Annotated in this window: 52 protein-coding genes and 1 pseudogene (2 of these 53 running past the window's edge); 17 read left to right on the top strand and 36 right to left on the bottom strand. The window is 27.6% G+C overall.

All coding sequences use genetic code 11. The features are described 5' to 3' along the window. On the top strand, nucleotides 1–84 hold the 3' portion of the coding sequence (msrB, locus tag BFL38_RS02865; RefSeq protein WP_069725626.1) for a peptide-methionine (R)-S-oxide reductase MsrB. It extends 390 nt beyond the left edge of the window; 84 of the gene's 474 nt are visible here — the last part of the coding sequence; the start codon falls outside the window, past its left edge; its stop codon occupies nucleotides 82–84. A 55-nt stretch (nucleotides 85–139) separates the two neighbouring features. Beyond that, nucleotides 140–748 (top strand): peptide-methionine (S)-S-oxide reductase MsrA, encoded by a 609-nt coding sequence (gene msrA, locus BFL38_RS02860; RefSeq protein ID WP_069725625.1) that lies wholly within the window; start codon nucleotides 140–142, stop codon nucleotides 746–748. A gap of 60 nt (nucleotides 749–808) precedes the next feature. Here msrA and BFL38_RS02855 read toward each other — a convergent pair whose 3' ends face one another. From BFL38_RS02855 to lysS, 3 genes are all read right to left on the bottom strand, one after another. Next, entirely contained in the window at nucleotides 809–1,702 is an 894-nt protein-coding gene (locus tag BFL38_RS02855) for a metallophosphoesterase (protein WP_069725624.1), read from the bottom strand. A gap of 16 nt (nucleotides 1,703–1,718) precedes the next feature. Next, entirely contained in the window at nucleotides 1,719–3,788 is a 2,070-nt protein-coding gene (locus tag BFL38_RS02850; protein ID WP_069725623.1) for an ABC transporter permease family protein, read from the bottom strand. Nucleotides 3,789–3,999: 211 nt separating this feature from the next. Then, the gene (gene lysS, locus BFL38_RS02845) at nucleotides 4,000–5,520 is read right to left on the bottom strand and encodes a lysine--tRNA ligase (protein ID WP_069725622.1); all 1,521 of its coding nucleotides are present in this window, start codon (nucleotides 5,518–5,520) and stop codon (nucleotides 4,000–4,002) included. A 266-nt stretch (nucleotides 5,521–5,786) separates the two neighbouring features. Between lysS and BFL38_RS02840 the strand changes: the two genes are divergently transcribed. Next, nucleotides 5,787–6,233, top strand: a complete 447-nt coding sequence (locus BFL38_RS02840; RefSeq protein WP_069725621.1) for a hypothetical protein — start codon at nucleotides 5,787–5,789, stop codon at nucleotides 6,231–6,233. Nucleotides 6,234–6,552: 319 nt separating this feature from the next. Here the strand turns inward: BFL38_RS02840 and BFL38_RS02835 are convergent, their stop codons facing one another. Beyond that, nucleotides 6,553–7,371: an Rpn family recombination-promoting nuclease/putative transposase gene (locus tag BFL38_RS02835; RefSeq protein WP_256097174.1), complete on the bottom strand. Its 819-nt coding sequence runs from the start codon at nucleotides 7,369–7,371 to the stop codon at nucleotides 6,553–6,555. 165 nt (nucleotides 7,372–7,536) lie between these two features. Between BFL38_RS02835 and BFL38_RS02830 the strand changes: the two genes are divergently transcribed. Together BFL38_RS02830 and BFL38_RS02825 are read left to right on the top strand one after the other, a co-directional pair. Next, entirely contained in the window at nucleotides 7,537–8,421 is an 885-nt protein-coding gene (locus tag BFL38_RS02830) for a polyprenyl synthetase family protein (RefSeq protein ID WP_069725619.1), read from the top strand. A 102-nt stretch (nucleotides 8,422–8,523) separates the two neighbouring features. Then, nucleotides 8,524–10,377, top strand: a complete 1,854-nt coding sequence (locus BFL38_RS02825; protein ID WP_069725618.1) for a motility associated factor glycosyltransferase family protein — start codon at nucleotides 8,524–8,526, stop codon at nucleotides 10,375–10,377. An 866-nt stretch (nucleotides 10,378–11,243) separates the two neighbouring features. On the opposite strand, the gene BFL38_RS02820 is transcribed toward BFL38_RS02825, so the two are convergent. Next, nucleotides 11,244–12,122, bottom strand: coding sequence for a hypothetical protein (locus BFL38_RS02820; protein ID WP_069725617.1), 879 nt, complete (start codon nucleotides 12,120–12,122; stop codon nucleotides 11,244–11,246). A 552-nt stretch (nucleotides 12,123–12,674) separates the two neighbouring features. On the opposite strand from BFL38_RS02820, the gene BFL38_RS02815 reads away from it, so the two are divergent. From BFL38_RS02815 to BFL38_RS02805, 3 genes are all read left to right on the top strand, one after another. Then, on the top strand, nucleotides 12,675–14,081 hold the full coding sequence (locus BFL38_RS02815; protein ID WP_069725616.1) for a hypothetical protein: 1,407 nt from the start codon (nucleotides 12,675–12,677) through the stop codon (nucleotides 14,079–14,081). 325 nt (nucleotides 14,082–14,406) lie between these two features. Next, the gene (gene rpmE, locus BFL38_RS02810; RefSeq protein WP_008724038.1) at nucleotides 14,407–14,610 is read left to right on the top strand and encodes a 50S ribosomal protein L31; all 204 of its coding nucleotides are present in this window, start codon (nucleotides 14,407–14,409) and stop codon (nucleotides 14,608–14,610) included. Between the two features lie 144 nt (nucleotides 14,611–14,754). Next, nucleotides 14,755–15,459: a B3/B4 domain-containing protein gene (locus BFL38_RS02805; RefSeq protein WP_069725615.1), complete on the top strand. Its 705-nt coding sequence runs from the start codon at nucleotides 14,755–14,757 to the stop codon at nucleotides 15,457–15,459. A gap of 439 nt (nucleotides 15,460–15,898) precedes the next feature. Here the strand turns inward: BFL38_RS02805 and pgeF are convergent, their stop codons facing one another. From pgeF to BFL38_RS15065, 10 genes are all read right to left on the bottom strand, one after another. Then, a complete protein-coding gene (pgeF, locus tag BFL38_RS02800) occupies nucleotides 15,899–16,615 on the bottom strand; it encodes a peptidoglycan editing factor PgeF (RefSeq protein WP_069725614.1) in 717 nt (238 codons plus the stop codon). Beyond that, the gene (locus BFL38_RS02795; protein WP_069725613.1) at nucleotides 16,608–16,844 is read right to left on the bottom strand and encodes a hypothetical protein; all 237 of its coding nucleotides are present in this window, start codon (nucleotides 16,842–16,844) and stop codon (nucleotides 16,608–16,610) included. Before BFL38_RS02795 ends, pgeF begins: the two co-directional genes overlap by 8 nt. A 133-nt stretch (nucleotides 16,845–16,977) precedes the next feature. Further along, nucleotides 16,978–18,066: a 3-isopropylmalate dehydrogenase gene (gene leuB / locus BFL38_RS02790; RefSeq protein WP_069725612.1), complete on the bottom strand. Its 1,089-nt coding sequence runs from the start codon at nucleotides 18,064–18,066 to the stop codon at nucleotides 16,978–16,980. A 6-nt stretch (nucleotides 18,067–18,072) separates the two neighbouring features. Then, complete coding sequence (gene leuD / locus BFL38_RS02785; RefSeq protein ID WP_008727503.1) at nucleotides 18,073–18,561, bottom strand: 3-isopropylmalate dehydratase small subunit; 489 nt, start codon at nucleotides 18,559–18,561, stop codon at nucleotides 18,073–18,075. Between the two features lie 45 nt (nucleotides 18,562–18,606). After that, nucleotides 18,607–19,854, bottom strand: coding sequence for a 3-isopropylmalate dehydratase large subunit (gene leuC, locus BFL38_RS02780; RefSeq protein ID WP_069725611.1), 1,248 nt, complete (start codon nucleotides 19,852–19,854; stop codon nucleotides 18,607–18,609). Nucleotides 19,855–19,922: 68 nt separating this feature from the next. Then, entirely contained in the window at nucleotides 19,923–21,419 is a 1,497-nt protein-coding gene (locus BFL38_RS02775; protein WP_069725610.1) for a 2-isopropylmalate synthase, read from the bottom strand. A gap of 81 nt (nucleotides 21,420–21,500) precedes the next feature. Continuing rightward, nucleotides 21,501–22,496 carry a ketol-acid reductoisomerase gene (ilvC, locus tag BFL38_RS02770; protein ID WP_069725609.1) on the bottom strand — a complete coding sequence of 332 codons (996 nt, stop codon included), beginning with the start codon at nucleotides 22,494–22,496 and terminating at the stop codon, nucleotides 21,501–21,503. Between the two features lie 31 nt (nucleotides 22,497–22,527). Beyond that, a complete protein-coding gene (ilvN, locus tag BFL38_RS02765; protein WP_069725608.1) occupies nucleotides 22,528–23,055 on the bottom strand; it encodes an acetolactate synthase small subunit in 528 nt (175 codons plus the stop codon). 20 nt (nucleotides 23,056–23,075) lie between these two features. Next, complete coding sequence (gene ilvB, locus BFL38_RS02760) at nucleotides 23,076–24,749, bottom strand: biosynthetic-type acetolactate synthase large subunit (RefSeq protein WP_069725607.1); 1,674 nt, start codon at nucleotides 24,747–24,749, stop codon at nucleotides 23,076–23,078. Nucleotides 24,750–24,868: 119 nt separating this feature from the next. After that, nucleotides 24,869–25,021: a hypothetical protein gene (locus tag BFL38_RS15065; protein WP_176720535.1), complete on the bottom strand. Its 153-nt coding sequence runs from the start codon at nucleotides 25,019–25,021 to the stop codon at nucleotides 24,869–24,871. 156 nt (nucleotides 25,022–25,177) lie between these two features. On the opposite strand from BFL38_RS15065, the gene BFL38_RS02755 reads away from it, so the two are divergent. Together BFL38_RS02755 and BFL38_RS02750 are read left to right on the top strand one after the other, a co-directional pair. Next, a complete protein-coding gene (locus BFL38_RS02755) occupies nucleotides 25,178–26,011 on the top strand; it encodes a SanA/YdcF family protein (RefSeq protein WP_083249363.1) in 834 nt (277 codons plus the stop codon). A gap of 33 nt (nucleotides 26,012–26,044) precedes the next feature. Continuing rightward, nucleotides 26,045–27,478 (top strand): sodium/glutamate symporter, encoded by a 1,434-nt coding sequence (locus BFL38_RS02750; RefSeq protein WP_069725606.1) that lies wholly within the window; start codon nucleotides 26,045–26,047, stop codon nucleotides 27,476–27,478. 82 nt (nucleotides 27,479–27,560) lie between these two features. On the opposite strand, the gene BFL38_RS02745 is transcribed toward BFL38_RS02750, so the two are convergent. From BFL38_RS02745 to BFL38_RS02690, 12 genes are all read right to left on the bottom strand, one after another. After that, nucleotides 27,561–28,052, bottom strand: a complete 492-nt coding sequence (locus BFL38_RS02745; protein ID WP_069725605.1) for a peptidylprolyl isomerase — start codon at nucleotides 28,050–28,052, stop codon at nucleotides 27,561–27,563. Between the two features lie 22 nt (nucleotides 28,053–28,074). Further along, complete coding sequence (locus BFL38_RS02740; protein WP_083249362.1) at nucleotides 28,075–28,650, bottom strand: peptidylprolyl isomerase; 576 nt, start codon at nucleotides 28,648–28,650, stop codon at nucleotides 28,075–28,077. 70 nt (nucleotides 28,651–28,720) lie between these two features. Continuing rightward, the gene (locus BFL38_RS02735) at nucleotides 28,721–30,214 is read right to left on the bottom strand and encodes a LysM peptidoglycan-binding domain-containing protein (RefSeq protein ID WP_069725604.1); all 1,494 of its coding nucleotides are present in this window, start codon (nucleotides 30,212–30,214) and stop codon (nucleotides 28,721–28,723) included. 41 nt (nucleotides 30,215–30,255) lie between these two features. Then, nucleotides 30,256–30,846: a hypothetical protein gene (locus tag BFL38_RS02730; RefSeq protein WP_069725603.1), complete on the bottom strand. Its 591-nt coding sequence runs from the start codon at nucleotides 30,844–30,846 to the stop codon at nucleotides 30,256–30,258. A gap of 152 nt (nucleotides 30,847–30,998) precedes the next feature. Then, nucleotides 30,999–31,487 (bottom strand): META domain-containing protein, encoded by a 489-nt coding sequence (locus tag BFL38_RS02725; protein ID WP_069725602.1) that lies wholly within the window; start codon nucleotides 31,485–31,487, stop codon nucleotides 30,999–31,001. A 123-nt stretch (nucleotides 31,488–31,610) separates the two neighbouring features. After that, nucleotides 31,611–32,063, bottom strand: a complete 453-nt coding sequence (locus BFL38_RS02720; protein WP_069725601.1) for an ankyrin repeat domain-containing protein — start codon at nucleotides 32,061–32,063, stop codon at nucleotides 31,611–31,613. Nucleotides 32,064–32,388: 325 nt separating this feature from the next. Beyond that, a complete protein-coding gene (locus tag BFL38_RS02715; protein WP_069725600.1) occupies nucleotides 32,389–32,823 on the bottom strand; it encodes an ankyrin repeat domain-containing protein in 435 nt (144 codons plus the stop codon). A gap of 18 nt (nucleotides 32,824–32,841) precedes the next feature. Further along, nucleotides 32,842–33,297 (bottom strand): ankyrin repeat domain-containing protein, encoded by a 456-nt coding sequence (locus BFL38_RS02710; RefSeq protein ID WP_069725599.1) that lies wholly within the window; start codon nucleotides 33,295–33,297, stop codon nucleotides 32,842–32,844. A gap of 332 nt (nucleotides 33,298–33,629) precedes the next feature. Next, complete coding sequence (gene rsgA / locus BFL38_RS02705; RefSeq protein WP_069725598.1) at nucleotides 33,630–34,721, bottom strand: ribosome small subunit-dependent GTPase A; 1,092 nt, start codon at nucleotides 34,719–34,721, stop codon at nucleotides 33,630–33,632. A gap of 78 nt (nucleotides 34,722–34,799) precedes the next feature. Next, entirely contained in the window at nucleotides 34,800–35,579 is a 780-nt protein-coding gene (locus BFL38_RS02700; RefSeq protein ID WP_069725597.1) for an alginate O-acetyltransferase AlgX-related protein, read from the bottom strand. A 41-nt stretch (nucleotides 35,580–35,620) separates the two neighbouring features. Next, complete coding sequence (locus BFL38_RS02695) at nucleotides 35,621–36,310, bottom strand: hypothetical protein (RefSeq protein ID WP_069725596.1); 690 nt, start codon at nucleotides 36,308–36,310, stop codon at nucleotides 35,621–35,623. Nucleotides 36,311–36,320: 10 nt separating this feature from the next. Further along, the gene (locus tag BFL38_RS02690) at nucleotides 36,321–37,733 is read right to left on the bottom strand and encodes an MBOAT family O-acyltransferase (protein WP_069725595.1); all 1,413 of its coding nucleotides are present in this window, start codon (nucleotides 37,731–37,733) and stop codon (nucleotides 36,321–36,323) included. 342 nt (nucleotides 37,734–38,075) lie between these two features. Here BFL38_RS02690 and BFL38_RS02685 point away from each other — a divergent pair, with 342 nt between their 5' ends. Next, the gene (locus BFL38_RS02685; protein ID WP_069725594.1) at nucleotides 38,076–39,251 is read left to right on the top strand and encodes an MFS transporter; all 1,176 of its coding nucleotides are present in this window, start codon (nucleotides 38,076–38,078) and stop codon (nucleotides 39,249–39,251) included. Between the two features lie 33 nt (nucleotides 39,252–39,284). Here BFL38_RS02685 and BFL38_RS02680 read toward each other — a convergent pair whose 3' ends face one another. Beyond that, nucleotides 39,285–41,222 (bottom strand): heavy metal translocating P-type ATPase, encoded by a 1,938-nt coding sequence (locus BFL38_RS02680; RefSeq protein ID WP_069725593.1) that lies wholly within the window; start codon nucleotides 41,220–41,222, stop codon nucleotides 39,285–39,287. Next, the gene (locus tag BFL38_RS02675) at nucleotides 41,209–41,607 is read right to left on the bottom strand and encodes an ArsR/SmtB family transcription factor (RefSeq protein ID WP_069725592.1); all 399 of its coding nucleotides are present in this window, start codon (nucleotides 41,605–41,607) and stop codon (nucleotides 41,209–41,211) included. Before BFL38_RS02675 ends, BFL38_RS02680 begins: the two co-directional genes overlap by 14 nt. A 96-nt stretch (nucleotides 41,608–41,703) precedes the next feature. Here BFL38_RS02675 and BFL38_RS02670 point away from each other — a divergent pair. Next, a pseudogene (locus BFL38_RS02670) lies at nucleotides 41,704–43,424 on the top strand (lysozyme inhibitor LprI family protein); the annotation flags it as partial. A 355-nt stretch (nucleotides 43,425–43,779) separates the two neighbouring features. Here BFL38_RS02670 and BFL38_RS02665 read toward each other — a convergent pair. Both BFL38_RS02665 and BFL38_RS14875 read right to left on the bottom strand, forming a co-directional pair. Continuing rightward, nucleotides 43,780–44,151, bottom strand: coding sequence for a hypothetical protein (locus tag BFL38_RS02665; protein ID WP_069725591.1), 372 nt, complete (start codon nucleotides 44,149–44,151; stop codon nucleotides 43,780–43,782). A 402-nt stretch (nucleotides 44,152–44,553) separates the two neighbouring features. Next, a complete protein-coding gene (locus BFL38_RS14875; protein WP_142950318.1) occupies nucleotides 44,554–44,784 on the bottom strand; it encodes a hypothetical protein in 231 nt (76 codons plus the stop codon). A gap of 444 nt (nucleotides 44,785–45,228) precedes the next feature. Between BFL38_RS14875 and BFL38_RS02655 the strand changes: the two genes are divergently transcribed. Both BFL38_RS02655 and BFL38_RS02650 read left to right on the top strand, forming a co-directional pair. Then, nucleotides 45,229–45,747: a BatD family protein gene (locus tag BFL38_RS02655; protein ID WP_176720534.1), complete on the top strand. Its 519-nt coding sequence runs from the start codon at nucleotides 45,229–45,231 to the stop codon at nucleotides 45,745–45,747. Nucleotides 45,748–45,768: 21 nt separating this feature from the next. Beyond that, entirely contained in the window at nucleotides 45,769–46,812 is a 1,044-nt protein-coding gene (locus tag BFL38_RS02650) for an AAA family ATPase (RefSeq protein ID WP_083249361.1), read from the top strand. Nucleotides 46,813–46,891: 79 nt separating this feature from the next. Here the strand turns inward: BFL38_RS02650 and BFL38_RS02645 are convergent, their stop codons facing one another. Together BFL38_RS02645 and BFL38_RS02640 are read right to left on the bottom strand one after the other, a co-directional pair. After that, nucleotides 46,892–47,500 carry a hypothetical protein gene (locus BFL38_RS02645; RefSeq protein WP_069725589.1) on the bottom strand — a complete coding sequence of 203 codons (609 nt, stop codon included), beginning with the start codon at nucleotides 47,498–47,500 and terminating at the stop codon, nucleotides 46,892–46,894. A gap of 5 nt (nucleotides 47,501–47,505) precedes the next feature. After that, nucleotides 47,506–48,867: an AAA family ATPase gene (locus BFL38_RS02640; protein WP_069725588.1), complete on the bottom strand. Its 1,362-nt coding sequence runs from the start codon at nucleotides 48,865–48,867 to the stop codon at nucleotides 47,506–47,508. Nucleotides 48,868–49,051: 184 nt separating this feature from the next. Between BFL38_RS02640 and flgG the strand changes: the two genes are divergently transcribed. After that, nucleotides 49,052–49,846, top strand: coding sequence for a flagellar basal-body rod protein FlgG (gene flgG / locus BFL38_RS02635; RefSeq protein WP_008726144.1), 795 nt, complete (start codon nucleotides 49,052–49,054; stop codon nucleotides 49,844–49,846). A 45-nt stretch (nucleotides 49,847–49,891) separates the two neighbouring features. Here the strand turns inward: flgG and BFL38_RS02630 are convergent, their stop codons facing one another. The 3 genes from BFL38_RS02630 to BFL38_RS02620 form a co-directional block, all read right to left on the bottom strand. Continuing rightward, nucleotides 49,892–50,449: a lytic transglycosylase domain-containing protein gene (locus BFL38_RS02630; RefSeq protein ID WP_069725587.1), complete on the bottom strand. Its 558-nt coding sequence runs from the start codon at nucleotides 50,447–50,449 to the stop codon at nucleotides 49,892–49,894. Between the two features lie 157 nt (nucleotides 50,450–50,606). Then, entirely contained in the window at nucleotides 50,607–51,446 is an 840-nt protein-coding gene (gene dapF, locus BFL38_RS02625; protein WP_069725586.1) for a diaminopimelate epimerase, read from the bottom strand. 174 nt (nucleotides 51,447–51,620) lie between these two features. Beyond that, nucleotides 51,621–53,072 carry a catalase gene (locus BFL38_RS02620; RefSeq protein WP_069725585.1) on the bottom strand — a complete coding sequence of 484 codons (1,452 nt, stop codon included), beginning with the start codon at nucleotides 53,070–53,072 and terminating at the stop codon, nucleotides 51,621–51,623. Between the two features lie 199 nt (nucleotides 53,073–53,271). On the opposite strand from BFL38_RS02620, the gene hemH reads away from it, so the two are divergent. Beyond that, a complete protein-coding gene (gene hemH, locus BFL38_RS02615; RefSeq protein ID WP_069725584.1) occupies nucleotides 53,272–54,258 on the top strand; it encodes a ferrochelatase in 987 nt (328 codons plus the stop codon). A gap of 159 nt (nucleotides 54,259–54,417) precedes the next feature. After that, nucleotides 54,418–57,671, top strand: the 5' portion of a protein-coding gene (locus BFL38_RS02610) for an Ig-like domain-containing alpha-2-macroglobulin family protein (protein WP_069725583.1). 2,509 nt of this gene lie beyond the right edge of the window; the window shows 3,254 of its 5,763 coding nt (coding positions 1–3,254); the start codon lies at nucleotides 54,418–54,420; its stop codon lies off the right edge, out of view.

The raw sequence follows: 57,671 nt of genomic DNA, 5'->3' as shown, positions 1-57,671 counted from the left end.
GAAAAAGAAACTAGATACTGTATTAATTCTGTTTCTTTAAATTTCGTCAATAAATTTACAAATGAAAATTCTGAAAATAAATAGTGTTTTGAATTGAGATAATAAAGAATAAAATAAAAATCTCGGAGTTAAATACATTATGATAAAAAAAACAATAATAACAATCTTATCTTTATTATCAATTATTTCATGCTCTCAAAAACTTAACAGTCAAAATATTAATGATAAAGGTAATAATATGAGTAATAGTACAGCTATGCCTGAAAATGTAAAGTATGCATATTTTTCTTCAGGATGTTTCTGGGGAACAGAATATTGGTTTGAAAAATCAAAAGGTGTTCTTTCTGTTGTAAGCGGATATGCTGGAGGTCATAAAGTGAATCCAACCTATAGAGAAGTATGCACAGGACTTACAGGTCATTTAGAAACAGTGAGAGTGGCTTATGATCCTGAAAAAACTACTTATGAAGAATTAGTAAAACTTTTCTTTGAAACTCATGATTTCACTCAAAAGAATGGACAAGGACCTGATATAGGATCTCAATATTTATCTGCTATTTTCTATCAAAATGATGAAGAAAAAGAAACTGCAGAAAAATATGTTGCTATGTTAAGAGAAAAAAATTATGATGTTGCTACAACTATAAGACCATTTAAAAACTTTTATGAGGCAGAAGATTATCATCAGGACTACTATGCTAAAAAAGGATCTATGCCTTATTGTCATTTCTATACAAAAATATTTTAATGAAATTTAATTATTAAAAATAGACTTTAAATTTTAATATTTAAAGTCTATTTTTATTTATCACTTACTTTTTAAAGTTATTATCACTACTTCAGGATATGCAAATAACCTAAAAGGCATAAGCACAGCACCTATTCCAGAACTAACATAAACTTTCATATTACCATAATTCATAAGTCCGTAAACAGCTGGAAAAATAGGATATTCTCTATTTTTATTTAATCCTTCCCATACCCACATAGGAAGAAAACTTATTTGAAGTCCATGAGTATGTCCTGAGAAAAAGAAATCTATAAACTCACTATATCCTCCGTCTTTTGCTCTTTTCAAAGGTATATTAGGTTCATGAGATAAAAGTATATGAAAATCCTCCGCTTTGACATTACTAACGGCAATATCAAATCTAACATCATCTGTTAAGAAATCACCTACTCCGCCTATAGATATATAATCTCCCATTTCATTTGTTATAAATAAAATATTATTATCAATCACTTTGAACCCATTAGAATATAAAGCATTAGAAACATCTTCTGTACTTTCCCAATTATCATGATTGCCTAAAACAGCATATTTTCCATATTTAGCTTCTAAACCTTTTATGCCGTTATAAAATTTCTCTGTATTTTTTTTATCATAATGGCTGAACTTATGAGGAGCACTATAAATATAATCTCCTCCAAATAATATCATATCAGGTTTTTCATTCATTATTAAATCCGACATCTTCCTTACATGACTTTCCGGTATATAGAGACCAGCATGCATATCTGAAGCCAAAGCCAATTTTATATTATCAAAACTTTTAGGCAAATCCTCAAATTCCAAAGTAATATATCTTACCCTCATAGAATGTGCTGTTTTGTACATATATAAATGCAATATAAAAATAAATAATATAACTATTAAAAATATTATTTTGTTTCTTTTAGATATTTTCTTAAAAAAATTCATTTCTAATCCTTAACCTCTATATATAATTATAATTAGCTATTAAAAGAGATAGTACAAATGATAATAATACTATACATAAACTAAATAATATGAATTTAATACTAAATATCATAAAAATAAATATTATTACAATAGATAATATTACAGAAATAATAAAAGATAAAGCATACAAACTATTTAACAATAAAATTTTATTAAACTTTGATAATCTCCTGTGTAAAACAGATAATACAGATGAGGATAATAAAGAAAGTGAAAAAGCTAATACTATTATAAGTAAAATAGCAGCATTTCTAATTGAATCAGAATTTTCAATATAATATGCTTTATCAGATGAAACGACTTTCAAATCATTTTCATTTATAGTATCACTAGAATTTAAAAGAGAATATATATCATCATTTTTAGAAAAAACAATTATGCTTTCATTATATGGGGATTTATCACCTTCTTTAAGGTATATAAAACTATTCATAGCAGTTATATCGCCTATAATATCATAATTTTTATCTTTCAAATCATATATACCGCTTACATAAAAATATCCTGTTTCAAGCCAGCCTCTTGATGCCTTTGCTATCAATGATAATGCATCGCCTATTTTTAAATTCAAGTAATTAGCTAAATCCTTACCTATTATAATTTCTCTTTTAGGACTTTCAAACATCTCACCATCTATGATAGCATTTGATACATTCATTCCATTTTCTAATATATTTTTATCATAAGCATAAACCCTTGAGTATATGCTTCCTGTTCTTATAACAACTCCTACAGGAAAACTTAATACTGTTTCTATATCAGCATACTCATCGTAAGAACTAATTTCTTTAAATAATAAATTAGTTATGCTGTCATTAACATTATTAGAAGAAAAATCTATTGAACCATTAAATAAAAATGTATTTTCTGAAGTATTATTCTTTACTATTCTCACAATCCTTTCAGATGATTCTTCATTTGTATTTTGATTATTCTGACTTGCAAATACAAAAAATGATGAATACAATATTAAAAATACTATTGAATAAGTACATACCAAGCCAAATATAATTAATATATTTTTATTTTTATTATACTCTTCATCTTGTAAAAATACTTTCTCCCAAATCTGATATTTTACATTAGATAAAACAACTGATAGTATATTTATAATAAGCATTAAAGGATATATATAATCAAATATAAAATCACCTTTATAAAATAATATTACAATATATATTATAAAAGATATTACAAATCCTAAAACACTGAATAATAATTTTGATTTAAATAATTCTCTATAACTGTAAATAGTATATGAGTTGATAAATATAAATGCTGAAAGCAAAACAAACAAATATACTAATATTATATATAATTTAGAATAATTTTCATTAGATTTATAATAATCTCCTAAAATATCTTTTTTAGTATAAGCCTTAAAATCATTACCATAAATTCTATCTATATCATTATCATAATCAATCAATTTCTCATCACTTATATTCTGCTTAACATACATTTCAGTAGCAGCATTCTCCAACCCCGCAAACTTATTTAAATTATTAATATCTATTAAGGCATAATTATAATTTAGACTATCTGACACCTCTATTATAGTATATTCTTCAGCATTATAATGTCCTGTCTTTGTAATGAGTTTTAATATTACAGTATCATTAGTATTAACATCTAATACAGATGCCGCCGATTTACTTATAATGATTGAGTTATCAGCATTAAAATTTTCTAATGTATGATTATTTAAAATACCAAAAACTTCATTATCATTTTTTATATCAATGCCATTTATAACAATTTCTTCTTCTCCTAAATGAGATATTAAACTAGCTCTGTATTTAAGCCTTGATGTTATAGGACTTGATTTAAATATTTCTCTTAATTTCTGCTCTTTTTGAGAATAATCAAATATATAATAATCATCTAATATATAATCTCTTGATTCTTTATAAATACTATTCATTATATTAATATCACTTAAAGAAATTTCAGAATCATTTTTACTTAAATAATTCACAGAAAATAATGCAGTAAATGTTATTACTATAGATATTAAACAAGTAAGTATATTAATTTTTTTCATAAATATCCCAAATAAAAATAATAATATTAAGGAAGATTATATCTTAATAGACATTTTTGTAAATAGTAAATATTATTTTTTGATAAGTAATCATATATTAAGCATCAAACTTCTATTTTAAAATAAAAATGCTGACATATAAACAATTATACATCAGCATTATAATCAAAATTACAATTCTATTAATAAAAGAATAATATAAAATAAACAATTAATCTGATTTTCTCATTTGAGGGAAAAGAATTGTATCTCTAATACTAGCAGCATTCAAGAATAATATAGCCATTCTGTCAATACCTATTCCAAGTCCGCCTGTAGGAGGAAGTCCGTATTCCAAAGCATTGATATAATCCAAATCCATATCCATAGTTTCGTCTTCGCCGCGTGCTTTTGCTTTTAACTGTTCTTCAAATCTTTCTTTTTGGTCTATTGGGTCATTAAGTTCGCTGAAACCATTAGACAGCTCCATTCCTCCTATAAATAGTTCATATCTTTCTGTAATATCAGGATTATCAGGATATGATTTTGAAAGAGGAGAAACTGCTTTAGGATAATTAATAACGAATGTAGGCTGTATTAATTTTTCTTCAACTTTTTCTTCAAACACTGCAACCATTACTTCCCATTTAGTAGGTTTAGTTTTTGAAGTATCTATTTCTACTCCAACTGATTTAGCTTTTTCTAATGCCTCATCATCTGACTGTATAGCATTAAAATCAAGTCCGGAATGTTCTTTAACCAAATCTACCATAGGGATTCTTGCAAATGGAGGCTTAAAATTAATCTCATAATCTTTATACTCTGAAGTGTATTTTCCGTTTAATTTATAGCATACTTTAGAAAAAACATCCTCTACTAATTCCATAACCTTATAGAAGTTAGCATAAGCCATGTACGCTTCCATCATAGTAAACTCTGGATTATGCCTTGTAGATATTCCCTCATTACGGAAATTTCTATTAAGTTCAAACACTCTGTCAAAACCTCCTACAACCAATCTTTTCAAATAAAGTTCAGGTGCTATTCTCAAATATAAAGTCATATCCAAAGTATTATGATGCGTAATAAAAGGTTTAGCCTTAGCCCCTCCGATTAAAGGATGCATCATGGGTGTTTCTACTTCTAAAAAACCATTTTCCAACATTACTTCTCTTACAGCTGAAATCATTTTAGATCTTTTAATAAATGCTTCTTTAACATTATCATTCATTATCAAGTCAACATATCTTTGTCTGTAGCGGAGTTCTGTATCTGTAAGTCCATGGAATTTCTCAGGCAAAGGATTTAAAGATTTTGTTAATAATTTTAATTCATTTGCATATATTGTAATTTCTCCTGTTTTTGTTCTAAATACCGTTCCTTTTACACCTACAATATCACCTATATCTATTAATTTTTTAAATACTGTATTATAAAATTCATCGCCTACCTTATCTCTTTGTATATAAGCCTGAATACTGCCTTCAGAATCTTTTATAGTTAAAAATGAAGATTTGCCCATAACTCTATATAGCATAATTCTGCCTGCTATAGCAACTTCTGTCTGATTCTTTTCTAATTCATCAAATTTTTCTGCTATTTCCTTTGATTTGTAAGTTACATCATAGCTGTTTGGAAATGGGTTGATTCCCATATTTCTTAAAGTATTTAATTTCTCTTTTCTGTTTTCTTTTTCTACACTAGTATTTTTTTCATTTTGTGTATTTTCAGAATTATTTTGATTTTCTGACATTAAATTATCCCTCTTAAATTATTTGTTATTTATAATGAAATAACATGAAAAATATTGCTATAAATATATATTAAAAACAAAAAAAATTCTATAAAAAATTAACATTATTGAATATACTATTATTAAAAAATGATAATAGCTGAATCTGTATTCTGATAAAATTTAATTTAGATTTTATAATTGAGATGCAATAAAAATATATTAAATAAAGTTAATGAATGCTAGTAATTACTTTACAATATTAGAAAATATATTATCATTAATATATGAATAATAAATTAAAAATTATAAAATATAAAGCTATACTATTTTTCATAGGACTGATATTTTTATCTGCATCATTTATTATAATATATATTAATTTTAGATTTAATGATGATAATATAATTAAAGTAAATGCCAATGTAGAGAGTATTGAGCATTATGAATACGGTATTATAAAAAAACAAAAATTTGCTAATGTGATTTATAGTTTTATTTATGAAGGAAAAGAAATAATGCTTACAAATTCATATTTGGAAAATTCAGACAATGATATTTCTGTAAATTCAAAAACTGAAATACTTTATGATAGAATAAGCAGCACTATAGTAACTAAGCCTAGTATATATACATTAATTATAGCATTTATATTTATAATATTGGCTATAGCAGTAATTGTATTTGCTTTTAAATTGAAGCAAAATAATATATATGTGCCGCCGAAACTATAGAAATAAATTTTATAATAAATAGAGCATAATTAATTTAATAAATCATCAGCTATTTATTTTTTATTTATTGTTGTTATGAAGCCTGCAACTCGCATTCTGGTAATTCAGTAATTTCTTCAGTATTATTGTTTTAAATATATTCATCATTATTAGATATTTCTGTATTATTGGTATTAAAGGTATCAGTATTTGCGGCTACTTCTGTATTATCAGCTTTTTTAGAATTACAGCTTATTAATATTTATTATACTAATTAATATTAAAATAAAATTTTAAAAAGGTTTATAAAATAATATCAGATTATATTAATTTTTTTGTATCACAATTTTTCTATTTTTTCTATACTAAGTCCTGTTAATTCACTTATAAGATTTAAATCCATATTTTTATTTTTCATGTTTCTAGCTAAAGAATATTTTTCTTGTTCTATACCCTGTTCTATACCCTTTATACGCTCTTCATTAAGCATTAGAATATTAAAATAATCTCTTTCATAATTACTGTAGCCATTATATAAATCATTGCTATTAACAAATTTATTATATTCATCATATACTTCTTTCATTATAGGGTTTTTCTTTACTAATATTTCCATAGTATCCTCCAATTTATCTTTTGAATTTAAAAACTCAAACCAATCTGATAAACCTTCATATAAATTATTATTATTAACAAATTTTTTCAATTCCAAAAAGTGAATCTCCAAATGATTAGTTAATATATGATTGGTTTCTAACTCTTTAATAAAATAACAGCTATGAGGCTTATCTATATCTTTTATCAAATTAAAATCCAAAATATTAATACTTATTACAGGTGTCAAATCAGAATATATATCCTTAGATTTTAAATTTGTAAAATAATTCTTAGCCCAATAGTACAAACTTCTATATATGAATGAATGATTACCTATTCTTTGTATTTCTATAATTATAGTTTCGCCTGCTTTAGTTTTAGCCTTAACATCTGCTATTGATTCTTTATCAAATACATTTTCTTTTAAATTAAAAGTATTCAAAATTTCTATATATTCAAAAGGCTCTTGATTAGAGTCTATTCTCACAGAATTAATGAGATTTTTTAATATATGCTCATGTCCCTCTTTTGCAAACATATAACGCATAAAATAATCATTCATTCTGTTAATATTTCTCATATAAAAATTATAACAAAAAGAATAATAAAAGTAAATATTTCTAAATATAATAAACTATAAGTTATATAAAACTATATTATTTTTATCCTTTACATTTTTAGTTATTGCATTATAATAGAAGAAATCATTACAAATTAGGATAAGCCTATGAATTTTAAAGAATATATGAATGTAAGACTAGAAGAAATTAATAAAACTATTGATAATGTATTTGATAAAAGCAGTATAGAATTGGAAAATAGTTTTATAGAAATGCTTAAATATCCATTGGATGCGGGCGGTAAAAGATTGAGGCCTATACTTACTTGTTTGGCATGCGAGCTTTTTGAAGGCGACTATAAAAAATCAATAATACCTGCTGCAGCATTAGAGCTTATACATACATATTCCTTGGTTCATGATGATTTACCTGCTATGGACAATGATGATTTAAGACGAGGCAAACCTACAACACATGTTAAATACGGTGAGGCTAATGCTATACTTGTAGGAGACGGACTTCTTACTCATGCTTTTCAGTTACTTTCTAAAGCGGATGTTAAAGACAGAACTTTAAGAAAACTTTTATTTGAATTAAGCTATGCTGCTGGAATTAACGGAATGGTTATGGGGCAGTTTATAGATTTATATTATGAAGAGAAAGAAATTAATTTTGATATGCTTAAAATTCTTCATGCAAAAAAGACAGGTGCTATGATTAGAGGAACTGTAAGACTTGGAGCCATTTCCTCTGAAAATGATAATGATATAGAAAATATCACAAAATACGCTGAAGCTGTGGGGCTTGCTTTTCAGATACAGGACGATATACTTGATGTTATTTCAGACAATGAAACTTTAGGTAAAACAGTGGGTAAAGATGAAAAAGAAGGCAAACTTACTTATGTTAAGCAGTTCGGGCTTGAAGGTGCTAAAAAAGAGGCTGAAAAAGTAACAGAAAAAGCCATTGAATATTTAAAACCTTATAAAGATAGCGAAGCTAAAAATATTTTAATAGAATTAGCAAACTATATAATAGAGAGAAAATCTTAAAAATATTTAAATAAAACCATTTTATTAAATTCTTTTTTTAATTCTCCGATAACAAAATAATAAAAATAAAATATAAATTTAATTACAAAATTATAATATATTATGAATGAAAGTAGAAAAATTAATTTAGAAGCAATAAATAAAAATATCAGAGCATATCCTTATGATTTCATTAATATTCTTGAAAATGCTAAAGAATCGGATATAACTTTACAGGTAATAGAAACAAAATCACAAAAACCTTCTGCTAAAGTTATAAAAAATGGAAAGCAGATACTTCTTCATAGTGCTTATGACCCGATAAAAGAAGCTAATACTTTAATAAAAGAAATTGAAAATGATGAAGATTTGGATTTGGTATTTATATTCGGAATTGGGGCTGGATATTTGATTAATGCTGTAAAAAAACTTAATGTTTCTATTGCAGTAATAGAGCCTGATATAAATTTTTTCAGCACTTTGATAGACAATTTTAAATTAGACAAAATACTTGAAGACAATAAAATAACTTTTTTTATAGGCGGAAATGATGATGAGGATATAGAGAAGTTCATATCTATAACTACAACAAAAAAAGTGAAGTTTTTCGTTACAAGGTCTTATACTTCGCTATTTGCTGAAGAGGCTATGCATTATCAAAGTAAAGTTCTTTCTGTAGTAGATAAAAAAATTATAAATATTAATACTATTTCAAGATTTGATAAACTATGGGCTTATAATATAGCTTCCAATGCTGTTGAAATCGCCACTCATTACGGAGTTAATAGATTTTTTGATAAATACAAAAATATACCTGCTGTTATAGTATCAGCTGGACCTTCGCTTGAAAAAAATATAAGAAAATTAAAAGACATTAAAAATAAAGCGATTATAATAGCAGTTGATACGGCAATGAAGCCTTTATCATCACATGGCATATCTCCGCATTTTGTAATAACTATTGATCCTCAAAAGAAAAACTCAAAATATTTCAGAAATATTCATTTTGAAGATACAGTCTTAATAGCAGAGTCATCAGTCGACCATGAGGCTATAAAATCATTTAATGGTTCAATATATTTTATAGATTCAATATTCCCATTAGCAAAATACTTTATGAAGCCATTAGGAAAAAGAGGCGACATTACTATGGGGGGAAGCGTTTCTACTGCTGCTTATGATTTCGCTGTGAGAATTGGTGCCAATCCTATAATAATGGTTGGACTTGATTTATCTTTTCCTAATCATCAGACTCATATAAAAGGAAGTTATCATGAAGAAAATTTCTTCACTGAAATAGGAAAGCTAGATTCTTATGACAGCAGAATATATAAAGTTCTTGTTGCTGGCAATTTAAGAGAAGAGAAGAATGTTTATGGAGAAACTGTATTTACTGATTCAAGATTTGATATGTATAGAAATTGGTATGAGGCTCAATGTGCAAATAACAGCAATATAAAATTTTATAATGCCACAGAGGGAGGCGTTATAATAAAAGCTATGGAGAATATCACTCTTCAAGAGCTTATTGATAAATTAGATAATATAAATATACAAATAGATAAAAATGATAGAAATGTAGAAGACAAAAATAAAATACTTGAGAGTTTAAAAAATGGTTTAATAAAAATAGATAAAGATATTATATCATTAAAACCATACACTGAAGAGGCTATTAATTTATGCCATACAATAAATGATGAGCTTTCAAGACACAGAAAAGTTGACAAACTTATTTCAAAACTAGATGAAGCTGATATAAAAATACTTAATATCAGCAAAGTTAATGAATTTCTAGGAATTACTATGCAGAAAACTATCAAAACTATAACAGAAGGTTTTGAGTTTAAAGATGAAACTATGCATAAATCTATAGTAAGTTCTTTCAAATTATACGAAGCGATGAAAGACAGCATTAATTTTAACCATTACATAATAGAACGTGCTTTGATAAAGATAAACAAAGAGTTAGAATAAAAATTTTATCATACGCACGGTTAGCTAAATTTAAAATATAATAAAAATTAGAATTCAAAATAAAACAATATTTTTTACTTTGCTCATCGTGCGGTATATGCATCATAAATTTAAAAAAATCTAGGGTGGGTGCTATAATTTCTACAGTAACAAAAAAACAAATTTAAATTTTTATTTTAGAAATAAATTAATAAAGATAATGGGCGGGAATTAGAAAAAAAATTCAAAAGGAAATTATTTATATTTCTCTCTATTTATTTTGTTATTATATTATTTTTAATTATAATTTAGATTATATTTAATGTTTATTTAGAAAAAGCACATCCCCCAAGTTTTTTTAAATTTGTGAACTTTAACAGCACGCGGTGAGCAGAATTATAAGTTATAGCGAATTATGTAATTGCTGACTAGTTTTGTTTTATAGAGCGAGTTCAACGCGTGGTTAAAATACTTTTTTTAATAAAATAAAAAACATGTATTATTTTAAAGTGAAGTGATAGGTAATTCATCAACTTTTTTGTTCCTATGCTAAAGCAGACTTCGTCAAAGTTTCAAAAAAGACTAGTGATTATGTTTATAATTTTTTCTCACTCCCCACCCTTTAAAGTTTAAAATTTATTCTGAAATAAAGATTTTCTTAACGCTTGTCACTTAATTAGTAAAAGCACACCCACCCAAGCGTTTTTTTAATTTTAGAGTTTTTAAAAGCACGCGGCGGAAAGAATTTAAATTTATAGTAAATGTTTAATTATTAACTATCTTTGTTTATAGAGCAGATTCAACGCGTGGTAAAATAAGTTTATAGATAAAAAAGCTGCCCCAATAAAACTATTAAGACAGGCTTTTATTATTGTGATTGATTTAATTTATAGCTGATTCCAAGTTCCACTTGTTTGTCCGAGACTTAAAATTAATTTGAAACCGTCTGTAGCTGCATAGCTTACAGCATCATCAAGCATATATCCATTATTTATATTCACTTTAATTGTAAATGTTGCTTGCTTCTCTGTATCTTTTTTTCCTTCAGTAGTAAAGAAAAAACCAGTTGGTTTAGTTTGCAATGTAATAGCACTTTCAGCACTACTAACATACACACTTCCAGAAGAACTTGTAGCTGTAGCTGTAAATCCTGATGTTTTATTTAGTGTAAACCCAGATAAACTAAATTCCCATGTAGGTGTTTCACTTACAACTAGATTTACTTTTCCTGCACTGCCATTATCTACATTTTGCATTGCTATTTCTATATCTGTTTGTTTTATTATATCTATATTAGCAACATATAATTTACCGTCATCTGAAACTGTTTTATTGTCTGATGTTCTTGTGAATAAGAATGTAAATGTATACTGATATACTTCTCCTGCTGCTGCTGTTTTTACTTTTTCTATTCCTGATGCAGATAATGTTATTCCTATCTCATTTGCTGTTGATGATACTGTAGAAGTTGTTAATTCAAAATCTGCAGGCTCTAATGATACGCCTCCTGATGCAGCTGTAACTTTACTTATCTCAACTTTAGTCTCTTGTTCTGTATAACATCTAATTTTTCCTTCTTTTATTAAAGAAGTATTTTCTGATGAAGTTCCTATTGTTTTCTCTTCAATTGTTCCATAAGAGTCAACAATATTAACAGAAAATTCCCATTGAGTTGGATTTGTAGGTGAATCATTATTTCCTCCGCAGCTTACTGCAAAAATTACTGCTGTGAGGCATAAAATAATTTTAATAACCGCTTTTTTCATTTTGGTTGCTACTTTAAATATTTTTTATTTATAACAATTAAAGATTTTTTATCTTTAATAAGTTATCAAAGATATAAAATGTATTTTGAATAGAAATTAATAAAAGTATTAATTAGATTTTTTGATTTGTTAATTTTTTTATTTGTGCAATGCGAAAAGAAATATGATGTATTATTAAGTTATATAGATTGTGTATTGCTTTTTTTGATAGTTTTAGTGAATATGCTGTATGCTGTATGCTGTATGCTGTATGCTGTATGCTGTATGCTGTATGCTGTATGCTGTATGCTGTATGCTGTATGCTGTATGCTGTATGCTGTATGCTGTATGCATAGTAATTATTCCCCCATCCAAATTACCTAATTATATATTAAATTAATAAATAAAATTGTCAATATTTATTAAAGAATATTTATATTTTTTACAATAAAAGTTAATAAATTATTGTTTTTTATTTGAAACATAATATATTAAAGATATATAATTTTTCTTATGTTATTTTTACTTTTTTCCGATAAAGTATTATAGTAGTATTTTTTAAGGTAATTAGATATGAAATATAGAATATTCTTACTTTTATTTATAATTATTAGCTGTTCTAATATATTTGCTCAAAATGCCAACTTCTTAGACACAATTATGTTAGATCAAATAGAGAGAGTTTATCCAAATGATAATGTAGTTTCTCCTTCAAGCTACACAATAAGCATGAATTTTGATTTAAACAGATATAGATTAAATGAACCTATAACTATGGAAATAAAAATATATGCTAAAAAGGGAACTATCAGTTTTACCAATTCAGTTAATCCATTTAATAATTATAGTTTTACTGTTTATGATAATTATAACAACCCTGTAGTATCATCAGATAATTACACACTTTGGAAATACAAAAATGAAAGAACATTAGATAATTCTCAAGATAGAATAGTAACTCTTAATGAAGGAGAAAGTTTTTCATATTATATAGATTTAAATAATTGGTTCTATTTCGATAAAATAGGAAGATACAGAATAGAATGCAGTTTCAATCCTATGCCGGAAATAAGTGATAATTTTTCTATGCATGCAGATACTGCTTACTTTTTATTAGAAGCTGCTAGAGTATATCAAACACAAACAAATAATGCTCCTGTTTATATTACTAATAACAACAATAATATACAGCAAAATCAGGGAGTTTTATATAATTATGCTCCGTCAAGCATTATCTCTAATACTTTATTTGCTATGAAAAATAGAGATTGGACTAATTATTACAACTATATGCATATGCCTTCTATAATAAGTATAAGCCAAAGATATTATGAAACATATAGAAATAATTACAGCAATGCATATTTAGAAGATTTTACAGATACAGGAATTCGTCAGAAAGCAAGAGAATTAAGTTTTGAAAATTATCTAAGAACTCAATTCTCAGACAATATAAGTGCCGATATGCTAAGAACTAATTTTGGCAATAATTTCTTAAATAATTTAGAAATGGCTTATAAATCAAGTAACATAAGAGAACTTGCTATAAGATTTGATATTCTTTATAGAACTTCATTGCCTGAAGATAGAAAAGTGCTTTTTGAGGAATTTAAAAAATATTTAACCTCTGCTTATGACAGACAGGTAAGAAATGCATTTATAGCAGAACTTCAAAGAGATGTAATTGCTACTAAAGATGCTAAATTAAAAGAACACTACACTGCCGTACTTGATATGATTAGAAAAGAATATGATCCTGCAGTAACTTATACTCTTTTAAATTATACAATAGATAAAACAACTATTACTCAGGAATACGGCTTGCAAAAGGCTGAAGTAGAAACTACTCTTTATCATAGATACTTTAATGCTGATACAGGAGATATTTATGATCCTGTTGTAAAAAGAACTTTCATTTTAAGAAGAATGGGAGATTATTGGTATATCGTTAATTATTATGATACAGTTGTAAATAATTAAAAAAAACATCAATTATATTATAAGAATGATAAAAAGTGAGAAAATATAAATGATTATAATTTTCTCACTTTTTTTATAAAAAATATTGAATATAAAATTAATTATTTAAATTACTTTAATTTAGTTTAAACTAGATAAATTTTTGGCTAAATTTATTATCTTAATTATTACTAAAACAAAAAATATATGTAAAGTAAAATGAATAATGCCTCAATTTTCATATTTATAAATATTTAAAAATTATTTTATATGGTATTGCAAAAAGTAAGAGTTTATAATATAATATATACTTACTAATATTTTACTTTTAATGGGAGAAGCAAAAATGAAAAAAGGTATACATCCACAATATTTTGAAACAGATGTAAACTGTGCCTGCGGTGCCAATTTCAAAATTCACTCCGTACAAAAAAGTTTACACGTAGATATTTGTCATAACTGCCACCCTTTCTTTACAGGAAAACAAAAAATTCTTGATACTGCCGGAAGAGTTGATAAATTTAAAAAACGTTATGGCTTAAAAAAATAATGCCTAAATTAAATTATATAAAAAATAATTAGTTTAAGATATTTCAAAACTTATTCTAATTATTTTTTATTGATAAAATATTACCTTTCTAATAAAATAAAAAATAATCTCAATCTAAACAATTATTAAATATTAGGATTAATAATGAAATTCATCATAGAAAATAAAGTATTTGAAACTCTAAATGATATGTGCGTTGCTGTAATAATTGCTAATGGAATTGATAATAAAAATAAAATAAATGATATATCAATTATGCTTAAAGAAAGTATTTCAAATGCTGAAAAAGAATTTGAAAACATAAAGATAAAAGAAAGTGAATATATACAATGTTATAGAAATGCCTTTCAAAAACTAAATATTAATCCTAATAAATTTATGTGTTCTATAGAAGCATTGCTTACAAGAATATCAAAAAAGAAAGGAATGCCGGAAATAAATTCTGTAGTAGACTTAGTTAATGCTGTTTCTATTAAATACAAACTTCCTATGGGGGCACATGATTTGGATTCTATGAATAATGAAGATTTTTATATTAGATATTCTGTAAGTGATGATACATTCCTTCCTTTTGGAGAAAATGAAACAGAAAAAGTTGATAATAATGAATTGGTGTACGCTGTTGCTAATGATGTGAGAACTAGAAGATGGATATGGAGACAAAGTGAATATGGCAAAATTACTGAAAACTCTTCAAATATAATATTTCCTATAGATGCTTTTATTGGTATTAATGATGATAAGGCTGTTAGGGCTAGAGATGAACTTGCTGAATTATTAGTAAAATTTTTTAACTGTAATATAAAAGTGGGATTAATAGACTCTAAAAATAATTATATAGAATGTTAATTTCATATATTCATTCAAATTTATTGTTTTTGCTTCAAAAAAGTTTTATCAAATTATTTTTTTATTACTGTTAATAAAATTATTATCTAAAAATATATAAATGACTTTGGAGAATTTACTATACACTCACTATTTTTATATTTAGCTTATAATATTTGAAAATTATTATTTTAGGATTATCTTATTATCTATAAAGTATTAAATATTAAAAGTTATAAAATTTGAAACCTTTTTCCACACCCCACCCATTAGACTTATAGTCTCACTATTATTTTATAACTATACTTATATTAATAATTAAAAAAGAAAAAGCACACCCGCCCAAGTCTTTATTAAATTGAATGATGAACCTACCGCACGATTAACATTATCATAAATAACAGAATTCATAGAAAAAATAGTTTTATTTTTTTATTTAATCGTTTAAACGTGCGTGATATCAAAGTATAACGCCAAGAGTAAGCATTCTTCCAATCTGAGCACCATCTCTTCTGTAAGAGTAAAATTCTTTATCATAAGTATTTAGATCAGAAATTTCTATATTATCTTTTAACACTCCTAAATTAATCATCTGATCTCTTATCTCAAGCCCATTATCAAAATGCCATCTATTATTAATTATAGTCTTATTTTTAAAATGTACAGCAACTTCTTCACCAACCTCATAATTTTTTAAAGCTATATAAGGAGCAATATAAACATACATTTTTGAAGGCTCAGCATTATATTCTTTTATCATTAGCTCAATAGTTTTAGGCACTATTTTATCTCTTGTTCCTTTCCAACTGGAATGAATTGCTGCCATTGATTTGGTTGCATTGCAGTATATAATCACAGGAGCACAATCTGCAGTTTGTATAACTAAAGGTACATTTTTAAGATTTGTTATTAAAGCATCAGTATCTTCCACAACTTTTTCTCTTCCGCCATACATATTAATATTGTTTTCATCTATCTTTGCTATATTTACTTGATGAATCTGATGCATAAAAATAGATTTATTTATATCAAGATTAATATATTGAAAAAAGTCCTCTTCTCTTTTTCTTCTATATTCTACAGTTATATCTTTAGCTTCAATATAGTCTCCTTTAGGAAGTACAGCTATATATATTTTATTATTATCATTTTTTTTGGGATAAATAACATTAAGCATTTTTTAATCTTTTAATTTCAGCTTCTAACTCTTTTACTTTATTATTTAATTCTTTAGTTTCACTTCTGGACTGTTCCATTATATTTTCGTATAAAGTAAAAAATTTCTTTGCATACTCTAATTTCTGCTTCAATTCATTTATCTCTTCTTTGTAGATATCTATTTTAGAAGAAAGAAGTTTATTATCCTCCTGCAATTCTAAAATAATCTCTTTATCAGTATATTCCACTTCTGCAACCCTTTATTTATTTAATATATAATATCTATTATGTACATTATAAATGAATTGTCAAGTATAAATTGAACAATATTATGAAGTAATTAACAAGAGGTTTTTACCCCTTGTTAATAAAATTACGAAATTATATGTTAGATACTATTATATCACCCATCTCAGAGCATCTTACCTGCTTATATAAATAAGTCATCATATTATGCTTAGGCATTATATCTAAAGTTCTATACCCTTCATCTATAGCCTTATAAACAGCCTTTTCTATAGTTTCAGCTTCTTTTTCCATTTTAAAAGAATATTTGAGCATCATAGCAAGAGAAAGAATAGTACCTATAGGATTAGCCAAATCTTTGCCTGCAATATCCGGAGCAGAACCATGTATAGGTTCATACATACCCACAGAGCCGTCAGAAAGACTTGCAGAAGGTGCCATTCCTATAGAACCGCTTATAATACTTGCCTCATCAGAAAGTATATCTCCAAACATATTTTCAGTAACTATAACACCAAACTGCGAAGGATTAGAGGTTATCTGCATAGCTGCATTATCAACATACATGTCATTATAGCTGACATCACTATATTCTTTAGATAGATTATTCATAATTTCACGCCATAATTTAGAAGTATGAAGTACATTGGCCTTATCTACAGAAGTTAAAGGTTTTTTAAGATTCCTAGCCAATTCAAAAGCAACTTTACCTATTCTTAATATCTCATCTTCTTTATAAAGCATAAGATCAGTTGCCTGCCTTACACCATTAACCACTTCAAATTTATGCTCACCAAAATATACACCGCCTGTAAGCTCTCTTACAATAACAAAATCAATAACATCTTTACATATACTTTCTTTAAGAGGAGAAGCATATTCTAAAGATTTTAATATTTTTATAGGTCTTATATTGGCATAAAGCTTCATTTCTTTACGAAGTTTTAATAAACCTCTTTCTGGTCTGTTTTCCGGAGCAACATTGTCCCATTTAGGACCTCCTACAGAACCTAAAAGTACAGAATCAGACTTAATACATTTTTCTAAATTTTCATCAGTAAGCGGAACTCCGTATTTATCAATAGAGCATCCTCCCATATCAACATATTCTAAATTAAACTTGTGCGAATATTTTTCAGCTATTCTATTAAGCACATCAATAGCCTTGTCAACTATTTCAGGACCTACCCCATCGCCCTTAATAACAACAATATTTTTTTCCATAAATAATTACCCCTTATTCTTTATAGAGTTCAAAAGCCCATTGGAGTTAATTATATTTTTAATAAACTCTGGGAAAGGCTCTGCTTTGTAGCTTTCATTTTTAGTAATATTTGTTATAACGCCGCTGTCAAAATCAACTTCAACTTCATCTCCATTGTCTATTTTTTTGCTTGCCTCTTCGCATTCAAGTATTGCAAGCCCTATATTAATAGAGTTTCTGTAAAATATTCTGGCAAAAGAAGAAGCTATAACACAAGATATACCAGATTCTTTAATGGCAATAGGAGCATGCTCTCTTGATGAACCGCATCCGAAATTCTCTCCTCCTACCATTATATCGCCTTTCTTTACCTTGCTTACAAAATCTTTATCAATATCTTCCATACAATGAGCTGCTAACTCTTTATGATTTGCAGTATTTAAATATCTTGCTGGAATAATAACATCAGTATCAACATTATTTCCATATTTATGAACGAAACCTCTAGCTTTCATTTAATTAATATCTCCTATTTTTATTATAATCATTTGTTATAATCATTATTTAGGCTCTGTTATATATCCAGTCAAAGCACTGTATGCAGCAGTGGCAGGACTAGCTAAATATACTTTAGAAGTTTTATCTCCCATTCTTCCTACAAAGTTTCTATTAGTTGTAGTAACAGCAACCTCATCATGAGCAAGTATACCCATATATCCTCCCAAACAAGGTCCGCATGTAGGAGTAGATACCGCACAGCCAGCATCGATAAATATATCCATATAGCCTAATTTGATGCATTCTTTATAAACTTTCTGAGTAGCTGGTATAATTATGCATCTTACATTTTTAGCTATTTTCTTTCCTTTTAAGATGTTTGCAGCAGTAGCCATATCAGACAATCTGCCGTTAGTACAAGAACCAATAACCACTTGATCAACTTTTATATCTTTTAATTCTTTAGCATCTTTTGTGTTTTCAGGTAAATGCGGACAAGCAACTGTAGGCTCTATTGAAGCTAAATCAATATCATATTCTTTTTCATATACCGCATCATCATCAGCTTTAAAAATAGTATAATCTCTTTTTACTATATCTTTTAAATATTCTATAGTTTGATTATCTACTTCAAATATTCCGTTTTTAGCACCTGCCTCAATAGCCATATTAGCAATACAAGCTCTATCGTCCATAGTAAGAGATGAAACACCTTCTCCTCTAAACTCCATGGATTTATATAAAGCCCCGTCAACACCTATCATACCTATAATATGAAGTATAACATCTTTACCAGATACATTTGGTTTTAATTTACCTTTAAGATTAAATTTAATAGCAGAAGGCACCTTAAACCAAACCTGACCTGTAGCCATAGCAGCAGCCATATCAGTGCTTCCAACACCTGTAGAAAAAGCCCCAAAAGCTCCGTAAGTACAAGTATGAGAATCAGCACCTATTATAACCTCTCCGGGTGCAACTAATCCTTTTTCAGGTAAAAGTGCATGCTCTACTCCCATATCTCCTACATCATAGTAATTTGAAATATCGTATTTATTTGCAAAATCTCTGCATTGTTTGCATTGCTCTGCAGCTTTGATATCTTTGTTTGGAGCAAAGTGATCCATAACCAAAGCTATTTTTTCTTTATCAAATACTTTATCAAAACCGTATTTTTCAAATTCATTAATTGCAACAGGGCTTGTAATATCATTTCCTAAAACCAAATCAGTTTTAACCATTATAAGCTCGCCTGCTTCAACTTTATCGACACCAGCATGTGCCGCTAAAATTTTCTGAGTAATAGTCATAATTTTATCCTTAAATTAAAAAAGGGCTTTTACAATCTTTTAATCGTATAAGCCCTATTATATATTTATTATAATTTATTTAAGCCATTAACATAAGCTCTCAAACTAGCTTCAATAATATCTGTACTTACCGCTCTCCCAATAACAGTTTTATCATTAGAAGCTAACCTTACAATAACCTCTCCCAAAGCATCTTCACCCTCTGTAATAGCATTAATACTATAATTAACCAATTTAGCCTTATTAGAAGTAATAGAGTCTATAGCACCGAAAGCCGCATCAATAGGTCCGTTTCCCTTTCCTATTCCTTCAACAACATTATTCTGACTATCCATAATAGACACTGTAGCCAAGGAAGATATTGAATTACCGTCGTTCACAACAAATCCGTTTAATGTGTAAATAGGATTTTTTGAATCATTATTACCTATTAATAATGCTTCTATATCTGAATCAGTAACTATTTTCTTTTTATCCGCTAGATTTTTGAATTTTATAAATGCTTCCTCTAAAGACTTATCATCAATATCATAACCTAAAGACTCAATTCTGTCTTTAAAAGCATGCTTTCCGGAATGCTTTCCTAATACCATTTTATTCTGAGGTATTCCTATATCTTCAACATTCATAATTTCATAAGTAGAACGTTCTTTTAATACTCCATGCTGATGAATACCAGCCTCATGAGCAAAAGCATTGGCACCCACTATAGCCTTGTTCGGAGCAACTACCATACCTGAAATTGTAGATAATAATTTTGAAATTTTATAAATGCGTTTTGTGTTAACATCAGTATATGCATTATAAAAATCTTTTCTAGTTTTAATACCCATTACGATTTCTTCTAAACTAGCATTACCAGCTCTTTCGCCTATACCATTAATAGTACATTCTACCTGAGTAGCTCCAGCTAAAACTGCAGATAAAGAATTGGCTGTACCAAGTCCTAAATCATCATGGCAATGCACAGATATATCAACATTATCTATACCCTTAACATTCTCTTTTAAATATTTAATTAAATCAGCCATTTCTACAGGAGTAGTATATCCTACAGTATCAGGAACATTGATTGTAGTAGCACCATTTTCTATTGCAGCAGAATAAGCCTGAGCTAAGAATTCTCTATCGCTTCTTGAAGCATCTTCAGCAGAAAACTCTATAAATTCAAATTTAGTTTTAGCATAAGAAACAGATTCTTTTATAGTTTCCAATACCTGCTCTCTGGTCATCTCTAATTTATGCTTTAAATGTATATCGCTTGTAGCTATAAATGTATGAAGCATTGGATGTTTAGCCTCAGCAAGTGCTTCATAAGCTCTGTCTATATCTTTTTTATTGCATCTTGCCAAACTAGCCAGCTTAGCATTTTCTACAACCTTGCTTACTTCTCTTATAGCATTAAAGTCATCGTCAGAACATATAGCAAAACCAGCCTCTATGACATCAACGCCTAATTTATCTAATTCAGCTGCCATTTCTAATTTTTCAGCCAAATTCATAGTACAACCAGGAGATTGTTCTCCATCTCTTAAAGTAGTATCAAAAATCTTAATCTTTCTCATTGTTAAAACCCTTATAATAAAACATCATTTATAACTAAAGATGCTTTGGATTATAAAAAATATTTATTATAATATCTATTATTATTTTTTAATCCAACTCATCAATTTTCTTAATTCTGCACCGACTTTTTCTAATTTATGCTCTCTTTCTAATCTTTTAGTAGCATTAAATTTAGCTTTGCGTCCTGCACTAAACTCTTGAATAAACTCGCTGGCAAAAGTACCGTCTTGTATTTCTCTTAATACTTTTCTCATTTCTTTTCTAGTCTCTTCAGTTATCATTCTTCTTCCAGTTCTGTAATCGCCGTATTCAGCAGTATTTGAAATAGAATATCTCATCATAGCAAAACCGCCAGAATATATTAAATCAACAATTAATTTCATTTCATGTATACATTCAAAATAAGCCATTTCTGGTTCATATCCAGCTTCTACTAAAGTATCAAAACCAGCTTTCATTAATTCTGTAACACCGCCGCATAATACAGCTTGTTCTCCGAATAAATCAGTTTCTGTTTCTTCTCTGAATGTAGTTTCTAATATACCAGCGCGTCCTGCACCTATTGCCGAAGCATAAGCTAAAGCATAATCTTTTGCTCTTCCGCTTTTATCCTGATAAACTGCTATCAAGCTAGGTACTCCTCTTCCTTCCAAATACTGACTTCTTACAGTGTGTCCAGGTCCTTTTGGTGCAACCATAATAACATCTATATTATCAGCAGGCATTACAAAATGGAAATGAATATTAAATCCATGAGCGAACATAAGTACATTTCCTTCTTTCATATGAGGAGCTACCTGACTATTATATATATCAGCAGCTACTTCATCTGGTACAAGCATCATAACTATATCTGCAAGCTTAGCAGCTTCTTCTACTTCCATTACTTTAAAACCTGCTTCTTCTGCTTTTTTGCAGTTAGCACTGTCTTTTCTAAGTCCTACTATAACATTCATACCGCTGTCTTTTAAGTTCTGAGCATGTGCATGTCCCTGACTGCCGTATCCCATTATAGCTATAGTTTTACCGTCTAGTACCCCTAGATTACAATCAGCATCATAATATTTTTTTATCATTTTAATTTCTCCTTTAACTTATTATTTTTTATTAAAATTCAAAATTATTGATTATATTCATATCCGGAACATCATCGCCAAGCTGTATAGATGTTACCCCTGTTCTTGAAAGCTCTAATATATTAAAATCTTTTAATGCTTCTAAATATGCATCTATTACTGAAGCTGAAGCTGTTATTTCTACTGTAATACTTTTATTTCCAATATAAAGTATAAGTCCGTTATAAGAATTGGTTATATCGCAGGCTTTTCGTCTATTACTGTCATTAATTTCTATTTTTACCAAAAGAAAATCTCTTATTATGTTGTTGGAACTATCTATCAAATGTACAGAATGAACTTCTATAAGTTTTGAAGTTTGTTTTATAACATGATTTATATGAGAATCATCACCCTCTGTAACTATAGTCATTCTTGAAATACTAGGAACACAAGTTGCAGAACATGTAATAGTTTCTATATTAAAACCTTTTTGACTGAATAATAAAGTTATTCTATTTAATACACCAGTAATATTATCTACAAATAAAACTAAAACTCTTCTTTCTTTCTTATCCATTTTTTTACTCCTACTATTTATTAATCTACTATTATGTCATCTATAGTTCCGCCAGCTGGTATCATAGGCAAAACTCTTAAATCTTTATCTATAACACATTCTATCCATACCGGACATTTACATTTTAATGCCTCTTCAAAAGCCGCCTCAAATTCTTTTATAGTTTCACATCGAAAACCTTTAGCTCCGAAACCTTCGGCTACTTTTACATAATCCATTTTTTTATTTATATCAGTGCTTGAATATCTCTTACCATAAAATATAGTCTGCCATTGTCTAACCATGCCCAATGTACTGTTATTAAGTATGATACTTATAACAGGAAGATCATATTCAACGGCAGTAGCCACTTCATTTAAGTTCATATAAAAAGAACCGTCCCCTGTTATATGTATTACTCTTCTATCTGGTTTAGCAACCTGACAGCCTAAAGCAGCACCGTATCCGAATCCCATAGTACCTAATCCGCCGCTTGTTATGAAACTTCTAGGCTTGGTATGTCTTATATACTGAACAGCCCACATTTGATGCTGACCTACATCTGTAACATAAACAGCTTCATCTTTAGTTTTATCCCCTATTATATCCATAACCTTGCTTGGATAAATTCCATCTTTATCAGTATTTCTGTCAGAATCTTCTTTCATTTCTTTAGCTTTTAAGTCTGATAAATATTTTACCCACTCATCATCATCTACTCTTTTTACTAACTTATTAAATCTATCTAGTACATCATTTAAATCGCCTATTATACTATAATCAACATGAACATTTTTATTAATCTCGCTTCTGTCAATATCTATATGAACCTTTTTAGCAGCTCCTCCAAATTTAGAAGTATTTAAAGCAACTCTGTCGCTGAACCTTGTACCTACAGCAAGTATTAAATCAGCTTCATTCATAACTTTGTTAGCTGTAGCAGATCCATGCATTCCTAAAAGCCCTATATTTAATTTTTCATTATATCCTAATACTCCGGCTCCCATTAATGTATGCACTGAAGGTATATTGGAATTAATCATAAATGCTCTTAATTTGTCGCTTGAATCCTTAGCACCGCCTCCGAAATATATAATAGGTCTTTTAGATTCATTTATTAATTTTGCAACTAAATCTATAGTTTTTTCATCTTCTGCACTTATTTCTATATGTTTTGGAATAAATTTTTCTCTTTTAGTAAATTCTGTTTCTGCAAATGTGAAATTTTTTGGTATATCTATTAAAACAGGTCCTTTTCTTCCGGTATTAGCTATTACAAATGCTTTTCTTATGGTATTTGCAAGTTCATTGATATCTCTGACAACAAAATTATGTTTAGTTATAGGCATTGTTATTCCGGCAATAAAAACTTCCTGAAATGAATCTTTACCTATCAAACTTTCCGGAACATTAGCAGTTATTGCAATTAAAGGCACACTGTCCATATAAGCGGTGGCTAAAGGTGTTACCAAATTAGTTGCCCCAGGTCCGCTAGTTGCAATTACAACTCCGGTTTTTCCGCTTGCTCTGGCATAACCGTCAGCAGCATGACATGCTCCTGCCTCATCTACAGGCATTATATGTTTTATTTTATCTCTATATTTATAAATAGCATCGTATATAAATAATGCAGCACCGCCAGGATATCCAAATACAGTATCTACACCTTCTTCTATTAGAACTTCCATTATTATATCAGAACCGTTTAACTTCATTAAATAACTCCTTATGTTTTATAGCATTTTACTTTTCTTATTAGTATTTCTACTTATAGAAATTTTATTTTTAAATGTATTATATTAATAATGTATTTTATAATAAATAGATTGTAATATTACAGGATATTGACAAGAATAGAGAGGAGAATGTTTAAGAAAAAAATAGTTTTTGAAGATTTATTTTGTTTATAAAAATTAGATGCAGATGCTGGATTTTTTTTCATATCATAAAAAACAGCATTCATGCCATTAATAGATGATGCATTCATCTTTATTCTCCTTCTGATATTTGCTTTATATTATAATATTTTTGAGTAATATTGCAATACTTAAAGTAAATTTTTTTTATCAAGTTTTATGTTAATAAGAATTGACAATATAAATTATTTTAAGTATACTATCAAAACAATCATATTGCAGGTTTTATGAAGATAGTAAAGATATTAAAAGATAGATACAAAAATAAAATATTATATCTTAAAAATAAGAAAAGAATAATAGAAAATAGAATAAAAAGTAAAAGAAGTATATATAAATTTATAAATTATATGCTATTCATTTTCATTTCTATTTTGAGTTTTCTTCCTGAGATTATTATTTTATCTTTAATATCCTCAATAATATTATATTCATCTGTTTCATTATATTCAAAAAGATATATATATTCATCAATAGAAAAAATACCCTATAATGATGTTGCATTAGTATTGGGCACAAGCAAATATATGAATAATGGTAAAATAAATATGTATTTCAAATTTAGAATGGATGCTGCTTATGAATTATATAAAAGCGGAAAAGTTAAATATATACTTGTAAGCGGAGATAACAGATACAAATCCTACAATGAACCCAGACAAATGCGTCTTGATTTAATAAAATTGGGAGTTAATAAAAATCATATATTTTTGGATTTTGCCGGATTTAGAACTAGAGATTCCATTATAAGAGCAAATAAAGTTTTTGAGCTTACTAATTTCACAATAGTATCACAGCCTTTTCATAATGAAAGAGCAATATTAATAGCAAGACAAAAAAATATTAATGCAATAGCCTATAATGCAAATAATGTGAGAAAACTTTATAGAGTAAGACAATTTCCAAGAGAATTAGGAGCAAGAGCTTTAATGTTTATTGATATTTTATTAAACAGACCTCCTAAATTCTATGGGGATGTTATTAAAATAGAAGAAAGAGAAGATTCTCAAGCTAATAAAAGCAATAAAAAAATAGATAAAAATCAAAAATTAAATAATTAAAAAATAAAAACATTCATTTTTAAGGAAACAAATATGACATCTAAACTATTAACTGAATTACTTCAGTCATTATCTCTATTATCGGTACTTCTTCTTATAGGAGTTTTTTTAAGGGCTAAAATAAAGCTGTTTCAAAAATTATATTTGCCCGCTTCTGTAATAGGAGGATTTATAGGTCTTTTAATATCTCCTGAAATACTAGGTAAATTCTCAAACTATTCTATATCATCAGAATGGATAAGCACTTATTCATTGCTTCCCGGAATATTATCAATACCTATATTTGCAGCCGTTCCTTTAGGTATGTTTTTAAACGAAACAAAAAGCATAAAATCACTTTACCCTACAAAAGTTTTAATAGCATTCGGTATATTTCAATGTGCAAGTATGTTTCAGTCAGCTATAGGATATGCTGTTAATATATTATTTACAAAAATAAATCCTGATATAAACATGTACCGAACTTTCGGTTATGAACTTTCAGCCGGATTTGCCGGAGGACATGGACTTGCCGCAGCTACAGGAAAACTTTTAGAAGGTTTTGGAATACCTCAATGGGAGATAGCACAAGGAGTTGCTTTAACCACAGCTACAATAGGACTTGTAGGAGGAATGATATTTGGAATCATATTCATTAATATTGCAGTAAGAAGAAATAAAACTAATGTTATAAAAAAAATTATTGATGCTAATGAAGATAGTCAAAATATAAACAAAATAGATAAAAATATGGAACTAGGATACAATAATGATATAAGCAGGCAGGCTAGTTTAGGAAGAGAAACTTTTTTAAGCAGCTCTATAGAAACTATAACTTTTCATTTGGCTGTAATATTTGCAGTATGCGGATTAGCTTTCATAGTTTTAAATTTCATAAAAAAAATTAAGGTACCGGGATTAGATGTTCTTCCTGTATGGACTTATTCTATGATTATAATGTTTGCTTTAAATATGCTCATAAAAAAATTAAAATTATCTTGGATGGTGGATGCAAAGGTTAAGGCAAAAATAATAGGTACATTAAGCGATTTTGCTATAGTATCTGCAATAACAAGCCTCCCAATAAAAGCTATCATACATTATATAGCACCTATAATAGTTATGTGTATAGCAGGTTTTATATTTACTTACTTGATAGTATTTATATTTCATAATATGCTATTTAAAGATGATTATGCATTTGAAAGAGCTATAATTTCATGGGGTACTTTGACAGGGGTTCTCATAACAGGAATGACTCTTTTAAAAATATGCGATCCTGAATACAAAAGCCCTGCATTAACAGAATTCTCTTTAGGTTTTTCTTTGATGTCTGTAACAGGACTTTTAATAGTTCCTATACTCAATACTGTACTTGCTGTAGGATCCACTTGGGATAATCTTATAACCGCATTAATAACTTCGGCTATTTACTTGATTATTGCATTTTCTGTTTACTTCGTACAGAAAAAATCAGTAAAACAATGAAGTAAATATTAAAACTTTTAAATATAAAAAAGACGAAACTCATATACTGAGCTTCGTCTTTATTTATTTTATTATTATTAAATTATTCTACTTCTTTAATATAAACTTTATTCATAGTAGAATTTTCCATAGGGTTGTCATTATGATCTCTTTTTAATGCCACTATTTTATCAACAGCATCCATACCATCAACAACATTTCCCCAAACTGTATATTGTCCGTCCAAATGAGGAGAATCAGCTACACAAATGAAAAATTGAGAACCGGCACTATCAGGATCCTGACTTCTAGCCATAGAACATATTCCTCTTTTATGAGGTTTATCACTAAACTCAGCAGGAATATTAAATCCCGGACCGCCTGTACCATGCAAATATCTTTTTGCTGCATCTTTACTTACAGGATCTCCCCCCTGTATCATAAAATTAGGTATTACCCTATGAAATCTTATTCCATCATAAAAGCCTTCATTGGCAAGTTTTTTTATAGCATCTACATGTTTTGGTGCTATTTCAGGATAGAATTCTATTTCTATAGTACCATAATCTGTTTCAATAAATAAATGTTCTTTCATTTTAATTTACCATTTTCCTTTATTAATTAACTGTTTTTACATAAACTCTATTCATTTTAGCAGGTTCTAAAGGATTATCATTAGCATCTCTTTTTAATGCCACTATTTTATCAGCAACATCCATACCGCTAACAACTTCACCCCATACTGTGTATTGTCCGTCTAAGAAAGGACTATCAGCTACACAAATAAAGAACTGAGAGCCGGCACTATTGATGCTTGTTCCCCTAGCCATAGAACATATACCTCTTTTATGGGAAACATCATTAAACTCAGCAGGTATTACAAAATTAGGACCGCCTGTACCATGCAAAGCTCTGTTAGGCTGTTTACTTAAAGGGTCTCCTCCTTGTATCATAAAACCCGGTATAACTCTATGAAAAAGTGTTCCGTCATAAAAGCCCTCATTGGCAAGTTTTTTTATGGCTTCTACATGTTTTGGTGCTTTTTCAGGAAAGAAAGCTATTTCTATAGTACCAAAATTTGTTTCTATAAAAAGATGCTCTTTTGAAGTTTTCGGCTTTTGTGCTATAAGAACAGTTCCGAATATAATCAGCCCCAACAATGAAATAGTAATGATTTTTAATTTTTTACCCAAAATATGTACCTCTTATATATTGTAATAACTTTAATAATATTCGTAATTATTTGCTATAAATTTATTTATATTATTGATTTATTTCTTCCGCTTCGGTATTCTCATCTGCAGCTGTTACATCATCAGCCATTTCTGCATTCTCATCAGTAACTGTTGTATCTTCTGTCATTTCTGTATTCTCATCTGCAGCTGCTGTATCTTCTGTCATTTCTGCATTCTCATCAGTAACTGCTGTATCTTCTGTCATTTCTGCAGTATCAGTTTGCTCATCTATAACAGTTTCTTCTGTCTGTTCTGATTGTTCCTCCATAGCTGCTTCATCTTCTATAATTACATTACCTTCCATTTGGTTAGTTTGATTATTTGTAGATGAAACCTGATTATTAGTAGAGAAAGTAGTTATATTACCATAAGTCTGATTAGTATCATAAGTTCCCTGTCTTGTTTCTCCTTTAAGACTAGGTATAATTAATCTTTGACCTGCTCTTATAACATTAGGATCTTTTATGGTATCTTTATTAGCATCATATATTTTTCTCCATAAATTACCATTACCATATATGAAGTCATAAGAAGCTATACGCCATAATGAATCTGTATTAGCTCTTCTTGATTGAACTATATAATACTGAGGGAATGATGCTCCATCTGATACTGCTATCTGTTCTCCTTCAGAAGAAGATATATCTCCAGAAGAACTTTCCATTGAATTAACTAAACTTATAACATTTTTAGAATGCATTAAAGAATCAGTATAATTATTAGCTATCAAAGTTTCGCCTGCTGAAGATAATGATTTTAAAGCTTCTGTATATAAATTAGGCTTACTATTATTATAGCCGTCTTGTTTAGCCTTATCCATAGAATCCTGAGCTTTTGCATAAGCTAATGGAGCTTCTAACATATCAAGCATATTCATAGCTTCTCTTGATTTTGTCAAAGAATTGGTATAGTCTCCGCTGCTTAATGCATTTTTAGATTCATCTCTCAAATTTGTGATTTGTGTATCATTATTATCACCATTAGTTAATACTGATTCACTCATTAAATATTCTCTTCTTAAATCTATAGCAAGAACATTGTATCCTAATTCAGATTTTTCAGCTGACTTATTATATTCAAGCATAGTATTAGTATAATCAGTGCTGTTAGTAGATGCTTCAAGCATACTATGTGCAGAATTAATATCAGTAACGGATTCTTCGTATAAAGAAGTTGTCAATTCATTGGTATCTCCTCCAACTCCTTTAAATAAAGCAAGTTTTCTTTCCGCATCTCTCTGACTATTCAAAACATATTCATAAACACCGTATCTTAATATGATTTTATCAGAATATTCTTTACTTTGTCTTGAATATTCTATACTTTGATTATAATCGCCTACACTATGAGCATCTATAGCCATTTCTCTATATCTTTGCGCCAATTTATAATCATCGCTTTCCTTTATACTAGCAGGTAAATCCGCAGGCAATTCAGGCGGTAAAACCAAAGTATTTGTTTCCTGAGCATACAAAAAACAAGAAAATGTTAATAAGATAAATAAAAATAATCCCTTTTTCATATTTTTTCTCCATTAATTTTATAAGTTATAGTAAAAAATAATTATTTAGAATATGATACATCTAATTCATCAACCTGCTTAATTTTATCTTCTGCTTCTTTTATTCCTCTTGTACTTTCATCGTATCTTACTTTAGTTGTGAAATATGCTTTATGATGATATTTCTTAGCATTTAAAAAACAATTAACTGCTTCTTCATAATTGTTCGTACTTAAAGCTGATAATGCATTTATATAATTAAGTTCAGCAAACTCATAATTATCTTTATCCACTCTATATGCTTTTACTTCTTTAGAATATACTCTTTCTAAATCTATCTCATTTTTTAAAACTTCAGCATATTGCGGAAGTCCTTCATTTAATACTGTCTGATATGAATTTGATGCAGTAGTAAGAAGATCTTTCACCTTTGCTGAATCTTTATTTTCATCTATAAGTATAATAGCTTCTGAATAACTTGCTTCAGCTATATCAAATTGTTCTTTAGAATAGTTTTGCAAATCATACCTTATAGCTTTATCTCTCAATGCAGTGGCATCCTTATATTCTTTTAAAGGCATACTTTCTGAACATGATATGATTATTGTCAAACAAAATAATAGCGGTATAAAAATATATTTATTTAATTTCATGATCACTCCAAATATTTTTCTAAAAAACAAAAATATACTTTTATATTATACTACTGAATATAAAAGTCAATACTTTATTAAAAAATTTAAAATAAAAAAAGCAAGATAATATAAAAATATTTATCTTGCTTAAAAATATAGATAGTGTTTAATTAATTGGCATTTTCGCTTGCTGCTTCTACATTACCTTTAAAAGTATAGATTAAATTAGTACCTGAAGCTGTAGTAATAGTCAATACATCTCCATCTAAAGAGATTGTATCAGCACCGTTTAATATTTGTAAATATTCTGTTTCTACAGCCATATCTTCTTCAGGACCCATCATTTTAGTAGAAGCTAAAGCATTTAATTTTATTTTATTACCGTCTAATGAGAACTCAGTAACATAGCTATTAACAGCTGATTTTCCGCCTAACATATTAGTATCAGAAAAAGCTATAGTAACTTCTTTACCTTCATACATATTAGTTAGAGAATACTCTTTTCCTACTAAATCATCAACTGTAACAATTACCATATCTGATGCCGGAGCTTCTATAGCAACAGTTGTCTCTTCTGAAGCAGTATTAGAATTATTACCGCCGCATGATAGAGCAAATAATGCTGCTATTACTATAAATAAAAACAATATTTTTTTCATATTTTATTCTTCCCTTTATAAAAATTTAAATTTAGAGAATATTATATTATAATTGAAATTTATTATCAATGTTATATATAGTAATTTCAAAAAAAATTAAGATTTTTTACATTTTATATTAAATTATTTACCGCCTGCAGCTTTTAAAAGGCTAACTATGTTTTTATGCTTTTCTTCTGATGCATAAGTTAAGGCTGTTTTATCTTTTCTATCTTTTAAATTAACTTTGGCGCCAGCATCAATTAAAAGTCTTACAACATTAATATGTCCGTTTTCTGACGCCTTGCTTATTGCAGTTCTTCCATCTTTGTTTTGGAGATTTAAACTGCATCTGTACTGAACTAATAATTCTATAATTTGTAAATGTCCGTTTTCTGATGCTTTCATTAAGGCATTATCCCCTTTGGAGTCCTGTTCATTGATATTGGCACCGCCTCTAAGCAGTTCTCTAACCTTTTTTATATCTCCATTTTCTGCAGCATTTACTAAATCCACATTACTTTTAGAAAATGCATTGTTATAAATTAATAATGATAAAATACTGAAAAATAAAAATATTTTTTTATTTAATTTCATAAAAAACTCCTTATTAAAAATTTAAATGAAAATCTCATATTATAAAATCGTCATTTTTTATTTTTACAAAAATATTTTTTAAAAAATTAAATAAATTTTATAAAATCCTAATAATAGACTTGTTTCAAAACTAATTTTATTTATAATGCCATTTAAAGACATAAAGTAGTTTTTAAATATTTATCTTCATTAATAATATCATATCTATCATTAATTAACATAATAACTATGTCTGTATATAACTTATGTATGTATTTTTAAAAAGTATAAATTAAAGTAGTTTTTTCTGCTGTGCTTATAATATAACTTTACTTATAAATTAATTTTATTTTGCACCTGCTGCTTTTAATATTTTTACTATATTCTGATGTCCTCTTTGACTTGCATAACCTAATGCTGTTTTTCCGTATTTATCTTTCATATTAATGTTAGCTCCCGCTTCTATAAGCATAGAAACTATTTGGGCATGTACCCTGCTTGCTGCTCTCATTAAAGCTGTTCTCTTATTATTATTAACATCATTCAAATTAACTTTCTTACTTATCAATAATTTTACAACTTCAGGAAGTCCCTCCTCAGATGCTTCTATCAAGGGAGTTTCACCTCGTCTGTCTCTTGTATTAAGATCAACTCCTGAATTTATTAGTTCTATAGCCCTTTTAGTATCTTTCTTCTCCAAAGCCTCCATTAAAGGTGTCATATTCCTTTGAGCAAAAATATTCATACTAATAATAAAAATTAAAACTGTAATTTTTTTCATAATTATATCTCCTTAATTTTATTTTGCACCTGCTGCTTTTAATACTTTTACTATATCTTGATGCCCTCTTTGATTTGCATAAGTTAATGCAGTTCTGCCTCTATTATCCTTAATATTTATGTCGGCACCCGCATTTACAAGAAGTTTTACTATATCAGTGTAGCCTTTAGAAGAAGCTCTCATTAATGCAGTTCTGCCCCATTTACTCTTGAGATTCATATTTACTTTATTTTCTATCAGCAATTTTACAATTTCTATATGTCCGCCTTCTGCTGCTTCTATCAGAGCATTCTCACCTATCCTATCCTGCTTATTAATATCAGCACCATTATTTATAAGTGCTCTTACCTCATTTATATCGCCTCTTCCTGCCGCATCAATAATAGCTATGTTACTTTTTGAAAATGCATTTAAACAAAATATCAAAAATAAAACAAATGAAAATATTAGTATTTTAGAATTCAAATTATCCATAAAAATCTCCCGCTTTTTTATGATACTTAAACTTACAAAAATAGTATAATAAATATAATGATTTTTGTCAATTTTTTGTAAATAAAATTTATTTAAATTTTACATTTTTTTATATTGTTTTATTTTATGTAAACTAAATTTATATATATCAGATGTTTTATTATAAATTCTAATTGTTTATTATAATATTGTAAATTAACAAAATATAATATATGCATTTATAATTTTTTATTTAATAGATTTTTATTATTGATAGTCATAAACTCGCTAAAAAATAGCTTATAACTTCCATTGTCAGTTATCAGCTGCTCGTTTATAGCATTAGGCAAACACTACTTATTAACTTTTTTATTCTTATTTCCATGTTTTGTTATTTTTTTTAAAGCCGCTTTTCTATCTTTCTTTATCTCTATAGAACTTTTTTGTAATTCTCTATTTTCATTAAGAAGCGTTATATAGGCATCGTATCTTTCATAGGGTATCTCATCATTTTCAAGCAGTTCTAATATATAGCAGTCCGGTTCATGCTGATGCGTGCAGTCTTTGAACTTACATCTTTTAGCATACTCCTCTAAATCTTCAAAAGTTTTCTTTATGCCTTTATCATCTTCCCATAAACCTAAATTTCTTAAGCCCGGTGTATCTATTACTACTCCGCCGCTGTCTAATACTAAAAGTTCTCTATGTGTAGTAGTATGCATTCCCTTAAAATCATACTCTCTTACTTCCTGAGTTTTCATCTTTTCATCTTTTAAAAGATAATTAATAATAGTAGATTTTCCAGCCCCTGATGCTCCTATAAATACTGATGAAGTATCTTTTTTAATATATTTCAAAAATGTATCTGCATTCTTACCTGTCTTTGAACTATAGGCAAAAGCTGTTTCATTAGGATAAGTTTCTTTTATAAGTGCTAATAATTCTTTATACTCTTCATCTTCATACAAATCAATTTTACTTATGGCAATTATAGGCTTTATATTAGATGTATGAACTACCGACAAATATCTTGCTATAGCAGACATGGGCATTTCATTATCAATACCAACTATAATAAAGGCATAGTCAATATTACTTACTATAGCCTGAATATCATTTTTTTTAATATTAGCTTTTCTATACAAAATATTTTTTCTAGTGAGTATTGTATCAATAAAGGCATTATTATCTGACTTTTTCATTAATACCCAATCACCTACTACAGGAAGCTCACTTTGTATTTCAGAATTATATCTAATTTTTCCTTTAATTCTTGCTAAAAATTCACCATCATCAGAAAAAAGTGTGTAGTATCTTTTATTAATTCTTATAACTCTTGCAGGCACAAGATCTTCATTATTAATCTCTTCCAAAGAATTAATTTTCAAACTATCTAATGCTAACTTCTCAAAATATTCATCAAATCCTATATCTTTTATTTTCAATACTTATAACCCCAAAATAAAATATAATAAGTATATAATACTAAATATAAAAGTTTTGTCAATTTTATAAACATAGTTTTAATCTCTGTTCATTTCCTCTATTCTCCAATTAGTCATTTCTAATAAACCTTTAATACTAAATCCAGCAAATTCTAAAACAACTAAATTTATATCTCTTTCTTTAATATATTCTATATTAAAAGAACTGCGGTGCAGAAATATTGTACTATTAAATGAAGAAGCTATATAATTAAACAGATGATAACCATAAGAATCTCTAATAAATAATATATTACAGTTATTAGAAACATCAGACTTAGAATATGAATAATAATTATCCTGTTTAGAATAATAATGATTATTTGCACCTTCTATTATATTAAAATGATTCTTAGTATAATTTGTTAATATATAATGATCTAAACTATCTTCTTCTAAGATTTTTACATTTTCTATAGGAACTAACTCATTTGTCATATTTAATGCTTTCATCAATTCCAAATACCCTATGTATCCGCCTATATCATTCCAATGAACATCTTCTTTATAGTATAGCTCGTATTTATTTTTATATTTTAACATTTCATATTTAGGATAAATTATATTAATATCAGTATTTTCTCTTAAATATGAAACTAATTTATCAATAGTGCTTATATCTTTTAACTTTATATATTTAGGAATAAATTCATAATATATACTTTCTTTGTTAGGTGCTATAAATAATGCGAATTCTATATTTCTTTTTTTAAGCTCATCTCTAAAAAATATCAAAACATCTTTAATCGTATTTAATTCTTCCAAAGTAAAATCTATTTCTCCTGTATTATATTTTATAGAAACTTTGTCAAATAACATTTCATTTGTACCTTTTATCTCACCGCTATCAAATATATCATCTATATCTTTTTTAAAATTATTAACTCATTTCTAAAAGGTAAATAGTCATTAAAATAAGCCTCATAATTTTTTGGAAAATCAATAAAATTAGATTGAATATTCGGATATTTATTAAAATTTCTATTATCTAAATTTTCATGATTAAAATGTTTGTAGAACATAGTATATACAATATTAGGAAGTATTAATGATGATAAAAAAATTATTGTAATCCATAAATATTTTATTTCAAAAATACGGCAAATATTATTTTTCATAAATAATGAATTTATTTTTGATGAAAATATCAAAATAAAAGATAATATTATAAATATAATCATATATGACAAAAACTTGAATTTGAATTTAAGAGTATATTTGACATTATCTATTTTAGAGTTTATTTCTTCATTTGATATTAACCTTCCATACCTAATTCCATTTTTAATTTGTATATCTTTTATATAATCAGGTAAGCTATTACTACTTAAATAAACGCCATAAATATCACTATCTCTAAATATATCAGTATAATATTCCACTTTAAAATCATAAATATAATTATTACTGTAAGAACCAGGTACATATAAACCTGTTATTGCCAAATTCCCAATTCTTTCTTTTTTTCCTAAAATAAAAAAACTTATTAAAAAAGTAATAGCTAATATCTCTAAAACTATTAAAATTTTTTTTATAATTTTAAAAAACATAATAATAATCCTAAAATCTGAAATAAATAAATGGATTGTAAGTACCATTAACTAAATACATAATGCAAATAAATAGTAGTATGAACTGTATGATACTTTCTAATATATAAACTCTGCTTGAAAATATAGCCTCTTTAATCTTTGGAAATAGACTTTGAAACAAACCACTGAATAATATACCAAATATAAAACATATTTGGGTTTGAGGATAAAAGAAATATCTAACTGTATAGAAACTTTCCTTATAACTAAACATCAATTTATATAAATCTAGTGCATGACTTAAATTATTTGCTCTGAATAATACCCAGCCAAGTACAAATACTAATATTACATAAATGTGATTTAAGAATTTTAATTTATTTTTCTCTAGTAGTTTTCCTAAAAATATACGCTCTATAACCAAAAATAAACCATGCCATAAACCCCAAAGAATAAAATTAAAACTAGCACCATGCCATAACCCTGTAGCAAAAAATACAATTAAGAGATTTAAATAAGTAAAATATTTTCCTCTACGATTTCCTCCTAATGGTATATACAAATACTCCTTAAACCAAGCTGACAAAGATATATGCCATCTCCTCCAAAACTCTTGAACTGACTTTGATATGTATGGATAATTAAAATTCTCTAAAAACTTAAATCCGAATATGTACCCTAAACCAATAGCCATATCAGAATAACCAGAAAAATCATAATAAATCTGAAGTGTATAAAGAATAGAAGCAAGCCATACCAAAATAGTACCTAATTCACTAACAGGCTGTTTTAATATCTCATCACAGTATAAAGCAAACATATTAGCAAGTATTACCTTTTTTGACAGTCCGTAAATGAACCTTTTTATTCCATAGCTTATATTTTCTAAATTCTCAATCCTATTTGTTATCTGGCTATCTATATCATGATACTTTACTATAGGTCCTGCTATTAACTGTGGAAAGAAAGATATATATAATGCCAAATTGATAATATTTTTCTGTGCTTTGTTATGTTCTCTGTAAACGTCTATAACATAAGACAAAGCCTGAAAAGTGTAAAATGATATTCCTATAGGCAGAACTATGTTTTTTAATGAAATTACTTCCTTGCCTGATATGGAATTAATTATTGATATTGCAAAATCAGTGTATTTAAAATAGCTTAATATTGATAAGTTAACTATTACGCATAAAGCTAAATATATTTTCTTTTTTAATTTATTATCTTCTTCAATTGCTTTATGAATTAATAAGGCAAAAATATAATTGATTATTATTGAAGAAAACATTATTAAAGTATAACTAACTCCTCCCCAAGCATAAAATATAATGCTTGCTAAAAGCAGTAATACATTTCTAAACTTTTTATCAATTATATAGTAAAGAATAAAAACTACAGGAAGAAAAAGCCAAAGAAAAATCATAGAGCTAAATAACATAATAACTCCATGAATATAAATTTTTTATTTAAAAATGTATTTATTAAAGAATTAGAATATAATAACTTAATGATTTTATATGACAAGCATATATTTTCTAGGTGCGGTGCGGTGCGGTGCGGTGCGGTGCGGTGCGGTGCGGTGCGGTGCGGTGCGGTTACCACCATAATTTATCTCCAATTATAAAAGATAAAGCAATAATAGTATATTTTTTATTTAATGTCAAATAAGAATTATATGTAAAATTAATCATTACTATAAATATGAAATTAATTTCATAATAAGTATTTAATAAAATATAATTTATATTATAATATAAAAATCAATTTATGGAAATTTAATATGTTTAATCTTCTTCTTGCTATTATATATTTATCTTTTATTAGTCTAGGACTTCCGGATTCAATTCTCGGATCAGCTTGGCCTACTATGTATAAAGAATTGGAAGTGCCTATTTCTTATGCTGGTATAATTTCTATGATTATTTCTGCAGGAACTATAATTTCTAGTTTGCAAAGCGATAGACTTACTAAAAAATTTGGAACAGGAAAAATAACTGCATTTAGTGTTGCAATGACTGCTATAGCTCTTTTTGGATTTTCTATTACTCATTCTTATTTATTTCTTTGTATTTGGGCTATACCTTATGGATTAGGTGCAGGAAGTGTAGATGCTTCTTTAAATAATTATGTAGCTCTTCATTACGAAAGCAAACATATGAGCTGGCTTCATTGTATGTGGGGAATAGGTGCTGCAATGGGACCTTATATAATGGGGTATGCACTCATTAATAATAATTGGAATACAGGATACAGATACATATCAATAATACAGATTGTGCTGACTGCTATTTTATTTTTTAGTCTTTCTCTATGGAAGAAAAATGATGAACAAAATAAAGAAAAAATAAATACAAAAACTTTAAAATTAATAGAACTTATAAAAATAACAGGTACTAAAGAAATTATGATATGCTTTTTTTGTTATTGTGCCATTGAGTCTACTGCGGGATTATGGGCAAGCAGTTACTTAAATCTATATAAAAATATTGACATAAAAACTGCAGCTTCTTTCGGAAGTTTATTTTATATAGGAATAACTATAGGAAGAGCAATATCCGGATTTGCAACAATGAAATTAAATGATAATCAAATGATAATTTTAGGTGAATTATTAATTTTTATAGGAATAGTATTAATGATTATTCCTATGGTAAATACAGTATCTTTAATAGGATTTATAATTGTAGGTTTAGGCTGTGCTCCGATATATCCTTCCATAATACATTCAACTCCATATAACTTTGGCAGAGAAAACTCTCAGGCTATAATAGGAGTACAAATGGCTAGTGCATATATAGGTACTCTTGCAATGCCTCCATTATTCGGATACATTGCAAATCATATATCAATATCATTGCTTCCAATATATTTAGTATTAATTTTAGTATTAATGTCTATTATGCATAGATTAATGATAAAAAAGACTATAAAAAATAGAGATGCATATATAAAATAAACATCTCTATTATATAATTTTATAATATTAAAATTAATGTCCGCAATCGCAATCAGTTACTTTTATATCGCAGACTTTAGTATCAACATTAATATTTTCATTTTTTTCGCCTAAAGGGTAAAGAAGCCTTAAAGCATTTAATACTACTATTACAGTTACACCTGTATCAGCAAAAATAGCAAGCCACATACTAGCAAGTCCCAAGGCTCCTAATATAATAGCTCCGAATTTTATTACCAATGCTAAAATGATATTTTCCAAAACTACAATATGATTTTTCTTAGCAAGTTTTATGGCAAGAGCAACTTTTGAAGGCTTATCGTCCATAATAACAACATCAGCATTCTCTATAGCAGCATCAGAACCAAGTCCCCCCATAGCAATACCTATATCAGCACGAGCAAGAGAAGGAGCATCATTTATACCATCGCCTACAAATATTGAAGCCTTAGAATCTTTCATCATTTCTTCTAATACATTCACTTTATCTTCAGGCAGACAGCCTCCTTTGAATGATTGTATATTCATCTCTTTTGCAAATGCTTCTACTCTATTAACATTATCACCGCTTATCAATGCAGTTTTTATATTCATTGAATTTAATAAATCAATAGCTTCTTTAGTATCATCTTTCACGCTGTCATCAATAAAAAATCCGCCGGCATGTTTATAGTCTACAGCAATATGAACATTAATATTTTCTTTTATTTCTGATATTTGAATATTATTATGTTTTAATAAATCTAGTCCGCCTATCAATATATTTTTACTTTCAACTGTAGCCGAAGCACCTTTTCCGCTTATATCCTTGTGATTTGAAATTAAACTGTCATTTATAATACCATTATGATGATTTTTATAATGATCTACTATTGATACAGCTATAGGATGAGAAGAGCCTGTTTCAGCATAAGCAGCATATTTGAGTAAAGTTTCATTATCATATAAACCTGAATTATATATCTCTCTTATAGAAAATTCTCCTTTAGTAAGAGTTCCTGTTTTATCAAAAATAACTTTATCAGCCTTAGCAAGCAAATCTAAAAATACTCCGCCTTTAACCATTATTCCAAATTTTGAAGCCCTTCCTATAGAAGCAAAATATGTTAATGGAATACCCACCATAAAAGCACAAGGACAAGACACTACAAGCAAAGTTAAAGAACGCTGAAACCAATTAGAAAAAACTTCTTTCCCGTATATTAATGTAGGTATAACTGTAAGAAAAATTGCTCCGAATACCACTATAGGAGTATAAATACCAGCAAACTTGCTTATAAACTGCTCAATATTGGCCTTTCTATTTTGAGAATCCTGAACAAGTTTTAAAATTTTAGCAATAGAAGACTCAGCATAAGCTCTTATAACTTTTGCTTTGATAGTATTATCTCCGTTTATAGTACCAGCTAAAATTTCATCATTAACTTTAACACTTCTAGGCATACTCTCACCTGTCAATGCCTTAGTATCAATCCAGCTTTCACCCTCGTATATAACAGAGTCAAGAGGCACTTTTTCAAAAGGATTAATTATTATATTATCTCCGACATGAACTTCTGATATATCTGCCTTTTCAACATTTCCATTTTCTCTTATAATGTTTGCTGAATCTGGTCTTATTGCCATTAATGCTGCTATTGTTCTTTTTGATTTATCAACAGCCATATCCTCAAAATAATCTCCTACCCTATAAAACATAAGTACAGCCAAAGCCTCCGGAAGCTGATGAAGTATAATAGCTCCTACTGTAGCAATGCTCATAAGAAAGCTCTCACGCATGAACTTTCCTTTAATGAAATCTAAAGCAGCATTTTTAAAAACTTCTCTTCCCAAAATAAGATACGGTATGAAGAAAATAATATATTCTGCTATGCCATGTATTTTATCATGTAAAGCATAGAGTAATACTAAAACCACAAGCCCTAAAAAAATCTCTGATAAAAATAAAAATCTTTCTTTATTCTTTAACATGCTCATACCCCCAAGTATAAATCTTTTCTATATGTTCATCATCTAGCCTGTAAAAAACATGAAGTCCTACCTTCCTTTTTTTAACCACCCTAGCCTGCCATAGCATCTTTAAATGCTGCGATATAGAAGGCTGCTTCATCTCAAGTAAAGATGATAATTCATGCACACATAACTCTTTCTCGCTTAATGCTGATATTATTTTAAGTCTGGTAGGATCTGAAAACACTGAGAAAAATCCAGCTAAAAGCGAAAACTCTTCATCATTTGGAAGTTTTGGAATAAGTGATGATATATTTGAATCTTTTGTACTTATTTCACAATCATCATCATTATTTAAATATTCCTCATCAGAAGTCTCAATATCTTTTTTTATATTGTTTTTCATATTGCCTCATCTTTATATAAGTATATTATAATATAATAATATACTTATATAACAATAAAGTCAATATATGATATTAATTCCAGTCACTGACCAATACTTCTTCAAAATAATGAATATGCAAAAGAAATTTTGATTTTCTTAATAGGAAATTTGCAAATGATGATGAAAGAAAAAAATATTCTATAGAATTTATATCAAATGTTAATTATGCTGCATTAGATTTAGAATTCTTAATAATCTGGGGTAATTGGGGTATATATAGTGAAGTTACAGATTATGATGCTGTTGGATATTTATATGTTGATCAAAATTTAGCATTAAAAAAAGCAAGAGAAGAATTATTAAAATTAAATAAAAAAGATGCTGATGTTTATTTAGCTTTGTTCTTATCTCATTTTGCCTGCGATTCGCTTTATTATTTTGAAGAAGAGAAAAAATATTTAACAGAATGGAAAAAAGTAGGCGGAAGTAATATTGCTATGATGATGAGAAAAAATGATAATGAGAGTAGTTATATACAAAAGATGAATTTAATTAATTATATAATAGAAGCTCCTGATTCTTTAAGAGCAGAAAAATTAGCTGCTGATGCTTATAAAAATAATTTCTATAAATACATTGTAAAAGATAATGGATATATAGATTTATTCAATGAAAATAATTATTCTTTAACTTCAATTGAATTGGAAGGTACAGCCAGTTTATCTTCAGTAGAAATAGCAGAAGAAATAGGCAATACAAATATAATGAACAAATATATAAAAACTTATGTAAATAATAGATTATCTAATGATGATATACAAGACTATTTAGAATATTATCAAAATTATTACAATATTAATGCCGTTTATTGTTATGACGGTTGGAATAAGCTTAATGTACTTGAGTTTAAAAAGAATACATTTTTAATTGAAAGCACTATGAACGGATTAGTAAATATGCATTATTATAATCCTGAGTTCATAAAAGATAATTTATATGCTTCATTTAAAGAGATAAAAAATTATAATTTCAGACTTGGAGATATAGATAATGTAGAATCTACTGAAATTAATTCAATTTCTACAAATGATTTGAAAGATTATACTAAAGACTCCAAATTTATAGATTCAGGCAGCTTTGATAGAAAACAATATTCATCTTATATAGACAGCAACATGTATTATCCTTTGCATAGCGTATCTTTCTTCTTATGTGATATCAATAATGACGGCAAAGAAGAATTAATGCTTTCAGGCGAATATACAAGTTCTGCAGGAAGAGGCGGTATAGCACATTATACTTTACTTTTAAAAGATAATTTGGAAATAGATTTTGATTCAGAAACAGGACTGCTTATTAATAATCCTGATTTTCAACATTTGGGATGTACTCAAAAAATATACATAGAAAATGGAAAAAATAAAATTCTTTTATTAGATACTCTTAACAATGAAGCATGTGATATATTTGTTGATAATAATGAAATAAAGAATGCAGAAGTTTTTGATTATATTACATATACTTATCAGCCCAAATTGGAATGGAAAGGCAATATACTTAATGGGGTACCTGAAGGAGCTTTAAAAACTGATGCCAGTTTTGATATGTATAAAGCAGAGAATGCATCAGATAAAGCAATAGTATCCGACAGAACTTTGAGAGTAGCTGATAAACTTATAAGTGATGCATATTTTGCTAAAAAAGCTAGCTTAGATAAACAAGGTCAGGAAGAATTATTAGAACAAAGAAGAGCAGAAATAAAAGCTATTCAGGAAGCAAAAGGCGATATTAAATTAATAGAAGCTGAGATGCTTAAAATTTTGAATATACAATAATTTTTATAAAAATAGTTTCAATAAAAAGTGCTTATATAGGAGGTGAAGATATAATAAACCTTATTGAAAAATAGTATAGTTTATATAAATTCCATACAAGTTTAATTTTAAATAATTTTTGTATGATAATATAATTGCATCTATCAGTATGCTTCAGATACATATAAAACCATAATAAAATACATATCTTAGAAAATAAATATTGAACTATATTAAAAAATAATAAAATTATAAGATTAATAAACTTTATTTTAAAATAGTTACAATCTTTAAAGTAATAAACTCACATCCATAACTAATGCAATAAAATTTTAATCTATTTTTAAGAAAGTTTATCACTAAAAATACTACAAAATTATGATTTTTTAGTATACTTTATTATCTTTCCATTACCAGATGCTTCGCAAGAGGAAGAGTCATTAAAAGTTAAATTTATAGTTCCTATTCCAGATCCTATAAGCCCCACACTAAATGATTCTCTTTCATCATTGCCGTCCCAACCGAGAGCCACAGTTCTTGCCCCAATTTCATCTGAATAAACATCTCCGTTAGAGGTTACTACAAAGGTTTTAAAATCGGCATTAGGATCACTAGTTTCCCAAGTACCGACTAATTCTGAAAGTTTAAAAGTTTTTGGGTTTTGATTTGCATTACAGCTTATAAAAAACAATGATATTAATAAAATGAATAATCCTGTCAATAATAAAATATTTTTACTTTTAAACATAAATTTCTCCTTGTTATTAACTATGCTAAATATTATTCTATTAATAATTTTTGTCAACAATAAATAACTGCAGCCTAAAATTTATTTGCTTTTATTATAAGCTAAAAAAAATATATATATATAAATAAATACTTATTAAAAAATACATACTATTAACTTTTTAAGCTAATAGTATGTACTTTATTAATTTGTAAATATATTACATTATTTTTTGAAATGCTGAACTCCGCCTGGCATGCTGCTAGAAGTAAGCTCGCATTCACTACTGCTTTTAAAATTAAATGTAACTGTACCATATTGAGAAGCAGAAGTTCCAGACAAATCTAATTTGATGGAATATGAACTTACTTCTTTATTTTTATCTGATTCCCAATTTTGTATAGTTAAAGCACCAGGAGTAGTTTATCCGCCTGAAGTTAAAGTAATCTTACCATCACTGGATATCGTGAAGCTATCACTTGTAAGACCTTCATCGGTACAATTCCAATTACCAACCAAATCTGCAGGCTTAAAAATTGTGGAATTATTTTCTGTAGGATTTTGTTTTGATGAACAGCTTATTGAAAATAAAGAGATTAAAACAAATAAGCCTATCAATGATAAAATTTTGTTAATTTTTTTGTTCTTTAACATAGAGAACTCCTTTAAAAAAAATTTATAATAATCACAGATGATTATTTGACAATGTTTTAATGTTATTAGAAAAAATAAATGCAATAACGATATTGGTGATATTTTATTTAAATGTAATATAATATTGTTTAAAAGATATTTTAATTCAGATGCTTGATGCTTGATGCTTGATGCTTGATGCTTGATGGATTAAGCAAACATTAAATGGTAAAAATATGTTTCTCATTTTTTAATTGTATATTAAAAACAATTTTTGTCAATATTTTTAATATTAATGAAAATAAATATATGTTATTATTGTTTATTAAAGTGGAAGTTTCATACCTAATCAAAGCAACTTTGAATATATAATAACTAACAGCAAATATTATTTAATATATTGACTTTTTTTATATTTTTATATAATCTACTTCAATGATTAAATACTATATTTTTTTAATAATAATGATAACAGTAAATACACTATACCCTATAGTTATAATAGAAGAAAAAGTGAGTAAGAAAAGCATGTATTTATGGCAGAATTTAGAGTATACTCTAATATATACAGGAGATGCAGATAAATTTAAAGCAGAGGGTATAAATACAAATGCTATAAGCGATTTTGAAGTTCTCAATGAAAGAGTAGAAATAGAAACTATACATAAAGATAATGAAATACCAACTATGAATTATAAGATAATATATACTATGAAGCCCTTAAGAAATGGAAAATTGAAAATACCTGAGTTGGAAGCTAGATATTATAATGTAGAAAGAGGAAATAGTTTAGTGCCTAAAGAGCAGATGATAAATGAATATAATATAAGAGTATTCAGTTCATGGTTCTTATTAATAATGATAGGACAATGGGTTGTAATAATTCTTATAGCACTTTTAATTTATAAGTTTATAAGAGATCAGTATAAATTAAATAAAAAAAACTTTGAAAATAAAAAAAATCATAATCAAAATAATATATAATAGAACTATGAGGAATAATATATGACAGATAATTTAAATAACAGCGAAAATGAAAATGGTATCAGTAATGAAGTGGCTAGTGCAAGCAGGGATTTACAGGCTATATCAGAAGCCTCTAAAATGGCTCTTGATGTAGTAAATGCTATAAAAAATGAAATAAAAAAAGTAATAATCGGGCAGGAAAACATGCTGGATAAACTCCTATTAGGAATTATATGCGATGGGCATGTATTATTAGAAGGAGTACCAGGACTTGCAAAAACATTAACTGTAAAATCATTGGCAAGTACAATAGATGCAAGCTATAAAAGAATACAGTTTACACCGGATTTGCTTCCTGCAGATATAGTAGGTACTGAAATTTATGATATAAAAAATTCAGTATTTCTTCCTAAACAAGGACCTATATTTTCTAATATAATATTAGCAGATGAGATAAACCGTTCGCCTGCTAAAGTACAGTCAGCACTCTTAGAGGCTATGGGAGAACATCAGGTTACAATAGGAGATAAAACATATAAACTTCCTGATGTATTTTTGGTATTAGCTACTCAGAACCCTATAGAACAGGAGGGAACATATCCTCTTCCTGAAGCTCAGGTTGACAGATTTATGCTTAAAGTTATAGTAAAATACCCTACTAAAAGCGAAGAAAAAACTATAATAAAAAACATGTCATCTTCCAAACCTGCAGAATTGAAGCCTATTACTACTATAGAAACTATAGAAAAATTAAGAAAGTTAGCTAATCAAATTCATATAGAAGAAAGACTGATTGATTATATAGTGAACATAATAGATGCGACAAGAAATCCTAAAGATTATAAACTTCAAAGCGAATACATAGAATACGGAGCTTCTCCAAGAGCAGGAATATATTTGACTAAAGCCGCAAAAGCAAATGCTATGATGCAGGGAAGAGGATTTGTAATGCCTGAAGATATAAGAGCTGTTGCCTATGAGATATTAAGACATAGAATAAGTGTAAGCTATGAAGCACAGGCTGAAAATGTAACAAGCGATATGATAATAGAAAGTCTGCTTGCCAATATAAATGTACCTTAAAATATTAGTTTATAAAAATAATTGATTATTAAAGCCTGATTATTAAGTTAATCGGGCTTTTTTATTATAGAAATCTTTATTAAATAATAATTTCATTATTGTAAGTTATATCATGCTTTATAATATCTAAAGCATCAAAATTAAAAGGATATATTCTTAAAAGTACATTATTAATTATCCTATTTTGTTTAAATAATCTTCTTAGATTTGTATTGTCTTTTATCTTGTTTGTACTGTTATTTTGTTTTAAATTATTATTAGAATTAATATTATTTTTATATACTAAATAAAACTTTATATTTTCTATATCATTAGAATAGGCTAAAAAAATAGCTCTTATTCTCAAATATGCCCCTAAGAACTGTTTATGAAGTTCTTTTAAATCTTCATCATGAATATCATTTTTTAATTCTATTATATGCAAATCAAATTTATCATTTTTATTTTTATTTATAATAACAGCATCAGCACATTTATTCATTCTTAAATGGTTAAATTTTTTATTGCCTTCTATATCCGAACTGCAAATAGATTTAGAGTTTAATTTTATACGGCATTCCATATTTGAGTTTTTGTCTTTTATAGTAAAAATATCTTCTATCACATCAATCTTGCACATGGTATTATCAAATAAATATCTTTGATTATCTATAAAAGGTGTATTATAAAGTTTATTAAAATCGTCCATAATAATTAATCTTCATTTATTGCATCATATTCTAAAGAGGCATTATTTATATATTTATGAAATGTTTCTATATAAAATCCTGTTTCTATGTCGCCTTTTAATTCTTTTATAGTTGTTATATCATTATCATCAGTATCGAATTGATATATCCTAATTTTATCTATATCTATAGTGTCATTTTCTGTATATGAATAATCTTTTAATATTTGATTTTTTTTATTATCATCTTTCATACTATGAAGAACTGCCATATTGTTTATATGTTCCAATATAGTGTCGCTATGAGTGGATATGATGACATTTCTTTTTTTATTAACTAAGTTTATTAATACACGAGCTAATTGTTTCTGCAATTTTAAATGCAATGATAATTCCGGCTCCTCAATAAATAAATCACCTAAAATAGAATAATATTTCAAAAATAAATATAATGGTGCTACTTCAGTTATAACAGCAGAGCATAAATGCATAGGTACTTTTAAATCTTTATTATTCGGCTGATAATAAATAGCATTTGTTTCTTTATTGATATTAATTTTGCCTTTTAATATATTGTTTTCAAGTATTTCTATTATATCTTTAAAGTCTTCGTTTTCCTCATAATTATAAGATAAATCTATTAAACTATTAATAAAATCTATAATAGGTTTCTGAAATATAGTTTTTTCTTTTTTCTCTCCAATACTAAATTGCTGCATATTTGATATTTTTGATAATTCTTTATAAGTTAATAAAAAACCTGTCCTTGATGTAGGTAAAAATTTTAAATCAAAGAAAGTATTTTCTAATATACTACTAATAATATTTTTAATTAGTGATATGTAATCAATACTTTTATATTCAAAACTAGTCATAAAATTGTTTTTTTTATTAATAGTTACATGGTTTAAGGTAATTAGAACATCAAATAAATAATTTGAATAATCAAAATATATACTTTCTAAATTTATTATATTATCATCATCATTGAAAATAAATTTTAAAATTTCTATTTTATATTTATTTAATAGTTTGTTTAAAAAATTATAGAATATATTAAGTTCATTTTTTGATAGTAAATTATTATTTTTGGTATCTGAAAAAATCTTAAATATATCTTTACCACAATTTATATTCTCATTAATTAAAACATACTTATCTACTATATCATGAATATATTTATATTCTTCCAAACCATAAATGAATTCATTATCATAAAACATAATATCCGCAATTTCTGTACTATATTTCATCAAACCGTATATCAATGTCATCAAATAGCTTTTTCCGCTGTTATTATCACCTACAAAAAGTATAAAATTAGAAAGCTCTATTTCTGCCTCTTTTATCTTACCGAAATTTTTAATTATTAGCTTGGAATATGACATTTTTCAAAATACCTTTTTTAATTTATATTATTCTATAACAGAATTTTATCTTTAACAAGTATTTTACTATCAAAACAGAATCAAACAACTTAACATAATATTTTTTATATAAATTCTATAAAGCAATTTTTGTAATTACCGAATATATAATATAATAAATTTATAAGATAATGGAGTGTATTATATGGTACGTTCTTTATGGACAGCAGCAAGCGGTATGAACGGTATGCAATTTAAAACTGACACTATCGCAAATAACCTTGCCAATGTTAACACTATAGGATATAAAAAAGTAAGAGCTGATTTTGAAGATTTAATATATCAAAACTTAAAAATACAAGGCACACCAGCCACAGAAGATACCGTAAGACCTGTAGGACTTCAAACAGGACTCGGTGTAAAAAGTGCTTCTACACAAAAAATGTTTGATCAAGGTTCTTTACAGGCAACAGGAAATAAACTTGATTTGGCATTGGAAGGAGAAGGTTTCTTTCAAGTATTAATGCCGGACGGAAGCGTTTCATATACTAGAGACGGATCTTTCAAAATTGATGCTAACGGTCAAATGGTTACTTCAAACGGATACAGATTGGTTCCAGAAATAGTATTCCCAGAAAACTTTTTGGTAGAACAAATATCTATATCAAGAGAAGGTGTTGTATCTGTAAAAATAGGTGATGAAAATGATCCTGTAGAAATAGGTCAAATTACACTTCATAGATTTATCAATCAGCCAGGACTTCTTTCTATAGGCGATAATTTATACAAAGAAACTATAGCAAGCGGACCTGCTTTTGAAGGCGAACCTGGTGCTAATGGATTTCCTAGAATACATCAGGGATTTGTAGAAATGTCAAATGTTAAAGTAGTTGATGAAATGGTTGATATGATAGTGGCACAAAGAGCTTATGAGATGAACTCTAAAGCAGTACAAACTAGCGATAATTTGCTTGCTACTGTTGTAAACTTAAAAAGATAATTAAATAAATATACATAAAACATAACTAGCAATAGATAAGAGGCTTTAAAAGGCCTCTTTTCTGTATATAGCACCATAAGAACTTTCATCTTTCACATAAAGTCTAACCATCGTATTATATTCATATTTTATCTTCTCAGCGTAAGATTCTCCATATACATCGTACGCATTTCCAGCATTATAATATCTAAGAGACTTTACTATATCTCCGTCAAATTTATCCAAAATTTTATTTATGAACCTTACCCCAAGTATAATATTCTCTCTTGGATTATATCTATTTAAACTAGGATCAACATCCTTATTTGCAATAGGAGTTATTTGGCAGTATCCATAAGCATTTTTTCTTGAAAGTGCTGTAGGTATAAAGCTGCTTTCCACTTTAATCAAAGCAACCATTAATAAAGGATCAACATCATAGTTACTGCAAACATCAAAAACATCTTTTATAAACCAAAAATCCTGACTATAATGATTAGATACATCTTTAATTAATGTTACCCAATCATTGGAAGGAAAAGAATAATCATTGATATTGAAACTATGCGTCTCCAAATTGAGATTGCAAAGAAATAAGACTAATATTATAACTGATCTTTTCATAAACCTCCTGTTAAATTCAAATATCCTATTAATTGGCTAATATCAAAAAACAAACTACATTTTAAATATTAACATTTTTTTAAAAAATGTCAGTTAAAAAATATATTTTTTTTACATTTACAAAAACTATTAATATATATGTTTACATTATATATTATTATAGTACAACAGCTCCTTCAAAAGAATATCTAGCTTCACCTTTCATGAATACTGTATTATTTTCATATCTTAATATTAAATCACCTCCTAAAAGATGATTAAGTATAATATTATCAGTTCTTTTACTTATAAATCCGGCAGCACATACAGCTGAAGCACCTGTACCGCAGGCTAGAGTTTCTCCGCTTCCTCTCTCCCAAGTTCTCTGCTTTACCTCTCCCCTATTTATTATCTCTACAAATTCAACATTAGTTCTGTTGGGAAATATACTATTATTTTCTATATAACTTCCTATAGAATTTATATCTAAATTATCAATATCATCTATAAATATCACAGCATGAGGATTTCCCATAGATACAGCAGTAAAATAGTATGTTTTACCATTAAATGTTATAGGCTCATCAATAATAGGATTTTTATCTATAGTTGTAGGTATTTTAAGCCCCTCAAATATAGGAGAACTCATATTAATTTCAACTTTATCAACTTCATTATTCTTTATAAATAATTCAGCATCCAATATCCCTCTTAATGTTTCTATTTTAAGCGGATTATTTTTACTTATGCCCTTATCGTAAACATATTTAGCTACGCATCTTATACCATTACCGCACATCTCAGATTCGCTTCCGTCAGCATTAAACATTCTCATTTTAGCATCGGCTTTATCGCTTGGCATTATAAGTATTATACCATCAGCACCTATAGAATAATGCCTATTACTTAGTATTGGAGAATATTTAGAAGCATCTTCAGGAGTAAATTTCTCTTTAAAGCAATCTATATAAATATAATCATTTCCTATTCCATGCATTTTAGTAAAAGATAAAGTCATAATAAACCCTTAAAATATTTTTTATATTATTTTTATATTCTATAATATAATTTAAATTAAGTAAATATTTCATAAAAAATACAGCTAATACCTTTATAGTATAGATATTAGCTGCATGGATTAAAATTTGATAATTTATTTTATATTTATTTATATATATGCAAAGTTTTATATTTATTTTATGTCTTTCTCATCAAAGCCCAATGCCTTAAGAACCCCAAGTCCGTAAGCCTTATCAACATTCATACAATTTTTTATATGTCTTAATTGCACTTCCTTAGTAACTCCGTTCATATCTCTTGCAGTATTTTCAAATAATACTTGCTTTTGAGCATCTGTCATGAGATTGAATAAAGCTCTTGCATCAGTGTAATAATCATCATCATCTTCTCTATGATCATATCTGTATGCATCGCCGTAAATTTTTAGCGGAGGTTCAGCATATTCTCTCTGTTCCTTCCATTCTCCCTGAGAGTTTGGCTCATATTCCACTTTAGAACCATTAGATTCTACACGCATATATCCGTCTCTATGATAAGTGTTAGATTTAAATTTTGGAGCATTTACAGGTATGCTTGAATAGTTAACTCCAAGTCTATATCTTTGTGTATCAGTATATGAAAATAATCTTCCTTGAAGCATTCTGTCTGGTGAGAATCCTATACCAGGAACTATTGTAGAAGGACTAAATGCTGACTGCTCTACCTCTGCAAAATAATTTTCAGGATTTCTATTTAATTCTAATACTCCAACATCAATTAGAGGATACTCTTTCTGAGACCAAGTTTTTGTTAAGTCAAATGGATTTCTTTTGCTTGCATTAGCCTGCTCTTCTGTCATTATTTGAATTTTCATATTCCATTTTGGAAAATCTCCTCTTTCTATAGCTTCAAATAAATCTTTCTGAGAACTTTCTCTGTCTTTTGCTATTATTGCTTCGGCTTCAGCATCTGTTAAATTTTTAATACCCTGCTGAGTTTTGAAATGGAATTTTACCCAATATCTCTTACCTTCTTTGTTTATGAAACTATAAGCATGACTGCTGAAACCATGCATATGCCTATAACTATAAGGTATTCCTCTGTCGCTCATATCTATAGTTATTTGGTGAATAGCTTCAGGTAAAGAAGTAAGAAAATCCCATTTATTCTGAGCACTTCTCATATTAGTTTTTGGATCTCTCTTTACAGCATGGTTTAGATCCGGGAATTTTAAAGGATCTCTGAAATAAAATACAGGAGTGTTATTTCCAACTAAATCCCAGTTTCCTTCTTCAGTATAAAATTTAATAGCAAAACCTCTTATATCCCTCTCAGCATCTGCAGCCCCTCTCTCACCTGCCACTGTAGAAAATCTTACAAATAAATCAGTTTTCTTTCCAACTTCAGAAAATATTTTTGCTTTGGTATATTTTGTTATGTCATGAGTTACAGTAAATGTACCATAAGCACCTGAACCTTTGGCATGCATTCTTCTTTCAGGTATAACTTCTCTGTCAAAATGTGCCATCTTCTCCATAAACCATACATCTTGTAAAAGCATAGGACCTCTTGCACCTGCTGTAATAGAATTCTGATTATTTTCAACCGGAGCACCGAATTCAGTTGTTAATTTTTTATCAGACATATTAAAAACTCCTTAATAGTATTTATTATCAATAAATATATTATACTAAATAACATATTTTATTTCAAGTCTATTTATGAAAATTATTATAAAATATTAATAAAAAATATTAAGTAATAAAAAATTTTAATAAGTATTGACTAATAATTAATAAAAATATATACTTAATAATAAATATTACTAACAAGGATTATATATTATGAATAATGATAAAAAAGAAACAGTTATACTTTTTAATATGGGAGGAGCTAACAGCATAAAAGATGCAGACAAATTTTTAATCAATATGTTTAATGATTATCATATATTAAATATAAAAAATAGTTTCATGAGAAGCATTATAGCAAAAAAGATAGCAAATAAGATTAAACCTAATGTAATAAAGCATTATGAAGCTATAGGCGGAAAATCTCCAATAAATGAATATACAGAAATGCTTGTTAATAAACTCAATGAATTAGACAATTCAAAAGATTATAAATATGCTATGAATTATAGTAATCCTTTATCTTATGATGTATTAAAAGAATTAAAACATAATAATGTTGCAGAAATCACATTATTTAGTATGTATCCTCAGTATTCAGAAGTTACTGTAAAATCATCATTAGAAAGTATTTATAAGGCTCTGAAAAGATTAAAATACAATCCCAAAATAAATATAATAGACAGATACTATGACAATGAATATTATAACAATTCTATAGTTAAATTAATAAAAGACCGTATAAAAGATAAAAATAGTGAAGAATACATATTAATATTTTCAGCACATTCTATACCTAAAATGTATATTGATAAAGGAGATCCTTATAAATATGAATGCAATTGCAATGCAGAAATATTAAAAGATAAACTTTATAAAGAAGGATTACATTTTAAAGATATTGTACTTTCTTATCAGTCAAAAATAGGAAAATTAGAATGGCTTTCTCCTACTACAATAGATATGATAAAAAAATACAGCGGTGAAAAATTGATAATATACCCCTTGGCATTTACTATAGACAATTCCGAGACAATTTATGAGATAGATATAGAATACAGAAAAGAGGCTATCAGTAAATATAACATTAAAGATTTTATATTATGTCCTTGTTTAAATGACAGCACATATTTTGCTAAAACTATTATTGAATTATCAAATATTAATAAAGAAGTTAATATGTATGATAAAATTATTTAATAACATAGCACTTTTTTATATCTTTTTAGTTTTATAAATTATATGTAATTTCATAGTAAATAAAAAATATTAGAGTATAATATGTATAAAATATTTTTACTTTTAAATTATTTATGATATAATTTTATAAATCAAAAATACAGTTCATTGGAGAAGTTTATGTTAAAATTGAAAACAATTTATTATGCGGCTATTATGTTATTTATAATGGGGGTAAGTATGTTTGCTGCGGTAGCTATTGATAGAACCTCCCCAATAGGAGAAAATACGAGCAGATATAACTATGAAGCAATAACTGTAACATTCAATCAGCAGATGGTTGCTTTGCAGTCTATAAAAGAAGTAACTAATGAATATTTCAGTTTTAATGTAGATGTTAAGGGAAGTTATAGATGGCTTTCTATTAATACTTTGGCTTTTTATCCTAGTGAGCCTTTGCCTGATAATACAGCTATTGAAGTTACGCTTAAAAAAGGAATAAAAAGCGAACTTACAGGAGAAGTATTAGAAAATGATTATACTTGGACTTTTAATACTTTAAGGCCTATAATGCAGAAAAGCTCACCTTATGACAGACAATCTGATTTGGCTACTGATGTAAATATAGTTGTTTATTATAATATGCCTATATATCTTGAAAGTGCCAAAGAAAATATAGAATTAATTTCAAGCAATACATACAGAAATATAGATTTTGATGTTAGATATGCAAGATTAGAAGATTTAAGAGAATGGGAAACTAATGAATACAAACTTGAACAGGTACTAGTTATAAAGCCTAAAACTGTTTTGGATAAGAATGATAAAATAACAGTGCATATAGAAGAAGGGCTTGCTGCTATTAATGGAAATTTAGGTACAGCAGACAATGACAGTTTTAGTTTTTCTACACATGATGAATTCTATTTCAATGGAGATAGTGAGCAGACAGTAACAGCCTCATACTCTCCAGAAGCTCCTAGAATTAATTTCTCTACAAGAGTTGAATGGGCGGATTTGATAAGAAATATGGAAATAACTCCAGCAATTCAGCTTCCTACAGAAGAAGATATACAGCAAAACTCTTGGAGCTCTAAAAGTTTTTCACTTTATTCTTTAAGGTTTAATCCTAATGTTACATACAATATAAAAATAAACGGAAGTCTTAAAGATGCTTACGGACAAACTTTAGGAGAAGAGCAAAACATTACATTAAACGTTACAGACTATAATCCAAGCCTTTCTATACCTTCTGGAATGGGAGTTGTAGAATCTTATGAAGGAATAAAACTTCCAGTACAGGTAATGAACCCTAATACTATTAATATACAAAGCAGATATGTTGATAAAGAAAATATTATACCATTCTTATTTGTAAATAGAGAAGTATACAGATATGATGAAAGTGCAGAGTTTAGAAATTATACAAATCAATATAAAAACTTATTGGGATATAATAACACTACACAATACACTCCAGATGTTGAAAGAAACAGATACATCACAACAGCACTTTATTTAACAAACTATATGAATAATAAACAGTACGGACTTTTATCAATAGAGTTTAAAAGTAAGACTGGATATCAAAGTCAGTATGATTATTCATCATCTTCACAGATACAAATTACATCTATGGGAGTAACAGGAAAATTCTCAGGAGATTCAAATACAATATTTGTAACAGATTTAAAAACAGGAATGCCTATTGAAGGAGCTCAAGTAGAAATAAGAGATGACTTTAACAGAGTATTAGAAAAAGCTACTACCGATGAAAACGGAATAGCTACTACTAAAGGATTTAGAACTTTAGGTATAAACAGAGTAAGCAGATGGTCATCACCAAGACAATGGGCTATAGTTACAAAAGGTGATGATGTATCTTTTATAAATAGCGATTGGGGTACAGGCGTTTCACCTTGGAGAATGGATATAAGTTATAATGATGCTCCTCCTACTAAAGATTATAACGGATCTATGTTTACAGAAAGAGGTATTTATAAACCTGGTGAAGAAGTACATATAAAAGGTGTTATAAGAGAAAATAAATTCGGAAATTGGAAAATAGCAAGCGACTTCAAAACAGGATTATTTACTATTAATAATTCAAGAGGCGAAGAAATACATAAAGGAACAGTTACTTTAAATGAATACGGTTCTTATTTAATAGATTTCACTCTTCCTGCTGATGCTCCTACAGGATATTATAATGTAAATGTAGAGTTTAAAAGCGATTCAAATAAACTAACAGATGAAGAAAAACAGGAAGGTGTAAAAGATCAAACATACTCTCTATCACAAAGTTTCAGAGTAGAAGAGTTTAAACCTTTAGAATATGAAAGCAGATTATGGGTTGAAGACAAAAATTATTATTTAGGCGATACTATGCCTATAAAAATGTCCGGCTGGTATTTATTCGGTGAGCCTATGATATCTAATCAGGTAGACTATAATATATCTATGAATGAAACTTTCTTCACTCCTCCTAATAATGCAGGATTCAGATTTACAAAATTAAGCTGGTTTGAAGATGAATATTATAACAATTATTATTCTATGATAGCAAACGGTACAGCTTCATTAGATGAAAACGGAGAATATGCATACTCTCCTACAGTAGATGCAAGCCGTTCAATACATGCAGCTTATGTTACTATAGAATCAACTGTATCAGGGGAAGATTCGCAGAAAGTAAGTACAACTAAAAGCGTACTAGTTCATGGAAGCGATTATTATATAGGTATAAAAAGACAAGGCTATTTCTTAGAAACAGATAAGCCTACACAATTAGAGTTTATAGCAGCAGACCCAGAAGGCAATAGACTTGAAGGAAAAAAAATAGAAGTGCAAGTTATAAGAAGACATTGGGAATCTGTAAGAAAGGCTATAACAGGCGGAAGATTTGAATGGGAATCTAAACAGATTGATGATGTTATTGAAACTACTACAGTTACAACAGCTAAAGATCCTGTTGCTTTTAGTTTTACTCCTACAAACTCCGGACTTTATATAATATTGGCAAGGGCAAAAGACTCCAAAAACAGAGAGGTTGCTTCTGATGAATATATGTATGTTATAGGCAAAGATTATGCTCCTTGGGCTATGTTTGATGATGATTTGCTAGAGCTTATCACAGAAAAAGAAGAGTATCAGCCTTATGAAACAGCTAAAATAATGGTAAAATCTCCTTATGAATCTGCTACTGCTTTGGTAACAGTTGAAAGAGAATATGTAATAGATTCTTTTGTAACAAATATAGAAGGATCTACTGCTTTAATAGAAGTACCTATAAAACCAGAATATTTGCCTAATGTTTATGTAGGTGTTTCACTTGTTAAAGGAAGAGTTGAAAATGAAGCTTATACTAATTATGCCACTGATGAAGGAAAGCCGTCATTTAAAATAGGTTATGCAGGACTTTCAGTTTCCCCTCG

Origin of the sequence: Brachyspira hampsonii (assembly GCF_001746205.1) — a bacterium.
GTDB lineage: Bacteria > Spirochaetota > Brachyspiria > Brachyspirales > Brachyspiraceae > Brachyspira > Brachyspira hampsonii_B.
The sequence above is the reverse complement of the archived record's forward strand: the minus strand, read 5'-3'. Positions and strand labels throughout refer to the sequence as shown.

Excerpts from the sequence above, each read along its gene's own strand:
- dapF (WP_069725586.1), bottom strand. The coding sequence starts at position 51,446 with ATGACTTTATCTTTTACTAAAATGCATGGAATAGGAAATGATTATATT.
- BFL38_RS02840 (WP_069725621.1), top strand. The coding sequence starts at position 5,787 with ATGAATAATAAATTAAAAATTATAAAATATAAAGCTATACTATTTTTC.
- ilvB (WP_069725607.1), bottom strand. The coding sequence starts at position 24,749 with ATGAAGTTAAACGGTTCTGATATAATAATGGAAGTTCTAATAGAAGAA.
- BFL38_RS02735 (WP_069725604.1), bottom strand. The coding sequence starts at position 30,214 with ATGAAAAAGGGATTATTTTTATTTATCTTATTAACATTTTCTTGTTTT.
- BFL38_RS02725 (WP_069725602.1), bottom strand. The coding sequence starts at position 31,487 with ATGAAAAAAATATTGTTTTTATTTATAGTAATAGCAGCATTATTTGCT.
- ilvN (WP_069725608.1), bottom strand. The coding sequence starts at position 23,055 with ATGGATAAGAAAGAAAGAAGAGTTTTAGTTTTATTTGTAGATAATATT.
- BFL38_RS02850 (WP_069725623.1), bottom strand. The coding sequence starts at position 3,788 with ATGAAAAAAATTAATATACTTACTTGTTTAATATCTATAGTAATAACA.
- BFL38_RS02835 (WP_256097174.1), bottom strand. The coding sequence starts at position 7,371 with ATGAATGATTATTTTATGCGTTATATGTTTGCAAAAGAGGGACATGAG.
- BFL38_RS02710 (WP_069725599.1), bottom strand. The coding sequence starts at position 33,297 with ATGGATAATTTGAATTCTAAAATACTAATATTTTCATTTGTTTTATTT.
- BFL38_RS02630 (WP_069725587.1), bottom strand. The coding sequence starts at position 50,449 with ATGAAAAGATCAGTTATAATATTAGTCTTATTTCTTTGCAATCTCAAT.
- leuC (WP_069725611.1), bottom strand. The coding sequence starts at position 19,854 with ATGACTATTACTCAGAAAATTTTAGCGGCACATGCTGGTGTCGATAAA.
- BFL38_RS02750 (WP_069725606.1), top strand. The coding sequence starts at position 26,045 with ATGACATCTAAACTATTAACTGAATTACTTCAGTCATTATCTCTATTA.
- BFL38_RS02650 (WP_083249361.1), top strand. The coding sequence starts at position 45,769 with ATGACAGATAATTTAAATAACAGCGAAAATGAAAATGGTATCAGTAAT.
- lysS (WP_069725622.1), bottom strand. The coding sequence starts at position 5,520 with ATGTCAGAAAATCAAAATAATTCTGAAAATACACAAAATGAAAAAAAT.
- pgeF (WP_069725614.1), bottom strand. The coding sequence starts at position 16,615 with ATGCTTAATGTTATTTATCCCAAAAAAAATGATAATAATAAAATATAT.
- BFL38_RS02755 (WP_083249363.1), top strand. The coding sequence starts at position 25,178 with ATGAAGATAGTAAAGATATTAAAAGATAGATACAAAAATAAAATATTA.
- BFL38_RS02825 (WP_069725618.1), top strand. The coding sequence starts at position 8,524 with ATGAATGAAAGTAGAAAAATTAATTTAGAAGCAATAAATAAAAATATC.
- BFL38_RS02855 (WP_069725624.1), bottom strand. The coding sequence starts at position 1,702 with ATGAATTTTTTTAAGAAAATATCTAAAAGAAACAAAATAATATTTTTA.
- hemH (WP_069725584.1), top strand. The coding sequence starts at position 53,272 with ATGAATAATGATAAAAAAGAAACAGTTATACTTTTTAATATGGGAGGA.
- BFL38_RS02745 (WP_069725605.1), bottom strand. The coding sequence starts at position 28,052 with ATGAAAGAACATTTATTTATTGAAACAGATTATGGTACTATAGAAATA.
- BFL38_RS02645 (WP_069725589.1), bottom strand. The coding sequence starts at position 47,500 with ATGGACGATTTTAATAAACTTTATAATACACCTTTTATAGATAATCAA.
- BFL38_RS02830 (WP_069725619.1), top strand. The coding sequence starts at position 7,537 with ATGAATTTTAAAGAATATATGAATGTAAGACTAGAAGAAATTAATAAA.
- BFL38_RS02715 (WP_069725600.1), bottom strand. The coding sequence starts at position 32,823 with ATGAAAAAAATTACAGTTTTAATTTTTATTATTAGTATGAATATTTTT.
- BFL38_RS02695 (WP_069725596.1), bottom strand. The coding sequence starts at position 36,310 with ATGTTTTTTAAAATTATAAAAAAAATTTTAATAGTTTTAGAGATATTA.
- BFL38_RS02655 (WP_176720534.1), top strand. The coding sequence starts at position 45,229 with ATGATAACAGTAAATACACTATACCCTATAGTTATAATAGAAGAAAAA.
- BFL38_RS02820 (WP_069725617.1), bottom strand. The coding sequence starts at position 12,122 with ATGAAAAAAGCGGTTATTAAAATTATTTTATGCCTCACAGCAGTAATT.
- BFL38_RS02680 (WP_069725593.1), bottom strand. The coding sequence starts at position 41,222 with ATGTTAAAGAATAAAGAAAGATTTTTATTTTTATCAGAGATTTTTTTA.
- BFL38_RS02665 (WP_069725591.1), bottom strand. The coding sequence starts at position 44,151 with ATGTTTAAAAGTAAAAATATTTTATTATTGACAGGATTATTCATTTTA.
- rpmE (WP_008724038.1), top strand. The coding sequence starts at position 14,407 with ATGAAAAAAGGTATACATCCACAATATTTTGAAACAGATGTAAACTGT.
- BFL38_RS02675 (WP_069725592.1), bottom strand. The coding sequence starts at position 41,607 with ATGAAAAACAATATAAAAAAAGATATTGAGACTTCTGATGAGGAATAT.
- BFL38_RS02690 (WP_069725595.1), bottom strand. The coding sequence starts at position 37,733 with ATGTTATTTAGCTCTATGATTTTTCTTTGGCTTTTTCTTCCTGTAGTT.
- BFL38_RS14875 (WP_142950318.1), bottom strand. The coding sequence starts at position 44,784 with ATGTTAAAGAACAAAAAAATTAACAAAATTTTATCATTGATAGGCTTA.
- flgG (WP_008726144.1), top strand. The coding sequence starts at position 49,052 with ATGGTACGTTCTTTATGGACAGCAGCAAGCGGTATGAACGGTATGCAA.
- BFL38_RS02775 (WP_069725610.1), bottom strand. The coding sequence starts at position 21,419 with ATGAGAAAGATTAAGATTTTTGATACTACTTTAAGAGATGGAGAACAA.
- BFL38_RS02700 (WP_069725597.1), bottom strand. The coding sequence starts at position 35,579 with ATGTTATTTGACAAAGTTTCTATAAAATATAATACAGGAGAAATAGAT.
- leuD (WP_008727503.1), bottom strand. The coding sequence starts at position 18,561 with ATGAAAGCTAGAGGTTTCGTTCATAAATATGGAAATAATGTTGATACT.
- leuB (WP_069725612.1), bottom strand. The coding sequence starts at position 18,066 with ATGGAAAAAAATATTGTTGTTATTAAGGGCGATGGGGTAGGTCCTGAA.
- BFL38_RS02730 (WP_069725603.1), bottom strand. The coding sequence starts at position 30,846 with ATGAAATTAAATAAATATATTTTTATACCGCTATTATTTTGTTTGACA.
- BFL38_RS02685 (WP_069725594.1), top strand. The coding sequence starts at position 38,076 with ATGTTTAATCTTCTTCTTGCTATTATATATTTATCTTTTATTAGTCTA.
- ilvC (WP_069725609.1), bottom strand. The coding sequence starts at position 22,496 with ATGATAAAAAAATATTATGATGCTGATTGTAATCTAGGGGTACTAGAC.
- BFL38_RS02720 (WP_069725601.1), bottom strand. The coding sequence starts at position 32,063 with ATGAAATTAAATAAAAAAATATTTTTATTTTTCAGTATTTTATCATTA.
- BFL38_RS15065 (WP_176720535.1), bottom strand. The coding sequence starts at position 25,021 with ATGAATGCATCATCTATTAATGGCATGAATGCTGTTTTTTATGATATG.
- BFL38_RS02620 (WP_069725585.1), bottom strand. The coding sequence starts at position 53,072 with ATGTCTGATAAAAAATTAACAACTGAATTCGGTGCTCCGGTTGAAAAT.
- msrA (WP_069725625.1), top strand. The coding sequence starts at position 140 with ATGATAAAAAAAACAATAATAACAATCTTATCTTTATTATCAATTATT.
- BFL38_RS02815 (WP_069725616.1), top strand. The coding sequence starts at position 12,675 with ATGAAATATAGAATATTCTTACTTTTATTTATAATTATTAGCTGTTCT.
- BFL38_RS02805 (WP_069725615.1), top strand. The coding sequence starts at position 14,755 with ATGAAATTCATCATAGAAAATAAAGTATTTGAAACTCTAAATGATATG.
- BFL38_RS02640 (WP_069725588.1), bottom strand. The coding sequence starts at position 48,867 with ATGTCATATTCCAAGCTAATAATTAAAAATTTCGGTAAGATAAAAGAG.